Source organism: Bacteroidota bacterium (assembly GCA_016183775.1).
Taxonomy (GTDB): Bacteria; Bacteroidota; Bacteroidia; order JABDFU01; family JABDFU01; genus JABDFU01.
The window spans coordinates 1-56,158 of sequence record JACPDY010000149.1; the positions used below are offsets into that span (position 1 = coordinate 1).

Sequence of the window (56,158 nt, forward strand, 5' to 3'; positions counted from 1 at the left end):
AAAGGCATTAAAGTTCTGCTGCTTTCCGAAGATGGTAAAGTGCTTGGAGTAACCTCAACGGACAGCCTCGGTTTCTTTAAGTTCGAAAACCTGAGCCCGGACTTACAGTACCTGGTTAAAATGGATGAAAGCGATGTGAAATTCAATCCCAACAAAAAATACTACCTAGCCAATGAACTGAATAAAATTTTAAGGGTAACAGTTATTAACGATCACGGACAAAAATTTGTGTTCGAGAAATTACCGGCCGACCTTGTCGCATTGAAACCCGATTCGCTGATCGATTATGCCAGCCAGATCGCCGGCACGCTGCTTATTGGCGAAAATCCATCAAAGCCATACGCGAATAAAAGGGTAAACCTATTGAACGAAAAAGGTGAAATTGTGAAGACCATTGTTACCAATGGTTTTGGTTCATTTGTTTTTACCGATCTCGACCCCGATGTAACCTATTTTATTGCCGCCGATGAAAGTGATGGAGACCTTTTGCCGAACAGCAAGATCATTTTGACCAATTCATCAGCTAAAGAGATTAAGGTCATTAAGTCCGACTCAAAAGGCGGGTTCAAATTCACACTGCTTAATGGTGACAATAATGAGTTATCATTCCTGCAGGTAGATGACACCAAACTACGCATGGATATGAAGGGCAGATTATATGCCGATACACTGTCGCGGCCATTGTCCAATGCGAAGATCGATCTTGTTAATGAAAGGGGCCAGGTACAGCAAAGTATTACTACAAAACCCAACGGAGGATTTTTATTTACCGCTCTTCCCTTTAACGAAAGTTTTTTGTTTCAGATAGATGAAAACGACCCGCGTTTTAAAGACCTTGAGAAGCTGATCTTTACCAATGAGGCTGGCGTTGTGATAAAAGTAATACACTTTAAAAAAGATGCCGGATTTAAATTTCAGTTTTTGGCCGGGGATTATAAAAGTATTTCCAGCACTTATGTTGATGACCCCTGGTTAAAGGTATTGCAGTTTAAACAAAACGAAAAGGGCAGGAACGACAGCGTGAATATTGTAGAGAACATTTATTATAACCTCGATGACTACAAAGTGCTGCCAGAGGCCCGCAAAGTACTTGACAAGGTGGTTGACCTGATGAAGAACAACCCCAAGCTGTCAGTTGAAATTGGTTCACATACCGACTCAAGGGCAACAGACGAATACAACCTTACTCTTTCACAAAAACGGGCCCAGGCCGCTACAGGTTATATCATCCAAAATGGTATTGCAAAAAAACGCATAGCAGGCACAGGCTACGGTGAAACCCGCCTCATGAATAAATGCGGCAATGGCGTTGACTGCCCCGAAGAAGAACATGCGAAGAACAGAAGGACGGAGTTTAGGGTGTATGTGAAGTGAGAGAATTACATTGAAAAAAACGAAGAAAACCTTCGCATGTCTACCCAAAATTGGGAGATAAGCGAAGGTTTATATCGGGTATAAAGGAGTTATGTGTAACCTTTAAAGACGGACAACTAAGACGAAAAATATGATTCCAGACTATCAATCACTAATGCTTCCACTTCTAAAACTGGTTGCCGACAGACAAGAACACAAGTACCGAGACTTAATAGAAAACTTGGCGACCGAGTTTAAAGTAACTGACGAAGAAAGAAAAGAACTTTTAGCAAGTGGCAACCAAGCAATTTTTGACAATAGAGTTGGTTGGGCAAAGACATATTTGAAAAAGGCTGGACTTCTTGACTCACCGAAACGAGCGACATTTGTAATCACCGACCGTGGACTTGAAACTTTAAAGAAAAATCTTCCTCGCGTTGACGCAAAATATTTAAGACAATTTTCTGAATTTCTTGAGTTTCAAAATGCAAGTCGCAGCGAGACAGACACCGAAGAGGAAACTACAACCCAAGAGCCGAGTGAGCAGACACCTGAAGAGAATCTCGACAAAGCATACCAACGCATAAGAAAATCTTTAGCTTCGGAATTGCTCAATAAAGTTGTTGAACTTTCACCCGCATTTTTCGAGCGACTTGTAGTAGAACTCTTAGTCAAAATGGGTTACGGTGGTTCAATAAAGGACGCTGGAAAAGCAATCGGGAAAAGCGGAGACGAAGGAATTGACGGAACAATAAAGGAAGACAAACTCGGACTTGACATTATTTACATTCAAGCAAAGCGTTGGAAGCCAGGCAATGTAGTTGGACGACCAGAAATTCAAAAATTTGTTGGTGCTTTAGCTGGACAGGGTGCTAAAAAAGGCATCTTCATCACAACATCCAATTTTACAAAGGAAGCGTTGGACTACACTCCGAGAAATGAAACTAAAATTGTTCTTATTGACGGTGAACAGTTGGCTCAACTAATGATTGATTATAATCTTGGTTGCACTTCTCAGCAGACTTATGAAGTTAAAAAAATCGACAGCGACTATTTTGGAGAAGAGTAATGGCGGATGAACCATATTTTTTAGAAATTGAAGAAAATCACTTGTCAATTGGCGAAGCCAAAAGACTGGTGACAGAAACTTTGTTGAACAATGGCATTAAATCTCCGAAAGGTGGTTGGGAAAGAGCGTCCTTTTTATTTGGGCCACCCGACAAACAGGAAACTGTTACTTTTCAAAAATTATTTTCAATTGCAAGAAAACACGGAGTTGTCGCTTATATTCAAGGTAACATAGACAGGACGGATGATATATTCGGAGGCACATTTGGCATATCATCACCGACAATGGCATTTGGAACGATTTCCTCATCATACGCTGGTTTCTCAAGAATATTAAAGCCTCCGATGACAGATCAGCCCGTTGAATACGAAATTTCAGAAGATATAATGTTTTACCGGGAAGAGATTTGTTTATTCAGCAATGAATACGATTTTACCTTTTGCACACGATATTATAGAGCGTACTTGACTTCCTGCATTGCACTTGTTGACGCATTTATTAATAGACATATTTTGCTGTATAAATTTCGTGGTCAAAATAGTCAAGAATTTGAGGAATTGCAAAGGACAAGCAGATTGGAAGACAGACTGGAATTATTTTTAAAAGTTTCGACAGGAAAAGACTTAACAGCTATAAACGGTGGAGCAGAATGGATTCATTTTAAAAATCTGAGACGATTGAGAAATGAAATGACTCATATAAACAGTCCTTCGCTGGGCTATTCAATAACTGAATTTGCAGAGCATCTTAATTATGCAAAAAAAGGAGTTGGTGGCTTATTACGGCTAATCAGACAGCTTCAAGGAAAACAATCACTTGGCTTCATTGAAAAAGTTAGGACAGCACCAATTATTTATTTTAATGAAATAACTCACAAGGCAGACGGAAAACATATTATTAAACGAAGAAAATAAAAGGCTACACATAACAGCGGCTTGGCGTTATGCGGGCATTCAAGTAAAATGGAGTGCGGGTTTCCAAATAAGCATTTGTCTTGCCGACAAATTCTTCTCCGAAAACCCGCACAACGCCAAGCCGCAAACCGTTATGCCCTATGCTATGACGATCCGCTCTTTTCCGACAGCGTGTAACATTAACAGGGGACAGTTCGTTACAGTTTTATAATTTGACAATTAAACCTTTACGACAAATAGTGGTCAATACAATCTAATGCTAAAAAAATAAACATGAAAAAACTTTATCTTTCTACTGTTCTTTGCCTGCAAAGCACAATTTTCATTTACGGACAAACAACCGACACCTGCCGGATGAAAATCGGCATGAATCTTTTCAGCATCCGAACGAGTGCGACCAATCCTGATTTCATGCAACCGTTCGCAAATGTTTTAAAAGAATGTGATGAGTGGTACGGACAAGACACAACTGGGATAGCAACCACAACAAATAACAGCTCAATAACTTTGTTTACTTTTAATACGGATGGGTATCCGAATGAGGTGCCAATATCCGGCAATGGAGTTTGTGCAAGAATGCTGTTTAACACATACGCAGCCAACAGCAATTACAATTATTATCCTTCCGGGACTTATAATGTTTCATACACCGGCAACGGAACTTTGCGCTTCGGAGGCGATGCTTCTGGTGCGGATATTACAACGGGCAGCGGAACTATTACTGTGACTCCAAGTAATACCGGCATTATCATGAAAATTGTTTTGTCCGATGTGAATAATCCTATACGCGACATTAAAGTGATGATGCCGGGCCATTCCTTCTCAACGATTTTCAACACCGATTTTGTGAATAGATTAACTCCGTTTAATGTATTGCGCTTTATGGAATGGAACAACATGAATACAAACACTGAGGTACAATGGCAAAATAGAAGGAAGCCATCATATTACACCCAAAGTGGTTCGGGAGGAACAATGAATAACAGGGGTATTGCTTGGGAATATGTAGTCGAGCTCTGCAATCTTATGCAAAAAAATTGCTGGATAAGCGTTCCCACACAAGTAGATTCTGCTTATATAGATTCACTGGCAACTATGTTTCGCGACAATCTGAATCCTAATCTTAAAATTTACCTTGAGTATTCAAATGAAACTTCCAATCAGATATGGCTGACAAATTATAACTGGATAGACGACCCAAATAATTCTTCTTTTACTTTAACTAACCATGCTCAAAAAACAGCATGGCATTTCAAAAAGGTCTTTGATATATGGGATACTGTTTTTCTAACTCAAATGCCAACCCGGGTAGTTCGTGTTTTAGGGGGCTGGGCAAGCAATATAGGGGTTGGAGATATGACAACGATGATTACTTATATGAACAGCAACGGAGGCGCATATGATGCCATTTCATGTGATGCTTATATACTGCCTATTTCGGCTGATTATGGCTGGATGAATACAAACTGTTCAACAGGCGCGAATTTATCTACATGGACACAGCCGCAGTTAATAGATACATTAATAGGAATAGGAAGAGCGCGAATGGCTAATAAAATGCCTGTATTAAACCAATTTAATTCACTTGCAAATGGTAAGCAATTGGTTTTTTATGAAGGTGGCCCGCACATTACCAATCAAACAACTTGTACTGCCGTTTCAAGTGCTATTGCGCCATTGCAAACCGATGTAAAGATGTATAATTTGTATAATGATTGGCTGGATTCATTGCGAACCCTATCGAATGTCAAATTGTTCAATCATTTTGTAATTACAGGTGCAGGGCCAATGGGTATTCTTTCTAATATTTACCAAACTACTTCACAAAAATATAAAGTACTAACCGACTACATAGATTCATGTGGAATACTAACAGGCATTTCGGAAAATAATACGGAAACAAATTCTGTTTTTATTTATCCGGATCCCTTTTCCTCCCAGACAACTTTTCAGACAGCCAAGCCTTTTAAAAATGCTTCGTTGGCAGTTTACAATTCCATTTGTCAGACAGTTAAGCACATGGACAATCTTGCTGGACAGACTATCATTTTTCATCGAGACAACTTACCAAGCGGCCTGTATTTCGTTCGGCTCACACAAGACAATGAAGTAATCGCAGTAGACAAATTAGTAATCACCGACTAACAACAGCACAGAGCATAACAGCAGTAGCTGTTGCACAACCTCCTTTTAGAAAAATTTTTGAGAAAAAGGCGGCATCAATAGCCGACTTATAGGGAAGACGGATTTTTCGCGTGATTTTTTATACTCAAATTTTTGTGTTTGCTAAATACGCCCCCATGAAGCCGAAAAAAGCTGTTTTAAAGTTTATGCTGGCTTGCCGGCAGAGTGCCAGTACTTTTGTATGAACTTTTTTCACTTCAAACTTCAGGTACTTTTTGAGATTGTAAGTAAGGGCAGCCATCAGTACATGTTTATTGGCTTGTTTGATGCCCCGGGTATTCACGCGTTTCATGTTTAAAAAATTTACCAACGTTCCCAGTACCGGCTCCACGGTCTTGCTTCGTATACGGGTGATACGTTTGGCGTATAGGGTTTGCATTTTAACATACATCTTGTCGTAAAACGGTTTGTCTATGGTGTCATCAATCTTTTTGAATTTGGTTTTACCTATACAGGTTTCTCTAATGGGGCAATCTTTGCAAACGGTTTCGCTGCTGCGGTAGGTTTTCTGAATATAGCTATTGCTGTTGGGACCTATTCTTTTCATTGGCAAAACAGCTCTGTTACCTCGCTTACAATCATATTGATCTTTTTCTTTGTTATAAATAAACCCTTCTCTTTCATTTTTGTATTGACCGAAATTGGGAATGTAAGCATCAATCTTTTTAGATTCAATAAACCGTAATGCTTCTCCACTGGAATAGCCAGTATCGGCTGTAACCTGTTCAACAGAGATGTTTTCTTTTTGCAGGTTTTCTATGGTTTGCTCAAGTATCTGAGGCAAGCTCTGGCTGTCCCCTCTGTCGGCATGGTCGGCCATGGCCCCTGTTATAACATGATGTGCATCATCCACCGCTATTTGTCCACTCTAATTCATTTGTCTGGCCTTGCCTGGTTTTACCGAAATCCTTGCATCAGGATCCGTAGGAGAATAATGTGTGTGGTCCTCTGTGACCCGACTGACCCTTGTAGGTTTCCTTTTTCCATGCATGGTGTTGTTCTACTTCTTTTTTCTTTTTCGCTGTTACTTTGTATTCTGAGTTTTCATTTAATTCTTCGGAATAGGCTTCCACATCGTCCATCACTTCTTTCTCCTTCAAAGAATCCAGCGAAGCATTCGCCTTTATGTACGCACTGTCTATCGCCTGGCGTTTGCCGCGAACCATGCCTTTAGCAATGCAGAGGGATAACACTTTTTTAAATATGGCCAGAAACACTTCTTCTCCATAGAGCTGTCTTGTACGGCTGATGGTGGAATGCCATGGCAACGGTTCGTCTATATCATATTGAAGATATAAACGGATGGCGAGAGAATCGGAACAATGCTCAATAAGTTTTCGGTCGGAATTGATGTTGTTTAAATAACCAACAAGACATATTTTGAAGAACACAACCGGATCAATACTTTCCTGACCTTCGCTGCCATAATACTTTTCTGTTTCTCTGTAAAGGAATTGCAACTCGAGTTCCGATGAAAGTTTACGATAGAAATTTTCTTTGGGAACTAAATCCTCCAGATGCACCTGGTACATCATTTTCGGATTAATCGTTTTTTTGCCTTGCATGAATATATTATAAGGCTCAAACTCAAATTGTCAAGCACTTTTTTTACAAAGTAATTAACATTCGTATCTTAGTTGTGCAACAGGCACACGGGTTTTGGGTTAGTGGGCGGACAGTGCGAATAGAAACATTTGAGCATTTAATAAACTTTGGTGCTGGTAGACAGTTTTCGGTTTCAAAAGCCCACCAACGCAAAGTCCGAAACCGTTATAGGCAATATTTATGAGCGACCGTAAACCATACAAACGCAAAGGACTTTTCATCGTTGGGACAGTTTTTCTAATAATTGGAGCTGGTGCTGCGACTTTCTCACCCTATACGCTATACTTATACCTCGCACCACTTTGGACATTTCTTCTTGGACTACTCCTAATTTGGTTAAGCGACAGACAAGTAAAAACAAAGCTCATTTGGACACTTGCACCTTTTCTTTTTTATATCGCTTTTCAATTCCTTTGGTATCAATATAAAAAAGCACCAGCAGAGACATTCTTAATACCTCAAGACTATAGAGGAAAAATTCACATTCATTTCAACAAACCGTGCGGACAAGAAGAAGAAGTTGCGAACGACAGACGACAATATAAAATACCTGCGACTGGCATTTTACTTTCACAGTTTGCAGACAAGCAAGGTTTCATTGACCAACAATATTACTTAGTTGACAGTTTGGGCAAACAGACACTCTTGCCTCAATTGGATGTGCGGGACTACAACGAAGAGTGGACGACAGAAAAAAATCCCGACGAACCATCAAGAGACATTCTCGGTGTTTTTCACGCAGGACGAGTGAGTAGTGATGGCATGTATGAGTTTTACGTTTCAACTTATAGACAACTTAGAGACACTTTTGACTTCCAGTATGACAAATCATTTGACTTAATAGAACAAAAGATAATTGGTGACTGTGGACAAGAGAAGAAGTAATACTGCCCATAACAGACGTTTGGCAAAAAAGCGGGTTCAGTGGTTAATGCTTCGTATCAAGTGCAGTGCTGGCAGACAGTTTTGTGCTCCGAAATCGCCAACTTCTTAAACCCGCAAACCGTTATGCTGCATTTTAAAAAGACAACCCACAGAGAAATACAGAAAGAATGAGAAGTCTAAAACCAATAATACTTTTATTATTTAGCACAATTTTTTCAGTGGAAACTTTCGCCTGTTCTATTTTTTACTATATAGACAATAAAACAGGTAATGTTTATTTCGTAAACAATGAAGACTATTGGTATGACGTAAAACCTTATATTCAAATAAACCCGGGCACAAAAAATAAATTTGGAAGGATTTGGTACGGCTGGAATAATTTTGGTCAGGGCGGTGTCAACGATAAAGGATTAGTTTTAGACGGAGCAGTAACACCTGAACAGAAAATACCGGAAGGGTATGCGGGCCCTCAAAAAAGTAATATAACGGACGAAATCTTATCTGAATGTGAAACAGTACAGCAAGCAATTGATTTCCTGGAATGTAGAAAAATAGCCTTAAAAAATGCACATATTTTCTTTGGAGATAGAAACGGAAGAGCTGTACTTATTGAATGGATAAACGGATTCAAAAAAGTAATTGAAATAAAAAACAACAAACTTGTGGCAACAAATTTTAATCTTTCTGACACAAGCCAAAATGAAATGACTTGTTGGAGATACCCTATTATTCAAAAAGGTTTAGCCGATTTAGATGCAAGGGATATTAAGGATACCATTGACTTAAAAGCCGTTGGTAATGTAATAGGACAGGTTGTTCAGTTGCCACAAACAGATTCAACAGGCAAAGTTGGTGGTACTCTGTATTCTACATTTATTAACTTGACAGAAATGAAGCTCATTTTAGTTTACAAACTCGACAATTCAAAAATTCATAAATTGGACATACTAAAAGAATTACAAACAGGAAAAAAAAGAAAAATTAAACTATAATAAAAACGACCGTTATGCCCATGCTGAAAAACGACAACGACAAGCGGACACAAACGAATAAATTTTAACTTTGATAGTTCCTGAACAACCACTCACGCCTGATAAGAAAAAATATAAAAGTGGAGACCAGCGACCACTTTAAAAACGGGGCGTCACCGAAAAGCCTGACGAGTAGGGAAATAGAATTTCATGTTAAACTCTTAACACAATGAAAAAAACAATACTCTCAATTATTTGTGCTTTTGCATTTTCGACAATCTATGCGCAACCAAATTTTACAAGTTCTGATATGCCAAATATTGGAGACCGAGACACCCTTATGTACCTTAGTTACCATGCTGTCACAAATAATCTTGATACGGAAACAGGCAATGGTTACAATTGGAATTTTTCTTCTTTACCCTTTAATGTTCAAAAACTAATAGATGTTGATTCGTTTCGAATAAAGACGCACGCAGTTAGCTCCCCTTTTACCAAGGCCACAATTGAAGAATACAGCACCGGTACAACTGGACAAAAAGTAAATCTGTATAGCTATAGTAATGATACATTATATACTCATAGATTAGGAGATATCTCGGCTGGCACTAATTATGTGCCTCCAATAGGAACAGTTGTTTTTCCAATTCTATTTAACAATACATCTACAATAAACGCATTCGTTTATTCGTCCTCTGTGCTTGTTGGAGAAAGAAAAACAACAACTTTGTATGATGGCTTTGGCACTTTAAATATGCCTAATGGAAAATCGTATTCCAATGTTTTTAGAGTTAAGAAAATTGAAAGAGATACAGCTTATAGTTCACACGCTGTAAATACTTATACTAGCTACATTTGGTATAAACAAGGCGGACAAGTCCCTTTGTTGCGTTTGACCTATGCCGGAGTTTCAAATCTGTATTTTGTTTTTGGCAGCAAATCCAATAATACATCGACAGGCATAAAGGAAATAAATGAGCTGACTGCCTTTCTCGTTTATCCTAATCCCTTTTCTTCACAAACAACGTTGCACACAGACAATACATTAAAAAACGCAATCCTGGCAGTTTATAATTCATTGGGAGAGCAAGTGAAACAAATAAATAATATTTCGGGACAGACAATTACTTTGTCACGTGACAATTTACCAGGCGGACTTTATTTTATTCAGCTAATGCAAGCCAATAAAACGATCATAACAGACAAACTAATAATCACCGACTGACAACAGCACCTTGCCAAAAGCGGCGGTGACGTGCTTCGTAGGACAGTTTTGCGGGTATATAAACTTAAAAATACTGACCGACAAATATGAACGCACTTTTATTCGTAAGCATACTGACTCTGTTAACTTCCTGTAGCGGACAAAACACTTTCCATTCTGCTGACAAAACTCCCTCATTGACCGTTGGCGACACTGTGAGAGAGCTTGGAAATAATATAATGCTCGTTTATCAGGACAAGAAAAATAATTATTGGTTTGGAAGTTGGCAAGACGGTCTATATAAGTATGACGGAAAAACAATCCTTCATTTTACAACCAAGAGCGGACTGCCTGCCAACAGAATTGAAGAGCTTAAAGAAGACAATTCAGGCAACATCTACATCAATACCAGTAAAGGAATCAGCAAATTTGACGGACAACGTTTCACCACATTAAGCATTGTCAATTCCGGCAAGGAATGGAAGTTAGAACCAAACGATTTGTGGTTCAGACAAGGCTGGGATTCAGGATTTGTTTATCGGTATGATAGTGTTCTTTACAAGTTGCAAGTTCCGAGACATCCCAACCATGTCAATCCGTATGCTGTTTACAGTATTTACAAAGACACCAAAGGAAATGTTTGGTTTGGCACTAACCCCTTAGATGTTTTTCGTTATAATGGAAAAACATTTGATTGGATTTCTGAACCAGATGTTACAGAACTTCACAATGGACCTGCCAATGGGGTTCGCTCCATTATTGAAGACAAAGACGGATATTTTTGGTTCAATACAATGTATCGCTACAATATCTATGGTAACAAAACGGACAAACAATCATTTTACAGCAGAGAAAAAAGCATAGGCAGTTTAGACGGAAAGAACAATGGTAGTCTGAATGAATATTTATCCATTGCCAAAGACAACAATAACGAGCTTTGGATTGCTACTTACCACGATGGAATATGGCGCTATGGACCGAACATCGTCCATTATCCTGTTAAGGATGGGGCAAAAGACATTACTGTTTTTTCCATTTATAAAGATAACAATGGCGACCTATGGCTTGCCACTCACGAGACAGGGGTATATAAATTCAACGGACAAACATTTGAAAGATTTAAACCTTGACAAAAAAAGAGCAGCAACTAATTGAGCAGGTGCCTCCGCCAGCAGAATCTGACCGAGTGTACCTCTCACACTACAGTACCCTTCAGCTTCGTTCAGGATAAACCAAGCGGGTCGCGTATGCAGTGGTTTATTAAGTTGTGGAGCTACTTTCAGGTAATGTTCGAGCATTGATTCGTAACCATGCTTTGTTAATCGTTCCAACGTAATTGTTGTTACCAAAATAGAGCTATTGCCCTACCTTCCTTCCCGTTCGGCAGATTGTAATAAAAACTGATGAAAATCATGTCTTTGCTTGGTTAAAATCAGCAATTGTAAATGCAGGTATGTAGATATTTATTCAAGTAAACCCTGTTTTTCAATGGATGATCTTAATCGTTTTTTATTCCATTCTTACAAGACACCGTCAATTTTACAACTATTTGGTAAATAGTGGCAAGCATTAAACTAAATATTACACCCTATTCTTCCGAAGCAAAAGGAGTTATTTCTGCTTTGCAGTCTGATGCTGCAATAGGTTTGTCTCAATCAGAAGTATCTATGCGCCTCAAAAAATACGGTGCAAATAAAATACTGGAGAAAAAAAACAAGAGCTTATGGCTAATTTTCTTTAGTCAATTTAAAAGCCCGATTATCGGGCTTCTTTTAATCGCGGCCGGACTATCTTTTTATTTTGGTGAATGGCTGGATGGAATTGCTATTCTTGCCGTGATACTGATTAATGCGATGATCGGCTTTTATATGGAACACCAGGCAGAACGTTCGATGAATGAGCTGAAAAAATTATCTGCTGTCCCTGCCAAAGCTCTCCGGGATAAAAAATTAGAAGAAATAAATGCCGAAGATATTGTTCCGGGAGATGTGATTTATATTGAAGCAGGTGACCTGATTCCGTCAGATGGACGAATTTTTAAGACTTCACAATTGCAGATTGATGAATCAGCGCTCACAGGCGAATCCCTGCCTGTAGAAAAACAGGCCGGAAAATTAACCGGTGAAATCATCCTTGCAGAACGAACAAACATGCTGTACAAAGGAACCTATTCCACAAAAGGAAATGGTTTTATGGTTACTACAGATACAGGCATGGATACAGAGCTTGGAAAGATCGCACATTTGGTGCATTCAGCAGAACAAGCCGCTACACCTTTAGAAAAAAAACTCAGACAGTTCAGCAAAAAACTTATTTGGGTCACACTCGCATTGGTAGTACTGATTTTTATTGCCGGCCTCGTGAACGGACGGGAATTACTTGAAATGCTTAAAACTTCCATTGCATTAGCTGTTGCTGCCATACCGGAAGGTTTGCCCATTGTTGCGACGATGGCATTGGCACACGGGATGATAAAGATGGCAAAATACAATGTGATCGTAAAAAAGCTTTCATCAGTAGAAACGCTCGGTGGAACTAACGTAATATGTACGGACAAAACGGGTACGCTTACGCAAAATAAAATAGAAGTAAATAAAATAGTTACTTCTGCCGAAACCGCTGAAGTTTTGGAAGTCATTAACAGAATAGCCGTTTTATGCAATACTGCCGAATTACAAAATAACAATGGCACCATTAGAGAAATTGGAGATCCTCTTGAAACCGGATTGCTGAAATTTGCTTTAAAAAATGCCGTTAATGTCCAGAATTACCGTAGTAAATTTCCTAAAATAAAGGAAGAGCCCTTTTCTTCAGAAACTAAAATAATGGTTACACTCCATCAAACCGAAAATGATCTTACCGTTTATGCCAAAGGAGCATCGGAGGAATTACTCCATCATTGTGATCGTATTATAGAAAAGGAAGGTATTACAAAACTAAATGCTGAAAAAAGAAAATATTGGGCGCAAAAAGCGGAAGAACTTGCCAATTCAGGATTAAGAGTTATTGCGGGAGCATTCAAGCCTGAGGCATCCTCTGATAAAAACATGTCTGCTGAACTTGTATTTGTTGGCTTATTTGGAATGATCGACCCACCAAGGGAAGAAGTATTTCGTGCAATCGAAGAATGTAAAACGGCAGGCATTAATATAATAATGTTAACCGGAGATCACCCGGCCACAGCCAAAAATATCGCCTTGAAATTAGGAATTGCTGATAATAATAATTGCAAAGCAATGGTCGGAAAGGAAATGAAAGATTACGAATATCTGACCGAACAGGAGAAATCAAATTGGCTTGATACAAAAATATTTGCACGGGTAAGTCCCAAACAAAAACTTGATCTCGTGTCGGTTTTACAGGAAAGGAAAAACATTGTCGGGATGACAGGAGATGGAGTAAATGACGCTCCTGCACTGAAAAAAGCAGATATAGGTATTGCAATGGGATTGAGAGGTACACAGGTATCACAGGAAGTGGCTGACATGGTATTAAAAGATGATTCTTTTTCATCGATTGTTGTGGCTATTAAACATGGGCGCATCATTTTTGAAAACATAAGGAAGTTTGTCATTTTTTTACTTTCCTGTAACCTAAGTGAGTTAATGGTGATTGCTACTGCCGCTATATTCAACTTCCATTTTCAGTTGTTCCCGCTTCAGATTCTTTTCATCAACCTCATCACGGATGCGCTTCCGGCACTTGCATTGGGAGTGACGGAAGGAAGCAAAGAGACAATGAAAAAGCCACCAAGAAATATGAATGAGCCAATAATTGACAGAAAAAGATGGATAGATGTTTTCTTTTACTCAATTATTATTGCTGCAGTCAGTCTGGGAGCAGTATTTTTTAGTCATTTAACGGTTCATAAGATAGAAATATGGAACGCTGAATTATGTAATAATATATTATTCTTTACCCTGATCTTTTCACAGCTTCTGCATGTGTTAAATATGGGAAGCGGTCCCTCCTTTTTCAAATCAGAAGTATTTAGGAATATATATATATGGGGAGCAATAGCTTTTTCCGTGGCTATTTTAATTGGTATATATGTTTTTGAACCTGTCAGGAAAGTATTGTCGCTTTATGAAATGTCTGCAAGTGATTGGTTTATTTCAATAGCGGCAGGTGTTATTTCGCTTATAATTATTCAGATTGCAAAAAAAATAAAAATCGTACAATGAGTACCACATTTTTTGTAAAAAACATTTTTCTTGTTGTTTTATTTTGTGCAGGATTTAATTCTGCATTTTCTCAGGAAATTTCGCAAGTCGATTCTTTAAATCCACCTCCCGGGAAAGTAAGAAAAACAGAAAAAACAGTTATCGTGAATGCAAAGCCGGAAGAGGTATTCGCTTTTATGGATGATATCAGCAATACAGGTATGCACATGACAAAAAATAGCGTACAAATGGCAGGAAGCAAACTAAGGTTGGAATGGCTTACAGAACATAAAACCGGTTTAAATACTAAGTACAGATGGACCGGAAAAGCAATGGGAATGAAAGTGAAATTTACGGTTATTGTTACCCAATGGGATGAAGGGAAGTCGAAAACCTGGGAAACCATTGGTGATGCAAAAATGATCGTAATTTCGTGGTTCAAAATGTATTTGGAACTAAAACGAAATAACGATGGAACCACAACTGCCAGACTTGGTATTTTATATACTAAATCAAAAAATATTCCGGGCTTTTTATTAGGAAAAAGGTATTCTATTTGGTGCGTGAAAAGTATGCTAAAAGACACTAAAAAACACTTTAATAAATAGAAGTAAAATGAACAGTCAACATCTTCATAAATTAAGCGTAAAAGACATTGGCATTGACACCTATCGTGAGAATACTATTTATATGCGTGCAGATTGTCATATATGTAAATCCGAAGGGTTTAAAGCCCTTACAAGAGTAGTTGTGAATTTTAATGGAAAAAGTATTATTGCCACAATTAATGTGGTTTATTCTGAAATAATTCATCACAATGAAGCCGGCCTCTCCAAAGAAGCAATGAAACGGTTGGAAGTAAAAGATAATGATGAAGTCATTATTACTCACCTTGATCACATTGAATCGTTGAGCAGGGTTCGTGCTAAAATTTACGGAAAAGAGTTAGATGAAAATTCTTTCCATGAAATTATTTCTGACATAGTAGCAGGCAGGTACTCCAATATTGAATTATCAGCTTTCGTTTCCTCCTGTGCAGATGACAATCTTTCCGTGAATGAAATAATATCACTTACAAAAGCCATGATTAATACCGGGGAGAAAATAAGCTGGAACAAAAGTATGGTGCTTGATAAACATTGCGTAGGCGGACTTCCCGGAAACCGCACTACTCCTATTGTTGTCAGCATTGTTGCTGCAGCGGGTTTAATGATTCCCAAAACATCTTCTAAAGCAATTACTTCTCCTGCCGGAACCGCTGACGTTATGGATGCGATTACCCGTGTAGACTTAACAATTGAAGAAATGAGAAAAGTGGTGGAAAAAGAGAATGGATGTTTTGTTGGAGGCGGTTCTATGCAATTGAGTCCTGCTGACGATATTCTTATTTCAGTTGAAAGGGCGCTTGATATAGACAGCGAAGGGCAAATGATCGCATCCGTTCTTTCCAAGAAGATGGCCGCAGGATCTACGCATGTATTAATTGATATTCCGGTCGGGAAAACCGCAAAAGTTCGCTCCAATGAAGAAGCATTACATCTTCAATATTATTTTAAAGCTGTTGGAGAAGCAATTGGTTTAACTGTAAATGTTCTTATAACAGATGGAAGCCAGCCTGTTGGAAAAGGGATAGGCCCGGCACTGGAAGCAATGGAAATCCTTTCCGTTCTAAGAAATGAAACAAGTTGTCCGAAAGATCTTAAAGAACGTTCACTCATACTTGCCGGAGAGTTATTGTCAATGTCAGGAAAGTTCGAACAGGGTAAAGAAAAGCAAATTGCAAAAGAAATTCTTGAAAGCGGAAGGGCGCTTGAGAAATTTCTATCGATCTGCAACACACAAGGTGGTTTTACCGAGCCCCGGGCCGGACAATATCGTTTTGACGTACTTTCTGAAAAAAACGGAATTGTAACAGAAATTGACAACCGAAAACTGGCCCGTATTGCCAAACTTGCAGGGGCACCAAAATCGCCGGGTGCTGGAGTTCTATTTAACGCACCATTAGATATGAAGATTTCAAAAGGGGATTTTCTTTTTTCGATATATTCAGATGCAAAAGGACAATTAGAATATGCAATAGAATATATGAATATAAACAACAATAACATAATAAACATTAGCTAAAAAATAGTATGAAAAAAGAAATTTCTAAATTTTTTTGTGCTCCTATTACCTGGAAGGTAGTTTCTCATCTATCGTTAGGATTAAACGGTGTTTTACTCATAGCCCTTTGGTATTCAATTAATACTATCCGGATAATTATTCCTGCAATAATATCCTGTATATTGGGGTATTATGCATGGTAACAGTAAAATTAAACAAAGACCAATGAAATCAATTGTATTTGCGTTGCCGGGCAATGGAGTATTAGCAAAAAACATTGCTGATGCCATGCAAGCTGACATGGGAGAAGTAGTTATCAGGTATTTCCCTGATGGAGAAATCTATGTACGTGTGCTAAGTGAAGTTAAAAACAGAAAAGTATTTCTGATATGTACACTTTCTAAGCCTGATGAGAAACTATTGCCTTTATATTTTCTTTGTAAAACAATAAAATCATTAGACACATCCTCTGTTTCAGTCGTGGCTCCTTACCTTTCTTATATGCGTCAGGATGCCATATTTAATCCGGGAGAAGGAATAACCTCAGAATACTTTGCTTCTCTCCTTTCAGGATTTGCAGATTCTTTGATTACGATTGACCCACATCTTCACCGCAGGCATTCAATGGCTGAAATTTATTCAATACCCTGCACAGTGATACATGCATCCTCTCTTATTTCGGCATATATTAATAATCATATCCCGAACCCTTTGTTAATTGGGCCTGATTCAGAAAGTGAACAATGGGTTTCTGAAGTCGCAAAAAATGCACATGCGCCGTATGTAGTGCTTGAAAAAATAAGATCAGGGGATAAGGAAGTAAAAATTACCTTGCCTCAACTCGAAAAATATAAGAATCACATCCCTGTGTTGGTGGATGATATTATTTCTACTGCCCGAACAATGATAGAAACAGTTAAGCATTTAAAAAGTGAAGGGATGAAGCCTCCAATATGCATTGGAATACATGCGGTATTTTCAGGAGATGCTTTTGAAGAACTGAAAAAATCAGGAGTTAGTCAAATTATTACCTGTAACACTATTCCTCATGTATCCAATGGGATTGATGTTACGGCATTAATTACTGAAAATATCGATAGAAAAAATAAAACAGAACTAAAATCAACAATTACTTGCCCTCACTGTGGTCATATAAAACCGGAAATAATGCCAACCGATACCTGTCAGTATTTTTATGAATGCGAGCATTGCAAAAAAGTATTAAAACCCAGGAAAGGTGATTGTTGTGTTTATTGCTCTTATGGAACAGTAAAATGTCCTTCTAAACAAACAGGAGCAGGATGTTGTTAAATATGATAAAAAAGCTGCAGCTAAAAAATGATTAATTACTTCATAGCCTGGTCTGTCAAAAACCGCTTCATCGTTCTGTTTATTGCAGTGGTAATAGCAGCATATGGGATTTTTTCCGTGAAGAATACTCCTGTTGATGCTATTCCTGATCTTTCTGAAAACCAGGTTATTATTTTTACCGAATGGATGGGTCGAAGCCCCCAAATTATAGAAGATCAAATCACCTACCCGCTTGTAAGTAACCTGCAGGGCATACCCCGGGTAAAAAACATCAGGGCAGCATCAATGTTCGGGATGAGTTTCGTATTTGTCATTTTTAATGATGATGTGGATATATATTGGGCGAGAACACGGGTACTTGAACGATTGAATTATGCTCAGCGACTATTACCTGAAGGAATAACCCCAACACTTGGTCCCGATGGAACAGGATTAGGACATATTTTTTGGTACACATTAGATGCACCGGGTTATGATCTTGGAGAGTTACGGGCATTACAAGACTGGTATGTTCGTTTCGCGTTGCAAACAGTTGATGGAGTGAGTGAAGTTGCTTCGTTCGGAGGCTTTCAAAAACAGTATCAGGTTGTTGTTGATCCATACAAGCTTCGCTATTACAACATCCCTTTAATGGATGTAGTGAATAAAATAAAAGCGAACAATAATGATGTAGGCGGAAGAAAATTTGAACAGTCAGACATCGGTTATATCATAAGGGGATTAGGTTACATAAAAAATATAAATGAAATTGAGAATATCCCGCTTAAAACGCTCAATACAGTTCCTATAAGAGTTAAGGATGTGGCAAAGGTGCAAACAGGAGGCGAATTGCGATTGGGAATAGTTGACGAAAACGGAGATGGTGAAAAAGTAGGTGGTATTGTAGTAATGCGCTATGGAGAGAACGCAAAAGATGTAATAGATCGATTGAAAGAAAAAATTAAAGATGTGGAAAAAGGATTGCCTGAAGGAGTGAAATTTAAAGTTGCCTACGATCGCTCGGTTCTTATTGATGAAACAATTGACACCTTAAGTGAAGCAGTAACAGAGGAAATTATCATCGTTTGCATAGTACTGTTTATTTTTCTTCTTCATGTACGAAGTGCGCTTATTGTGGTTATTACTATTCCTATGTCGGTATTGATCGCATTTATACTGATGAAATGGTTTGGTATTACTTCAAATATAATGTCATTAGCCGGAGTCGCCCTTGCTGTTGGCGATCTTGTAGATGCAGGAATAGTCATGGTAGAAAACGCCATGAAAGAACTTGCTGAAGAACGTGGTTCCGCAGAAATAAAACTTTCTGAAATTGATCGTAAAAAGCGCATTGAAATTTCATCTAAGCTTATAGGTAAAGCGGTTTTCAATTCCATTCTGATAACACTCGTTTCCTTCAGTCCTATTTTATTCCTGGAAGGTCAGGAGCATAAACTGTTTTCTCCGCTTGTCTGGACAAAGACCTTTGCCATGTTGGGCTCAGCGTTTGTTGCGATTTTCCTTATTCCGGTTTTAATGATCTTCTTTCTTAAAGGGGAAATTCGCCCTGAAAGTAAGCATCCTGTTTCAAGATTTTTCATCTGGATATATACTCCAATAATACGATGGTGTTTGAAATGGAAAAAAACAACCATTGTATTAAGTGTGGCTTTGATTTTAGGCAGCATTCCATTAGTGCTCAATTTAGGAACTGAATTTATGCCTCCTTTGGATGAAGGCTCATTACTTTTTATGCCTGTAACTATGCCCGATATTTCTAATTCAGAAGTTAAACGTATTATGCAGGTGCAGGATAAATTAATTTTATCTGTACCCGAAGTGGAAAATGTGTTAGGTAAAGCAGGCCGGGCAAATACTGCAACCGATAATGCGCCCATGAGCATGATCGAAACAATTATCCTGTTAAAACCGCGTGACCAATGGCGCAAAGGGAAAACAAAGAATGATATTATCAATGAGTTAAATTCGAAGATGCAGATACCCGGAGTGATCAATGGATGGACACAACCAATTATCAACAGGATAAACATGCTCTCTACAGGAATAAGAACAGATGTTGGAATAAAGATCTATGGACAGAATCTGGACACTATAAATAAGCTTGCTCAACAATTTAAAAAAGAATTGACAGGACTTGAAGGCATTAAAGATTTATACGTAGAGCCAATTGTTGGAGGAAAATATATTGATGTGGTAATAAAAAAAGAAGAAATAGGAAGATATGGACTTTCGGTTGATGATGTAAATATGTTCATTGAAACAGCATTAGGGGGAATGAACGTAACTACTACTATTGAAGGCAGAGAGCGGTTCACGGTAAACATACGTTTTGCCCAGGATTATCGTGATCAAATTCGAAAATTTAAAGACCTGCAAATACAAGCTATGGATTTTGGACCAATACCTCTTTCAGCAGTTGCAGAGATTAAAATTTCAGAAGGTCCTCCAATGATCAATTCTGAGAATGCAATGCTAAGGGGAACGCTTTTATTCAATGTACGTGAACGGGATATGGGCAGTACGGTAGCGGATGCCAAAACAAAATTAGAACCATTCATAAAAAAACTACCTAAAGGTTATTTCCTTGATTGGAGCGGGCAATATGAGAATCAGGTACGTGCACAGAATAGATTAATGTTTATTATTCCCATCGTTCTTTTAATAATCATGATAATTCTATATTTCACTTTTAAAAATATCCGGGAAGTGTTAATAGTTCTTTCCGCTGTTCCCGTTGCTCTTGTCGGAGGAGTATATTCACTGCATTTTTTCGGAGTTAATTTTTCAGTAGCCGTTGCAGTTGGGTTCATTGCTCTATTTGGAATTGCTGTTGAAACAGGAGTGTTAATGCTGGTATACATGAACAATTCCGTGTTCAAAAAATCAGAAAAAAATAAAGAGGAAAATAAAAGCATGACCAAACAGGGTATCGAAGATGCTATTTATGAGGGGGCAGCTTTAAGATTACGTCCAAAACTTATGACAGTGCTTGTGGATATAATCGGGCTAATGCCCATATTGATTGCCACAGGCACCGGAAGTGACGTAATGAAGCCAATTACTATTCCGTTTGTTTTCGGTTTAATTACGTCAACTCTTTTTGTTTTGATCGTGTTACCGGTGGTGTATGCTATCGTCAGAGAATATGAGCTACGAAAACACGGGGAATTAAAAATTCAGGAGTTTGAAGATTAATAAAATTATAATGAACAACAAAAATTTAAATATAAAATTGCGCTTATTTGTCATCGTATTTGCTATTTATGCTCATCTCTCAAATGCGCAACCAATGTCTCTTGATAGCATTTTGAATACAATAAAAATAAATAATTCAGAGCTTAAAATTTATGATGACCAGATAAAAGCTTACAATGAATACGCAAAAGGTGCAAGGGCTCTTGACCCGCCGCAAATAGGCGGCGGATTTTTTATGACTCCTTATGATCCTCTAATGTGGCAACCGGATATAATGAATAATAGCAATGGAATGGGGTCATTTATGATCTCTGTACAGCAAATGTTTATAAATCCAAATAAGTTAAATGCCAATGCTGCATACATGAAGAGTATGTCGGGTATAGATTCAGCAATGCAAAGATCAATGAGAAACGAAATGTTCTCAATGGCAAAGATGAACTACTATGAATGGATGATTATGAAGAAAAAACTGGTTGTCCTTAATGAAAGTGAAGAGTTGCTCAACTACCTGATAAAATCAACTGAATTAAAATATACTTACGGAATGGATAAGTTAAACTCCTACTACAAAGCAAAAGCAATGCTCGGAGAAATGCAAATAATGAAAGTAATGGCAGAGCAAGGAATAAAACAAAAAATGATTGTATTGAATACACTTATGAACCGTGATAAAAATAGAACCTTTGATATTGACACGTCTTATATTCTCAAAAACTATGAACTGAAAGTAGCAGATAGCACAGCTATTAAAAGCAGAAGTGACTATACTGTTCTTTCTCAGAATATAAATGTATTGAAAGCAAAACAAAATTATGAGTATTCCAAACGACTTCCCGATTTTGGAATTAAATACGATCACATGCTTGCTTTTGGCACGCAGCCGCAGCAATTCAGCGCTATGGCAATGGTAACTATCCCCATTACTCCCTGGTCTTCTAAAATGTATAAATCAAATGTTACAGGATTGGGCTTTGAAATAGAAGCCGGTAAAGACAAACAACAAAGTTTTATAAATCAGGTAAGCGGAAATATTGAAAATATTAAGGTTCAGATTAAAAGCAAAAGGCAGCAAATTGAACTCTCTGAAAAAATCATAATTCCATCTATGAATAAAAATTATGAAACGGAATTGATCGCTTACGAGCAAAATACAGAAATGCTTTTCATGGTTCTTGACGCATGGCAAAATCTAAAGGTATCCCAACTCATGTATCTTGATCAGCTGATGGAATTACTTGCATTGCAAATACAATATGAAAAACAACTCGAAATCCGATAATGAATAAACATATAGTCATATTATTTGTATTAATTGGCTTTATGTTGTCATGCAGTGATAATACTGAACACGATAATCATAAAGAACATAAATCAAAGACCTATACTTGCCCGATGCATCCTCAAATAACAAAAAATGAACCCGGACAATGCCCGATATGCGGAATGAAATTGGTGGAAAAGGAGAATGATGGTCACAGCACAAATGACAGTATAATATCACTTTTACTGAAGCCAACGAATGAATATGTATTTAGCCGGGTGAAAACAACGTCTCTGCACCAAAAAGAATTTCCGGTTGAAATTACTGCCACAGGAACAATAAAATATGATACAAGAGAAGTAAACACTGTTTCGGCACGCGTATCAGGATGGATTGAAAAGCTGTATATAAAATATCAGTTTCAGCCTGTTTCTAAAGGGGAAAGGCTAATGGACATATACAGCAAAGAGCTTTTAACAGCGCAGGAAAATTTTCTCTTTCTATTAAAAAATGATGCGGAAAATGAAACACTGATTAATGCTGCGGAAAAAAGATTATTTCTTCAGGGACTTAGCAAAGAGCAAATTGACAAACTAAAGCGAGCTCAAAAAGTATTTCATGCGGTATCAATCTTTAGTCCTTACAGCGGCCACTTACATGATCTGAATGGCACAACAATAGCTTCACCGGACGAAGTCAGCGGAATGAATAACGGGGAAAGATCAACCGCTGAATTGATAATTAAAGAAGGAATGTATATACGTGCAGGACAAAGCATTTTTAATATTTACAATACCGAAAAAGTCTGGGCGGCACTTGATATATATAGCGAAAATATTCAATTATTAAAGACGGGTCAGCGGGTTATTCTTTTCATGAATGGAAGTAAAGAAGATACACTTGAAGGAAAAATAGATTTTATTGAACCGGCTTTTAACAAAGGCCGGAAAACAGCTTCCGCAAGAGTTTATCTTGATAACTCAAAACATAAACTTAAAATTGGACTGCTTCTAAAGGCCAATGTGTATGTTGGAGCAAAAAAGGGATTTTTCATTCCCTCCACTGCTATTGTTCATCTGGGCAACGCCGAAATTGTGTTTTTAAGGGAAAAGGATATTTTAAAATCAAAAGTTATTACAACAGGTATAAAAGCAGGAGAATTTACAGAAGTTATTTCGGGTATTTCAGAAAGTGATAAGATAGCTGCAAATGCACAAATGTTGATTGACAGTGAAAGTTTTATCAGGTTAAATCCTGAAGAATAAATTAATATGACTGTAAGAATTTTATATTTTATTGTTTCACTTTTCTTGATTAGCTGTAACTCCAGGCAAGAAAAGGAAAATCCGGATGTTTATTACACCTGCTCCATGGATCCTCAGGTGAGAGAAAACAAACCGGGTACCTGCCCTATTTGTAAAATGCCTCTTACTGCTGTAAAAAAATCACAGGATGAAGATAATGATCAATTGCATTTGAGTGATCAGCAGGTACGGCTTGGCCATATATTAGTTGACACTGTTAAGAAACATGTGTTTGGATCAGAACTATTTTTGACCGGGACATTAGTAGCCAATCAGAATAAAACGGTTGTAATAAGTTCAAGAGTGATGGGAAGAATTGAAAAACTTTATTTTAAAAATACAGGAGAAGATATTCATAAAGGAGAACCCATTTATGATATTTATAGCGAGGAAATAAATCTGGCTTTAAAAGAACTAAAATTGGCAATTGAAAAAAAGAAAACTCAAATAAATATAACCATTGATATAGACAGGATGATTAGCAGTGCGAGAAACAAACTTGTGCTTTTTGGACTTTCAGAATCACAAATTAACGAGTTGGAAGAGGCCGGTAATTTTACCCAATTAATAACCATCAAAAGTCCTGATGATGGGGTAATTACTTCAATTGATATTACAGAAGGTAATTATGTGATGGAAGGCGGCAGTGTATTGCACCTGGCAGATTATTCGAGCTTGTGGGCAGAAGCACAGGTTTTTTCAGAAGATATGGCAAAGATCAAAGAAAGCATGGCCGCCCGGGTTTTCTTTCCCAACAATTCAAAACTAAACATTGAAGGCAAGGTTATATTCACAAATCCTGAATTGAATACTACCTCAAAGATCAATCTTATCAGAATAGAAATTGTTAATGAAAAGAATGTATTAAAACCAGGAATGCAGATTAATGCTTCTGTCCTCTATGATGAATTTGCTACAATCGCTTTGCCGACTGATGCGATCATTCTTGAAGAGAAAGGCGCAACCGTTTGGCTGAAAACGGAAAAAAATAAATACAAAAGTGTCATGGTTCACACGGGAATTGAATCGAACGGCTATACCCAGGTGCTTCATGGAATAGAAATGGGTGATATTGCAGTAGTATCAGGCAACTATCTTCTCCAAAGTGAATACACATTTAAGAAAGGAAGTTCCGTAATGCAAGGACATCAGCATTAATATACTCCCGGTCGTCAACACTTGCCCTGAAATAATGATCCGGGATATCCATGAATTGTGTTAAGTTAAAGTAATTTGTAAAGGGATGGCATCGCTTCAGGCCAATGTCATTAAGTTAAGAGTAATAGTTTTTATTGCAATAAGCCCGAAGGGCTTAAATATAAATACCCCCCGATTGTATCGGGGGGTATGAGTGGGAGAAATGCCCAACCCTGAAAGGGTTAAATATATTTACATTGATGACATTCAACCCTTTCAGGGTTGGATAATGGCTTGTGTTATTTTTTTCCTCCGGTTTCACCGGCGGTTATTTATATTCAAGTCCTTCGGGCTTAACTTAATGACATTGCGCTTCAGGCATGTCATCTCTGCTGATTTTATACGAATCAGTGATAGAGAAAAAACATGATAAGAAAATAGCTGTACGGCAAACTGTAAAGTCAGCCGATCTTTGCTGATCACTCCATCAACTTTCTTAACATATTCAGCGCGGCATCAGCAGTTTTTTGAATATTCCGCTTGCGGTTATTACCGAATAAAAATTTTTGCGCGGTAACCAACAGAGGTGTAGCAACAGCAATCCAAACAGTACCAACAGGTTTTTCGTTAGTACCGCCGGTTGGTCCGGCAATGCCCGAAGCAGCAATAGCGTAATCAACCTTCAGTTTTTTTCTTACTCCAACGGCCATTTGCTCTACCACTACCCTGCTTACTACCCCATCCTGTTCGATCACAACGGGGTCAATGTTCAGTTCCTGTACTTTCACTTCATTGGAGTATGAAATAACAGAACCTACGTAATAATCAGAGCTACCCGGCACATTGGTGATTAAATGAGATATATAACCACCGGTGCAGCTTTCGGCGGTGGCCAATGTGGCTTTCTTTTTTCTCAGCATTTCTCCTACTATCTCTTCTATGCCCGGCTGGTGCTCGCCAAAATTTTCATAGCCGTATATATAGCTGTTGATCAGCGGTTTTACAAGGTCAATTTGTTTTTCAACTTTTTTAATTAATTCAGATCTCTCCATCCCGAATGCAGTAATGCGTAAGCGAACTTTTCCGGGTGATGGCAGGTATGCAAGCTTCATGTTTTCCCAGGCCAAGCCATCTTCCCAATCACTGATGATTTCACTTAAAAAAGATTCACCGATGCCTTGTGTTAAAATAGTTTTATGAAAAATTGCGGGAAGCTTAAAACGCCGTTTGATCATGGGCAGAACATCCTGTTCTATCATGGTCTTCATTTCATAAGGAACACCAGGCATTGAAAAAAAAAGCTTACCGTCTGCGTCAAAGCACATGCCTGGGGCGGTCCCGTTTTTATTCCTGATGGGTTTGCAGTTGGCGGGCACTTCGGCTTGTTTCCTGTTTAAAGGGGTAACTTCTTTCCCGTGACTCTTAAAGAGCGCTTCCACATCCTTGTATACATCTTCATTAAAGACCAATTGCGTATTAAAATAAGTGCACAGCGTTTGTTTGGTCAGGTCATCTTTTGTCGGACCCAGACCCCCGGTTATTAAAATTATATCGGCATGTTTAACGGCACCATCAAGGGCGGCGATGATATCAGCCGCTTTATCAGCAATGGACGTGATCTGCTTTACTTCAATTCCGGCTAAGTTAAGCTGCTGTCCCATCCAGGCCGAGTTGGTATCTACTACCTGTCCGATCAGTAGCTCGTCGCCTATTGTTATTATTTCTGCTTTCATTTGGATGTTATTGTGTTATTAACTCAATAACTGATAAATTTTAGTCATGTAAATTTAAAATTTATCTGTTTATAATGAGGAACCAGCTTCCTTCGGAAGAGATACAAATTATGCCATCCGCTATTATAAAATGGTCTGCGGTATAATGCCGATCGGGAGAGAAAAGCTGTTCAATTTAGACTAAAATATATCGAGCATCAGTATTAAAATGCCACCCCGAGTCGTCGGAGCGGCATTTTATATTTCGCAAACCTGTAAGCCGGGTTCTGTGTTCCGCATTACTGCAGAGTTTCTATCATTTATCTGTCCTGATCATTGCTGAACAGGATCGAGCGGTCTACCCATCCCGATATCCACCGAAGTGAAAATGAAGCGAGCAGCTTCAGGATCGGAACTTATTTGACCTTTCAACTCCTGAGGTTTACCCAACTGTATGTTACCACAACAGTTCGTGAGCTCTTACCTCACGTTTTCACTATCACCAACCGAAGCCTTGGCGTAGGTTGGCTACTATTCTCTGCGGCACTTTCTGTTATTCAGCATTCCTGCTGAATACCCCCGCTATTCACGGGGCAGGATACTCTGTGTTGCCCGGACTTTCCTCCCCGCAGTAAAACTGCAGAGCGATAGAACGATTTGCTTTGCAAAGGTAAGTAATTTTCCGTAGATAGTACCCTTCGACTCCGCTCAGGTTATGGGATTCCATCGTTGAGTGAAGTGGAAACAACAATCAACGAAGCACTACCTCGGTCGCCCCAAATCCATACCTGGAATAAGGCGCATCGTGAAAACGAATGCGATCGTAGGTTTTAAGAATAGCATATATCTCCTGTTTAAGCCGGCCAATACCCACTCCATGAATAAATGTGATCTTCTTTACATTGGAAGCTATCGCGGTTTCAAGTTCGGCCTTAAAATGTTTCAGCTGAACATCCAGTATTTGCGCGTTGCTCATTCCCACATGACTTTCAATTAATTCCTCTATGTGCAGGTCAACTTCTGTTTCCGGGTCGCTCAGCTTATGCGGTTTACTCAATATAGTTTGACCGGAAGATCTTTTCTGTTTCATTACACGGGCTAATTCATCAGGATCAATTTCAACATTTTCCCAGTTAGCTGCATCGTCCAAACCGGCTATCACAGCAACAAAAGAGCGTTTGGGTAAAAAAGGAGTCTTTACAAAGTTATTTTCTTTATAAAACCTCACCGGGTTGATACGCAGTATTTCCGATACGGGCGGATACGGTTTGTGAGCAGCATTGCTGTAATAAATAAGATCGACTTTAACATGGGTAAAACGTTCCAGTTCGCTGCGGCTGATGAGTAAAATATTATTATTCCTGCCCGCGGAAATATCACCTGAACTTATTGTAACATAACCTTCCGCACGTTTCGTCGACAAGGTATACAACAGATCATACTCGGTATAATTAGTAATTGCCAGTTGCAAAGGCGCCTCAAGAATGTTTTTATCCGACTCCGGAATAAAAAGCAGGTACACCCCTTTTGAAAAAGTTGAATTGGCAGGAATTGTATTTTTTATAACAGTCACAACTTCGTCAATTGATACTGGCTCCACCGATTTTATTGGTTCAGAGGGTTTGTTGGTATGAATAGTTACCAATTGATCGATCAGATAAGGAATATCAAACCCTTCTTCAATGCGGACGTTGACGGTGTTTTTGTTAATAAAGCCGCTGATTACACCTTCGCCTTTTTCATTGAGGAAACGAACCTTATCACCTATTTTCAATTGCATGGGACAAAGTTAGGTATAAAGGCAATAAAACCGGTGTTCATACGTATGTATAATGCCACATCGATCAATGAATACTGAATAAAAAAACGAATTTACGAATAGTAAACATGAATGTTTATCCCGCAATTCGTAAATTCGTACAAATTCGTTATCCCTTGATTATACATGCATTGAAAAAATATATTCAAATAACATTAGTAATATTCTTCCTGGCTCCCGTATTCTCATGCAGGAAGGACAAGATCATTACTGATTCATCAGCTAAACTTGAATTTTCTTCTGACTCGGTTTTATTCGATACTGTTTTTACAACTATAGGCTCGGCCACACGGCTATTCACCATTCATAACCGCAACAATGGCGCTGTAAAAATATCATCCATAAAATTCGGAGGAGGGACAAGTACTCAATTCCTCATGAATATTGATGGCGTACCGGTTAAGTCGGCTGCTAACATTACTATACCGGGCAAAGACAGCTTGTTCGTGTTTGTACAGGTAAATGTAAACCCCGCTAATCAAAACAGTCCGCTTATTATACGCGACTCTATAATTTTTGTAACAAACGGAAACATACAGGATGTATACCTTGAAGCATGGGGACAAGATGCCTACTATACCAAACCCAATATTTTTTTCACGAATGGCTTTTCCTATTCAATAATTTCCTGCAACAGTACATGGACAAATGACAAACCCCATGTTATTTATGGTTATGCCGTGGTTGATTCAGCATGTACACTGACAATGCAGCCCGGCACACGTGTATATATGCATAAAAATGCTGTATTGTGGGTATACAAAGAGGGGGCACTTGATATTCAAGGTTCTCAGTCAAACCCCGTAATTTTTCAGGGCGACAGACTTGAACCCGAATACAAAGACATCCCGGGGCAGTGGGGCAAAATATGGTTGTCAGCACTAAGCAAAAACAACAAGATAGATTGGGCCATTCTTAAGAACGGTGCAATTGGAATACAGGCCGACACCGTTAATGTGGCAAGTGGAAATCCAACCTTGCGAATAAGCAACACTATTATAAATAATATGTCGGCCGCCGCAATTTTCGGGCAGGGCTCGCAAATAAACGGGTACAACTGCGTGTTTGGCAATTGCGGTCAGTATACTGCCGCCCTTACGATCGGGGGGAAATACAGTTTTAAGCACTGTACATTCAGTAATTACTGGAGCGGTTTTAAAGCCACACGCCTCACTCCTGTCCTGCTCATTAATAACTGGTATAAAGCGGCAAGCGGAGCCATTCAATCAAGAAGTATTGATAGCGCGTACTTTGGAAATTGCATTATATATGGCAACCTGGAGAACGAGATTGGTATTGATTCATCGGCCGGGGGTAATTTCAGATATAAATTTGAAAATTGTGTTATCAAAGCAGATGGTAGTTACAGCGCGTTAAATACCTATCACAACAGCAGTGTGAAAAAAAATGCCGACCCGGGCTTTAAGGATGCGGCCAATAATGACTGCAATATCAGTTTAACGAGTCCGGCCAAAGACTGGGGCAATAGTGTGATCGGAAATATGTATCCCGCTGATCTGAATGGAAATCCACGCAATATTGATGCCGCACCTGATGCGGGAGCTTATGAGTATAAACCATGATTGGTTTGAAATGGTTAGAAAAGGTTTCAGGTTTGTAAATATTTGTTGGCAATGATTCTTATGGGAAAACAACCTGAAACCTGAAACTTTTTTCAACCTTCTTTTTCAACTAAAGAATCCTTCGTCAGCAGCATATCATCGATCAGTTTCAATACAAATTCCAATTGTTGTTCTTTTGAAAGATCAGTGTTGTCAAGCACTATAGCGTCTTTAGCTTTTGTGAGCGGACTTTCTTTGCGATGAGTGTCATCGTAATCACGATTCATGAGGTTTAATTTCACTTCATCAAACGTAACATGAAGACCTTTGGGAGTTAATTCATCCAGCCTGCGTTGCACACGTATATCCGGGTCGGCTGTCATAAATATTTTTAATTCGGCTTCCGGAAATACACTCGTACCGATATCTCTTCCATCCATTACAATTCCTTTTTTCTTTCCCATGTCGCGTTGTATCTTACCTACATGCTTCCGGACCTCTTTGACCATACTTATTTTGCTCACATTGTTGGATACATCCATCTGGCGGATATTCTTTTCAACATTAATGCCATTGAGGTAAGTATCGGAAGCTTTAGCGGAGGGATTGTATTTGAATGAAAGTTTTATTTTCTTCAATGACTTAATCACATTTGTTTTTGCAAAATTGCCATCGGGTTTGATGATCTTTTTACGCATACAATACAGAGTGACAGCCCGGTACATGGCACCCGAATCAATATACACATAACCCATACGGGCAGCTAAAGCCTTAGCCAGTGTGCTTTTCCCACACGCAGAGAATCCGTCAATAGCAACTATGATCTTTGACATAACTGAAATACCAGTTTACGAATATACGAATAAGTGCTAAGCGACGAGGGAAAGGGGCGAGAGACGAGGGAAAAATTTAAATCAGAGTCTGACCTCTGCCCGATATCCACAGACAAGCTATGAACTTCGAACTATTTTTTCCGGTAAAAATCCGAAATATTGGTGGTAACTGTAAAATGACTCGAAGCTGCCGCTACATGATATTGGGCATAGCCATAGCTAAAATTGAATTTATATATCTTAAACCCGATACCAAAAGAAAATCCGGGGATACCGCCTCGTCCATCAATCCTAAGCTCCTTTCTGCGCTGGTAATTATATCCGAAACGGAGCATGAAATTTTTGCCCAACAGCATCTCAATATTAGCTATAAGATGCCTGCCGAGCTTATCTGCGAATATCTTTGTCTCGTTTTTCTTAATTGGCGCACCTGTCAGAGGATCTTTAGTCGGTATGGGGTTGGCCGGGTCTTCATAGCTAAGGTCCCATTTTTCGAGGTGTGTTCCTATCAGCGATAGACGAAATGGGGCTTTCTGCAGTCTTTTGGATATTCCCAATTGCACTTCGAAGGGCATGGGCTCCCTGTTCCCGTCAACATATGTTTTCCATTGATAACCCATCCCCCTCATAATTGCTGAAGCCGTAAACAAATGCTTCGCGTTATAATAGGTCCCCCCCACATCCACAACAGAACCTACAGAAAAATACTGATCGAGATGCGAATAAATAGTTTTGAGTGTGGCTCCAACAGTAAACACCGAATCGATGGGTCGGGAATAACCAATATTATACGAATAATCTGCCGCTTTAAAACTTCCGGTTATGAGCCCTGTTGGATCAGCCTCAATGAATTTACCATAATCAACATACTGCACACCTCCCACAAAACTTCCTATCTTATTAAATGTTTTACTGTATGCAGCATATCCATAACTTATATCAGAAATATAGTTAACAAAACTAAACGCAAAATTATTATCCATTTGGGGCGTGATGAGCGCGGGATTGTGAAAAGTTAAATTAATGTCGTCATCCTTAACTGTGATCAAATTTCCACCCAAAGCCGCTTCGCGTGCTGAAAAAGGGAGATCTAAAAATTTGTAGGTGCTGTTGCCTCCTATCTGCGCAAAGAAGGAGATATTCGAAATAAAATATAAAGCGAAAATAAATGGGAACCGTAAGTTCTTGTGCATCACGGCAAAATAACGAAAATTAAGGGAAAATATTGCGTAATATTCTCCCTTAATTTTTATTGAACGATAATCCGCCCGGTAGAAAGTATTTGGGCACCTTCTGACGCTATTATTCTATAGAAATAAATGCCCTTAATCTGGCTATCCAGGTTTATAACATTCTTAAAATAGTTTAATTGGCTGCCATAAACTACTTCGCCTAACAAATTATAAACTTCAAACTTGGATTTGGGAGAATTATTTCCAAGTGATACATTAAATTGTCCATTGCATGGATTCGGATAAATATTAAATCCACTACTACCAGAAATAGTTGTGATGCCTGTAAGAATCATTTTTGGTTGTAAGGCAATTACAGCGGCTGTTCCCGAAGCATTTGCCTGACTTGCGGAAAGTGTGCCAACACTGCCTGCTATCAACTGGGTCGAATCAGCCGACATAATGCTTACAAAACTGGATTGTGCGCCTGTAGTATCGTATTCAACACTTCTGCCGGATGAAACGGTCCAGGTGCCGCTGGTTGCACTTGAATACAATGTCACCAGCAAACATGAATCAACGGTAGTTGTAACAGCGGGCGTTGAATAGGGAGAAGAAGATGTAACAACTCCATCCTCTGCATTAATAGGTGAGGAAACATCAACTCCACGATATACGGTAATAGCGCCCAGCCTGTCAGAAAAAACATTTTTTGCAGAATCCTTAAAAGTATATGTAGCAGGTTCGGAAGCGCCGGCTATTTTATAAAAAATAAATGTTGCATGCTGATTGGGAATGCTGGAAAGGCTGCGGACCTTGATCCATCCCGCTGGAGGAATAACCGCTGCTTTTGCAGTGATTCTTCCTGAAATTTGAGCCAACAATAAATCATTTGCCACGGGATACTGATCGCTGGTAATTACAAATGCAGGTTTTAAGGCGATCATTACAACAGCGCCGTTTGTTCCCGCATGAGTTGCAGTAAGCTGGGCAACATTTCCTGCTTTGGTTTTTACAGAATCAGAACCCATAATACTTACAAAAGTGCTTTGTGTAGCTGATGTATCATATCTGCTCTTCATTCCTGATGGTGCGGTCCAAAGACCTAAAGAATTACTCGAAAACAATCCTACGATCATACAGGAATCAGATGTAGTTGTTACTGAAGGTGAAGTATAGGTCCCGGCTATTATCGTTGCGGCCATTGCATTTATAGGTGTCGTGATATCTACTCCATGATAAGCGGAAATGACTCCAAGTTTATCAGTGATTGAAGTGCCTGTGGAATCCGTAAATGTAAAAGAAGTTGGTTCTGTAGCACTCTGTATCTTATAAAACACATTTGTTCCGAATTGATTACTTATATCAGGCAAGCTGTATAAACGTTTCCAGCCGGCCGGTCCCGTCATAACCGACCCACTGGTCAGTCTTCCTGAAATTTGCACCAGTAAAAGATCATTGGCCTTACTGTTAGCCGGAAGATTTAATGTAATGGAAACTCCACTCGAAGCAAAAGTAGAAGTATGTCCCACCATTGAAATTGTTTCAAAATGACCCTTACCTCCACTTGGAAGATTTATAGTGATGGACGAATCACCGGTAACAGAAGCAAAAGCTGAACTATGTGCAATTGAAGAAACGGCCTGTGCGTAAGCCGCGCCTGTAAATAATGCAGATGCAACTAAAAGAGTACGAATTGTTTTCATATTTATTTGTTTTATGATTAAAAATCACGCAATTATACGACAATTTCAGTTTCAAACGGCAGTGTTATTTTTTTTTAGCAACTTTCTTCTTCGTTTTTCTTTAATGATGAGATTTAATTCTCTCCCGGTCTGACCTTTCACGGAAGTATTTTCGCGCGCGCGGCGGATCAGGTAAGGCAGAACCTCTTTAACAGGACCGTATGGGACATATTTGGATACATTGTAACCCGCATTGGCAAGGTTAAAGCTAATATGGTCGCTCATACCCAAAAGCTGAGAAAAACACACATGCGGATGCGAAGGAATTATATTCTTTTTTTTCATCAGGTCAGTGAGGTACATTGAACTGTGTTCATTGTGCGTGCCGGCACAGATAGCCAACCTGTCGACATGTTCCAGGCAAAACTCAAGAGCCGCATCATAATCATTGTCCGTATCCTGTTTAGTATCCTGTATGGGCGAACGGTAATTCATCTCAAAGGCCCTTTTTCGCTCCTTCTCCATATAAGCTCCACGCACAAGTTTTGCACCCACTATAAAATTACCCCGTTGCCCTGCCTCAAAAGTTTTTTTAAGATGCGCCAGGCTGTCTTTCAGGTATAGCTGGAATGTATTGTATACAATAGCCTTCTGTTTATTGTATAGGCTCATCATTTCATTAGCCAGGCTATCTATTGCAGGCTGAATCCAGCTTTCCTCGGCATCAATAAATACCGGCACCCCATTATCATAAGCTTTTTTGCAAATAGCATTCACCCGGTCGTGGACACGGCCAAACTCCTGCTGTTCTCCTTCAGCTAAAGGCAGGCCTGCACTTACTTTATCAAGCAAAGAAAAACGGGCCAGTCCTGTAATTTTAAACACACAAAAAGGAATATTTCTGCTCCCCATAGCCTTATTGATCGTGCCAATGGTTTCGCGCATACAATTGTCAAAATCCGATTCGTTCTCTTTGCCTTCAACAGAATAATCAAGTATGGTACCTATCCTGTATCTGGCAAGGGATTCTATAGTTTTATCGCACTCGGTTATATTTTCTCCGCCAACAAATTGCCTGAAAATAGTGGCTTTAATGATCCCTTTTATAGGCAAACGGATATTAATGGCAAAAGCGGTGAGTGACTGGCCCACATTGACGAACGTGGAATTACCGATCAGTTTGAACAACCAATAGGAACGATTCAGATCGGCATCACTTTTCCCGGAAAAAGCTACTTCAGTATTATCGAACGAAAGCATAATTAATCAGAATTTCGGATGCAAATATACCTTGAATGAACCGAATTGTGAAATACGGTAGTAAGTGCGATATTTGTGTAAATATGCCAAAAGATACTATTGCTATAAACGCAGGTAATTATTCCATATACATTGGAAACGAAGCGATCAGCCGGCTTGGCGCTCACTTGAAGCAAAGCACCTATAAAAAATCAAAGTTTTTTATTCTTGTCGATCAGAATACTATCAGGCATTGCCTTCCCCTGCTTGTGGATCATGTTAAAGTCCTGAAAACTGCAGAGATCATTGAGGTGGAAAGCGGTGAACAGAATAAAAACATTGAAGTTTGCATTGAGTTGTGGAAAACACTTGGCGAATATAAGGCAAATCGCCGTTCGGTATTGATCAACCTTGGGGGTGGCGTTATTGGCGATATGGGCGGCTTTGTGGCATCCACATTTAAGCGCGGTATTGAGTTCATTAATATTCCCACTACCCTGCTTTCACAGGTTGATGCTTCAGTGGGTGGAAAAGTAGGCATTGACCTGAACCACCTGAAAAACGAGATCGGGGTATTTAACAACCCCTCAAATGTTATTGTATATCCTTATTTTCTTAAAACATTAAGTAAAAAAGAATACTTGTCGGGCTTCGCGGAAATCATTAAACACGCGTTAATCGCTGATGCCGCTTACTGGAAAGATGTAGCAAAGGCGCAATTAGGAGATGAAGACATCATATTAAACCTCATAAAACATTCTATCCAGATCAAATACGAGGTAGTTAAAAAGGACCCGCATGAAAAAGGTCTTCGTAAAATATTAAATTTTGGTCATACCATCGGACATGCATTTGAGAGCTATTTCCTGGAAAAGAATGAAACCACGCTATTACATGGCGAAGCTGTAGCGGCAGGGATGATATGCGAAGCATACCTTTCCTACAAAAAGAACAAGCTCAGTCATACCGAATTGGACGAAATAACGTCATTTATCTCTTCTTTATACAAACAGGTATACTTTAAGAAGGAAGAAGAGATCCGGTTGATAGAATTAATGCAACATGATAAAAAAAACGAAGACAAAAATATTATCTTCACATTATTATCGCGGATAGGTAAAGCTGATATTAATAAAACCTGTTCCGTGGACCAGATACGGGATTCATTTAAATATTACCGCGAACAGTATAAGGCGCAGGATGTATAGGCTAACGAAACCAAAGAAGGACCTGAAAGGGGTAATCAGGCTCACCGCTTCAAAAAGCGAGAGCAACAGGGCGCTTATTATCCAGGCCCTGAGCCAGAATCCTATTCAACTTAATAATTTAGCTGACGCAAAAGATACTCAGACGCTAATAAATATTCTCCAAAAGGACAAAACTGATTTTAAAGAAGGCGTTCAATACGATGTGGGGCCCGCAGGAACTACCATGCGTTTTTTAACCGCCTACTTCGCTACCAGGCCCGGTACACGTATTCTTACAGGCAGCGAACGCATGAAGCAGCGCCCGATCAAGCCTTTGGTTGATGTATTGAATCAACTGGGCGCCGACATAACTTATCTTGAAAAAAAAGGATTTCCTCCTTTAAAGATCAAAGGCAAAATACTTACCCGCAATGAAGCTGAGATAGACGGAAGTATGAGCAGCCAGTTTACTACAGCTTTGCTGCTTATAAGTCCCCAATTATTTAACGGACTTGTTCTCCGTTTCAAAAGCGAAGTAACCTCACCAGCGTATATTAAAATGACATTAAAAATGATGGAACATTTTAATGTTAACGGCATTTGGAATGGTGATACGATTACAGTAAGCAATCAGCAATATAAAACAGATAACGCTGAACCCTATTCGATAGAAGCGGATTGGAGCGCGGCCTCTTACTGGTATTCCATGGCGGCCATGGCCACAGAGGTTGACCTGAGGATCATGGGTCTTAAAAATGACAGCCTGCAGGGCGACAGTATTGTAAAAGACCTGTACACTCTGCTTGGAGTTAAAACTGAATTTATTGAAGGTGGAATTCATCTGACAAAAAGTAAACCGGTTGTACAAGCCCTGGGATTCGACTTTTCCGATTGTCCCGATATTGCTCAAACAGTTGCAGTTACAGCAGCGGGGTTAAGGATACCTATCCTGCTAAATGGATTACACACATTGAAGATCAAAGAAACCGACCGTATTTCCGCCGTGATCGCGGAGTTGAACAAATTCGGCATTGACGCACATGAAACCTTTCCGAATACCATTGAAATAAAAGAATACAGATCACCATCCATTCAGCCTCAGTTCTTTGTTCATACGTACGATGATCACCGCATGGCCATGTGCTTTGCGCCACTGGCAATGGTATATGATAATATTATTATTGAACATCCTGAAGTTGTAGACAAATCCTATCCCGGTTTCTGGGAAGACCTACGAAAGCTGAAATTTATTGTGGAGAAGGTGAACATAACCTCACATATCTGAAGATTTTCACTTCACAAATCGCTTAAACAAATAATAGATCACAATAAATCCGATCAATGAAGCGATCAGCCAATACACCATTTGTGTTTGGCTGGGATGGATAAGCTCGCGTTTTATTTGTATCGCTTTGGTCGGATCGTTCTCAGCAAAAGGCTTTGTGCCAAAATTGGTTTTCAGAAAATCAATCTCATCAACGTATCGAATGCCATTTGTTGCCACATAATAATCACTCGCTTCGTCAGCGAAGTATTTACGGCTGCGGCTGCAGACATTCACTTCAAGTTTCCCGAAACTTACATATTCCGCATAGATCAGCCATTCTTCACCTGCATTCATTTTCATCTCACAGGAGGTTTTGTTGTTATAATAAACCGCGGTAGCCGCACTTAAATTTCCTTTAAACACATCCTGTATAGTAAACCAGATATTATCTTTATCCTCTTTTATTGAAACAGAATCTACACGACCTTTAAAGATCGCATCGTATTGTTTTATACTCTCAGGAGATAGTCTTGTAATAGGCGGGCAATCGCAGGAATAACTGTAAAGTGTTAATAAAATTGCTATAATAAAGAATAAAGCTCTTTCCATTAGGAATTATTGAATTCTAAACAGCCCAATATTACAAAATAAATTTGCCACTAAATCACTAAAGCACAAAAGCCCACGAAAAGATTTGGTGCAATTTGGAGCTTTTGTGTTTTGGTGGCAAAAAAGCAGAATTCAACAATTCTAATCGCATTAATTTTTTAGGGGAAGAGAATTCTCCTTTATAAAACGTATGCTTCTTTCAAGTTCAGGACTCATAAATTTATCCTCGTTCACAAAAGGAACATGTTTACGAAAGTTTGATATTATTTTTTCAAGCTTTGGAGAAGTTTTTTTAGGCCTTCTTAATTCCAAAGCCTGAGCCGCTGTAAATAATTCAATTGCCAATACACGGTATACATTTTCAACTACTTTATAACATTTGGTAGCCGCGTTGGCGCCCATACTTACATGATCCTCCTGTCCGTTACTTGAAACAATTGAATCAACAGAAGCAGGAGTGCAGAGCTGTTTATTCTGACTTACTATTGACGCAGCGGTATACTGTGGTATCATAAAGCCGGAATTTAAACCCGGATTTGATACCAAAAATGCGGGAAGATCACGCTGCCCGGAAATTAACTGATAGGTGCGTCGTTCGGAGATACTTGCAAATTCAGACAAAGCGATAGCCAGAAAATCCAATGACAAAGCCAATGGCTGCCCATGAAAATTTCCTGCGGATATGATCCTGTCTTCAGCAGGAAAAATTGTCGGGTTATCGGTCACCGAATTTATTTCAACTTCAAAAACACCGGCAACATATTGTATGGTGTCACGTGACGCTCCATGTACCTGCGGGATGCAGCGGAATGAATATGGATCCTGGACGTGTGCTTTTTTTGTTTTGATCAGCTCGCTGCCTTCCAGTAAATCACTGATATTTTTTGCCACAAACAATTGTCCTTTATGCGGACGGATCTCATGTGTAAGCTTATGAAAAGGTTCGGGACGACCGCCGAACGCGTCGATTGAAATAGCACCAATCACATCAGCCCAATTGCCAATACGCTGCGCGTGCATTAAGCACCAGGTTGAGTAGGCATTCATAAACTGCGTTCCGTTCAGTAAAGCAAGCGCTTCTTTGGACTTAAACTTTAATGGTTTTAAACCAAGCGACTTAAGTACATTAGCAGACTCTTGCTTTTTACCTTTGTAATAGACCTCACCCATGCCTACCAGAGGTAATGACAAATGAGCGAGTGGAGCAAGATCGCCTGACGCACCTAATGAACCCTGTTGATATATTACAGGCAACACATCATTATTGTAAAGATCGATGAGACGCTGAACAGTTTCCACCTGCACACCTGAATGACCATAACTTAATCCCTGTATTTTAAGAAGCATCATCAGCTTCACAATTTCAGAAGGAACCTCCTCCCCTACTCCGCAGGCATGCGAAAGCACAAGATTATTCTGCAGCTTTTCAAGATCATTCTCGGAAATTGACCTGTTGTACAGCGCTCCAAAACCGGTGTTTATGCCATAAATAGGTTCTTTATTCTTCTTTAACTTTTTATCAAGGTATGCCCGGCAATCGTTGATCTTCTTCCTGGATGCGGGTGAGAGCCTCAACAAATAATTGTTTTTAATAATTGTTTCGAGTATGTCAAAATCAAGCTGGTTTGAAGATATTGTATGTGTCTTAGCCATTTATTTTATTTTGGGTTTTATGATCAATCGCAACGACTGATCGTACGTAATATAATTCCAACACCAATTTAAAAAAATAAATATACGATTCTTAACTCCAACAATAGACATGAGATGAACCAACAGCCAAAATACCCATGCAAAAAAACCCTGGAATTTAAAACCAGGCAAGTCAGCTACCGCAAGGTTCCTCCCTACCGTAGCCATGGAGCCTAAATTCCTGTAACTATATTCCTGCATCTTCTCTCCTTTGGTCATTCTCAATATATTTTTTGCGAGCAGTCCCGCCTGCTGGATGGCAGGTTGAGCCATTTGGGGATGTCCCTTTGGGTATCGATCTTCAGTCATCAATGCAATATCTCCCAATGCAAAAATATTGGTATATCCTTCAACCTGATTAAACCTGTTCACTTTAAAACGATTTGCCGGGCTCCAGGCTTCCGCCTGAATACCCTCAATGAAATTTCCTTTCACACCCGCTGCCCAGATAAGCGTTGATGAACGGATCGTACCATCTGTAAGAACAATACGTTTGCCATCATAATCCTTAACAATCGTTGATGTTTTAACGATCACACCCATTTTTTCAAGATATGAATGGGCTTTTGCCGAAGCCTCATCCGACATCGCATTCAACAGCCTGGGCGAACCTTCGAGCAAGTAAATTTTCATCCGATCAAAATCCAGTTCGGGATAATCTTTCGGAAGGACATGCCTTTTCATTTCTGCCAGTGCGCCGGCTAACTCCACACCGGTAGCCCCTCCACCTGCCAGAACAATATTCATAAGGCTCTCCATCTCATCGGGAAAAACAGCACTTAATGCATCTTCAAAATTCTGAAGTATACGGTTACGCAATCCCAATGCTTCCGAGGTAGATTTCATTGGCAAAGCCTTTGAAGCGATATTGGTGTTTCCGAAGTAATTAGTATCGGCTCCTGTGGCAATCACTAAAAAATCATATTGCAATTCACCTGTATTTGTAATAATCGTACGGGCAGAGGTATTCACCTTTTGCAATTCAGCGATGCGGATATGTACATGAGCCTGCTTCTGAAATATTTTGCGAAGCGGGAATGAGATTGAACTGGGTTCCAGTCCTGCAGTAGCTACCTGGTAAAACAATGGCTGAAACTGATGGTAATTATTCTTATCAATGAGTACAACCTGAAAATCCTTCTTTGAAATGGTACGGGCCAATTTCAGGCCGGCAAACCCTCCCCCGATTATTACCACACGTTTTTGAGGAGTATCAGGAATATTGGGGAGTTGCATAACACCGGAATAAAAAAGATGTAAGGGGAAATAATCTATTTCAGAATTTTAATATTTTATTTTAAACGTTCGATAACCTGCCCGATCGTTAATTTTTCCTGTTCGCCGCTTTGCATATTTTTGAAAGTAAGCAAACCGCTTTGCATTTCATCTCCACCCACAACAACTACAAACGGAATTTGTTTTTTATTGGCATAATCGAACTGCTTTTTAATTTTCACTACATCAGGGTAAAGCTCGGCATTAATACCTGCCGCACGAACCATTGACAGCAATGGCAAACAATAAGCTTGCTCAGCTTCAGCAAAATGCGCGAACATTAATTTGGTGGTGAATTTTGAGTAATCAATTTTATCGAACTTGTTCAACTCGGTTAGTACATCGAAAATACGATCGATACCAAATGAAATTCCAACTCCTGATACATTTGGCAGACCGAAAATACCTGTAAGGTCATCGTAACGGCCGCCGCCGCAAATGCTACTGGTTAAGGTTCCTTCGTTAGCCTTTATTTCGAAGATGGCGCCGGTATAGTAATTTAAGCCACGGGCAAGAGTTATATCGAGTTCGAGGTTTCTGGTTTCTGGTTTCTGGTTGTAAACGAAATTAAATATTGCTTCAATTTCTTCAATACCTTTTTTACCGATCTCAGAACCAACAAGAAGTTGTTTAAGGAGATTCAGTTTTTCGACTTTGTTGCCTTTAAATGTAATGAGGGGCTGTAACTGTTGAATAGCCGCAGCAGAGATACCTTTTTCATGCAGCTCCTTGTTTACACCATCAACCCCGATCTTGTCCAACTTATCAATAGCCACAGTTATGTCAACTATCTTTTCTTTTTCACCAATAACTTCTGCAATACCTGCTAATATTTTACGGTTATTTATTTTTATGGTTACAGGAATATCGAGTTTTGTAAAAACTTCATCTATGAGTTGCACCAACTCTACCTCATTCAACAATGAATTACTACCAATCACATCCGCATCACACTGGTAAAACTCGCGATAGCGGCCTTTTTGCGGCCTGTCAGCACGCCAAACGGGCTGCATCTGGTAGCGTTTAAACGGGAATGTTATTTCGTATTGGTGTTGAACTACGTAACGGGCGAAGGGAACAGTGAGGTCGTAACGAAGAGCCTTTTCTGAAATTGATTTAACAAATAGTCTATTCTGTAAGATACTTTTTCTTTTTATTTCTTCAGATGTTAACTCACCATGCTTTTCTTTATCCATAATAGCAATCGATTCGTTTTCAACATCTTCATCCAAACTGGCGAAAGTTGATTTATATTTTTCGTACGAATCACCACTATCCAATATCTTAAATATCAACCTATCCCCTTCCTCCCCATACTTACCCATCAAAGTCTCCATATTTTCCATCGCAGGTGTTTCAATAGGCAAATAGCCATAACGCTGGAACACAGTGCGTATAGTATCGAAAATATAATTACGCCTCACCATTTCGGTGGGAGAAAAATCACGGGTGCCTTTTGGGGTGCTGGGTTTCATCAATAACCTCTTTTATGATCGACTTGAGGCACCAAATTGGCACCACAAGAATCTTCTTTTATTTTTTAATAAAATCGCCCGACCAATCACTTGCACTCAACGAGTAGGTGCCAGGCTTTAATTTAGTAATGTTAATAGAATCATTCTCTCCTCTTAAAACGGATTTCCCGTTTTTATCAAACACCCTATAAACCAATGAAGATGGAAGAATAACAAAATTATTTGCCACTATATAAAACTGCTTTTCGACATACTTTTGTGTTGAGAAAAAGATGAGCCGTTCTCGCTTATTTTCTGAGGGAAATCGTTTTGACAGAACAAGGGATGTTTCTGTGATGGAATTAACCATCCATTCACCTTTCATTAAAAGCACATCGTAATTTTCTTCAACAGAATCAGCCGGAACATTAATGATAATATAGTTTTCTTTACTTCTCCATTTGGAGCTGAATGTCAGAAAGCCAAACTTGCCGTCCGAACTAAAACGAAAACTACCTGATAATGCTTTTGTCCCAATCCGTTCATAACTGTTTATTTTGTCAACGGTCTTTGTCACAAACCATTCTTTATCGCATAACATTTTAAGCACTTTGCTATCGACAGGGATCGTGCTTTTATTTTCAGCAGGAACAACAGCTCCCTGTTGACCAAAAAGAAAACCCGCCATTACAACAAACTGAATAAAAAGCAAGCGTCGGAATGAGATCATTTTATACAACCAGTTTCTTATACCTAACCCGTTTCGGTTCTAAATTACCTAATCGTTTCTTTTTGTTCTCTTCATACTCAGTATAACTTCCTTCAAACCAATAAACGGTCGAATCGCCTTCAAAGGCAAGGATATGCGTACACACACGGTCAAGGAACCAGCGATCGTGGGAAATAATTACCGCGCAACCGGCAAAGTTTTCCAGCGCTTCTTCCAGCGCGCGAAGGGTATTTACATCGAGATCGTTGGTCGGTTCATCCAGCAACAAAACGTTGCCTTCACTTTTCAATGCTATGGCTAAGTGCAATCGATTGCGTTCACCGCCCGAAAGCACACCGGCCTTTTTCCCCTGATCCGGTCCGTTGAAATTGAAACGGGAAATATAAGCGCGTGAATTAAGCGGTCTCCCTCCTATCTGAATAATTTCATTTCCACCGGAAAGTATCTCGTACACTGTTTTATTGGGATCAATTTCACTGTGGCTTTGATCTACATATCCGATCTTAACGGTTGGCCCTACTTTAAACTCTCCTTTATCCGGCTTTTCCTGTCCCATGATCATCCGGAAAATAGTAGTTTTACCGGCTCCGTTCGGACCAATGATACCAACTATACCTGCAGGAGGAAGTTTAAACGTCAAATTATCGTACAATAATTTATCGCCAAACGCTTTTGATACGCTGACAGCTTCAATAACCTCATTTCCCAGGCGCGGACCATTCGGAATAAATATTTCCAGGTTCTCTTCTTTTGTTTTCACATCCTCACCCAGCATTTTCTCATAATTCTGTAAACGCGCCTTTTGTTTAGCCTGACGACCTTTAGCGCCCTGACGCACCCAATCCAACTCACGTAATAATGTTTTCTGACGCTTACTTTCTGTTTTTTCTTCCTGCGCTAATCGTTTTTGTTTTTGATCCAGCCATTCAGAGTAATTGCCTTTCCATGGAATGCCTTCACCCCTGTCCAACTCTAATATCCAGCCTGCTACGTTATCCAGGAAATAACGATCGTGGGTAACTGCCAATACAGTTCCCTTATAATTTTTCAGGTGCTGCTCCAGCCAATCAACCGACTCGGCATCCAAATGGTTGGTAGGCTCATCGAGCAACAGTATATCGGGTTCCTGTATCATTAAACGACAAAGGGCGATACGCCTGCGTTCACCACCTGACAGGTTTTTTATCGGCGCATCGCTGGGCGGACAGCGCAAAGCTTCCATTGCCTGTTCAAGGCGGTTATCAAGGTTCCAAAGGTCGTACTGTTCGATCTGGTCATTTAAACGGGCTTGCTTTTCGATGAGCTTGGCCATAGCATCATCACTCATGGGTTCAGCGAACTTATTGTTCACCTCCTCATATTCTTTCAGAATATTAACGAACTGAGCGGCGCCTTCACGTACAATTTCAATAACTGTTTTGCTTTCATCCAGCCTGGGCTCCTGTTCAAGATATCCGATTGAGTAGCCGGGAGATGCATGCAGCTCACCCTGGAAATTTTTCTCAATCCCCGCGATGATCTTCATCAACGTTGATTTTCCGGAACCGTTCAATCCCAGGATACCGATCTTGGCACCATAATAGAACGATAAGTATATGTCTTTTAAAATGGTCTTCCCGGTATTCAGCGTTTTGCTGACATTCACCAGTGAAAAAATAATTTGTCTTCCTTCTTCTGCCATGTTGATTAGAATTACAAAAATTAATGAATTAGGGTTGTAAATATCGTAAAATATAACATATATCGGTCAATTGTCAGCGCTCAATTGTCATCAGAAGATATTTTAAAAACCACGACTATTTTGCAGGTATAATCGTCAGACTTCATTCATTATCGATAAACTATATAATGCAGATAAGCATTGTCTTGCCAATTCCTTTTCAGGTTTTGGTGAATGGTGGCAAAATTTTATCTTTATCCCATAAATAATTTTTATGAAAAAGACAACTCAAATTCTGATTGGTATTACGTGCGGTATAATACTTATTATTTCCTGTAAAACAACAAAAACGGCCAGCACAACTCCTGTTGTGGCGGCAACATTCAAAACCTCTGTAAAAAAGATACTTGATCAAAGCTGTAATGGCTGCCACAATAATCCCGAAAAGAAAAAAGGCGATTTTACGACCTATGCCGGTGTTAAAGCCAAAATAGATAACGGTTCTTTTAAAGAACTGGTGTTTGAAAAGAAAACTATGCCTCCGAACGGAACATTATCTGCTGATGATTTCGCAAAGCTAAAGCAGTGGTTTGATTCGGGATCGCCGGAGTAAATGGTTGTCAGTGATCGGTGATCGGTAATCAGTTAGTACTATTAGCTGTTAACAAACATATTCAATTAACCGGAAAGAATAACGGGTGCCGTTGATTATACTTGCGTAAATACAAAAAAGTTGATTCCCGTTTTTCTTTCTTCTTCAAGGCTTTATATTCAAGCAATAAAACGGAATCCGTCTGAAGAATACGTTCAAGATTTTCAACAGTAAAGTCGTGAATAGTTCCAGAACGTGTATCGAGCATAAATTGTCTTAACTCCTGTGAAACTGTTGTACCTGTTCCGATTCCTATACCTCCAAAACCAAATCCATAGCCCATGCCGCTTCCATACCGGGTAATGGTGGCTGTAAAATGACACAATGTACCTATCAGGGATATACGGCAAAAATCGTTCTCATAATAAATAAATATTCCATTGTTCTTTGAATAGCCCCACAGCTTTTCAGGAGCTGTAGATTGCTCGTTGCCTGCCGAATCAATATATTTAATTACTTTTTGGGAGGTCAATTGATGCATAAAATCAATGTCATCCCGGTTCAGATCGGTAATGATCTTTGATTTGGGAACAGGTTGATTGCGGATGAAATTTTTAAAATCGAGATAAATACCTTCCGTAAATTCAAAATCTTTTGAATATTCAACCACAGCTGTCTGCGCTTTTGATAGTAAGCAAAAAAGTGAAATAACCCATGTAAAAAACACATTTCTCATACTGTAAATATCCGAAAATTATTTGCTAAAAATCATACACTTTTAACTCATTTTGTATAACCTTTTATATTGTATATTCGTAGAACAAAATCTAAAACAACCATCATGCGATTAAAACTATTATCTGTATCCTGTGCAGTTGTTCTTTTAACTGTTTCGTCATTTGCCCAGCAGACGGGCAGAATGAACTTCGACCTTGCACGGAAAGTAATGAATCCATCCCTGCAAAATGAAGAGATTTCTGTTTTGGTAAAAGGTAATATAGATGGTTTGAGGTCGGTAATACGCGAATTGGCAGGTAAGTTCAATTATTCAGCCGGTGATATTGCCTCGGTAACCCTTTCAATTAAAAATATCGCATTATTGTCGCATTACGATTTTGTTAGCCGTATAGAAGCCTATGTTCCGCACGTTACTCTGATGAGTGACAGTATGCGCATGAAAGCAAATGTAGACCAGGTTCATTCAGGACAAGCGCCGCTTCCGCAGGGATATGACGGATCAGGTGTTGTGGTTGGAATAATTGACAGTGGCACAGACTTTAATAATCCCGATTTTAAAGACAGCAATGGTAAAACCCGCATCAAATTTTTATGGGATCATACCAAAGCCAATGCCTCAAACACTCCTCAGCCCTACAACTATGGGCAGGAGTGGGACAATACCAAAATTGATCTCGGGCAATGCACCCACGATGACGCGCCACACAGCGGACATGGGACAGTATCATCAGGTATTGCCGCCGGAAACGGAAGTTCAAGTACAGGGAATAAATATAAAGGTGTGGCTCCAAATGCCGACCTTATAGTTGTTGCTTATAATTTCAATAACCCAAAACCTAACAGCATTGCTGACGCTGTTGATTATATTTACGCGAAAGCACAGCTACTGGGAAAGCCATGTGTGATCAACCTTAGTTTGGGTGATTATTATGGCTCTCATGACGGGAAAGATCTGCAGGCACAATTGATGAATAACCTGCTTACAGGCGCGAATGGAAGGGCAATGACAGCATCATCGGGCAATGCAGGAGGAAAATACCTGCACCTTGGTTATTCAGCAAGCAGCACCGATACCAATTTTACATGGTTCAAACGAAATAACTCATTTCTTGGCGGCCCTATTGATATGGTGCTGTATGGTGAAAAGAACAGCTTTAAAAATATAAAGTTCAGTGTGGGTGCGGATAAAGTCACTCCTTATTATTCTTTCAGGGTACAAAAGCCATTTACTGATGTTACACAATACCCTATCCAGGTGCCACAAAGCAGCAGCCTTATGAATGGAACCAATAAACTGGGAACAGTATATACCTATGCTGATTCTGTTGGCGGAGTTTATTCAATGGAGTTTTATATTGAACCTGATTCAACAAGTTACAACTGGCGCTTATCAATTACAGGTTCAGGCAGATTTGATCTTTGGGCATACGACCCCACAAGACCGGAAAGCACGGAAATGGAATATAGCACCCTGCCCTCTGTAAGTACATTTCCGCCTATTGCCAAATACAAATTACCAGACACCCTACAAAACATATGCAGCAGTTTTCAATGTCTTGACAATGTAGTAACGGTGGGAAACTACAATAACAGGAGAACATATATGGGATATAACAGCATATTGCAAATGCCTTATCCGGGGATCAAACCGGAATATATGGATATGAGCTCAAGCATTGGCCCGACCCGTGATGGCAGAATAAAACCCGACATCGCGGCACCAGGTGCATTAACAATGACTTCAGGTGTTATGTCGATAATGACAGGCTGGCAAACCACCGCGCCGCAAAACCTCGCTGAAACCGGCGTAAATGTACGCGCAGGCGGAACATCCGCTTCAGCTCCTGTCGTTGCGGGAATCGCGGCGCTTTACCTGCAAAAGAATCCAACGGCCTCTGCCATTGCGGTAAAAAATGCTATCCTCGCTTGTCCTACAGTTGATACCATCACTAAAAATCTGCCCAATAGTATTTGGGGCTACGGTAAAGTAAATGCATTCACAACTCTTGCAGGCTGCACAGTAGGAACGGCGAATAACATTTCAGGTTACAATGCAGGATTTGATATTTACCCTAACCCGTTTAATGATTATACAACTATTGCATATGACCTGAGTGCTGTCGGAAATTATTCAACGGCCCAAATAAGGATAAATGATGTTATTGGTAAACAATTGAATAACATTAGTTTAAATGACAAAATATCAACTATTACTTTAAGTAAAGAATCGTTTCAGAATGGCTGCTATTTTTACAACCTGCTGGTCGATGGAAAAATTATCAGGTCGGGCAAATTAGTGGTGTTGGAGTAATGGTTAAAACAATTAATATCCTTGGGAATATATCAATCATCATTGGCCTGATAGCAGCTATTTTATGCGCTGTTCCTTTTGGTATATTCTATGCGATCACCACCGGCTTCGTCGGATTTCTCTGCACTACAGTATACATCGGGCTAAATACACGACACCAGGTCAATACAAAAAAACTGAACCCGGGCATAATCGCCCTCCTGCTTAATTCAGTGCCCCTGCTTTACATTTTAATCGGGATAATTATAACCAAACTAAAGGGACATCCCCTATGAATGCAATAGCGCAAAGAACGATCGGGAAGTATCTTTCATTAATAAAATTCAGCCATACCATATTCGCTCTGCCATTCGCCATGATCGGTTTTTTTTTGGGTGTTGAGGCAGCAGGCACGGGCATTAACTGGAAATTATTTATACTTGTGGCTCTGTGTATGGTATTTGCCCGCAGCGCGGCTATGGCCTTTAACCGTTATATCGACCGGAGGTTTGATGCAGCCAACCAACGCACAAGCAATCGTGAAATTCCTGCCGGTGTTATAAGTCCTGCTTCGGCGATCTCTTTTGTTGTTTTAAATTGCATTTTATTTATTGGTACAACATATTTCATCAACACAATATGTTTTGTCCTGTCACCTGTGGCCCTGGTTGTTGTGCTTGGCTATAGCTATACCAAACGGTTTACGGCTTTGTGCCATCTTGTTTTAGGCATCGGCTTATCCCTGGCTCCCATTGGCGCATATCTTGCGGTAACCGGCCAATTCGCTTTGCTTCCCCTGCTCTACTCCTTTACAGTTCTGTTCTGGGTCGGCGGCTTTGATGTGATATACGCCTTACAGGATGAACAGTTTGACCGCTCACAGGGCCTTAGATCGATCCCTGCAGCAATAGGTATTACAAACGCTTTACGGCTTTCTGAATTATTTCATATTTTGTCAGCAGCGGCGATTGTATATGCAGGATCCATTGCCTCATTCGGACTCTTTTACTGGATAGGTGTTTTTATCTTTATCGGATTGTTAGTATATCAGCATACACTTGTTAAACCAAACAATCTGAGTAAAGTGAACATGGCATTTGCCACTACCAACGGTATTGCCAGTGTGTTGTTCTCCATATTTGTATTAATTGAATTGCTGAGCTGATGCTAAAGAAATTATTACGTATATCCTTATTTACCGGCCTTGCAGCCATTCTGCTGGTTACTGTATGCAATATCTGGATCGTACAGCAAACCAAAAAGCAGATCTATTCGGAAATTGCCGCTATTCCTGAAAATGAAGTCGGCCTGGTACTTGGCACAAGTAAGTATTTCGCGAATGGTTCCGGAAATTTGTTTTTCAAATACAGGATACAGGCAGCAGCGCAGCTTTTCAGGGCAGCCAAAATAAAACACATTATTGTGAGCGGCGATAATCATGTGCCTGAATACAACGAAGCGAAAGACATGAAAAAGGCTCTCCTTGCCGAAGGCATACCCGACAGCTGCATAACACTCGACTATGCAGGCTTCCGGACACTTGACTCGGTAGTGCGCTGCAAAAAGGTTTTTGGACAAAACAAGTTTACCATTATATCGCAGGAGTTCCACAACCAGCGCGCCTTGTTCATTAGCCGGCATTATGATATTGAAGCTGTCGCTTTCAATGCGCAGGCCGTGTCCGAAGAACTATCGGTAAATACAATTTTCAGGGAATACTTTGCCAAGTTCAAGGCGGTACTGGATATATACATTCTTCACCAGGAACCTAAATTCCTCGGTGATCCTATAAAGATCAATCTCTGATATATACAACTATCTTAAAGTCGTACTATTTCAGGTTCTGTTTAGTCAAAAATGTTTCCCTGAGATTTCTTATAAGTGTCTCTGACTCCAGGAAATTCAATGTTTGCTGGGCATCTGACATGGCCTCTTCTGGCTTTTCATGCATTTCATAAATGACACCGTCAGCACCGGCCATTACAGATGCAAGAGCCATTACACTTACATAATCACGCACTCCGATGCCGTGTGAAGGATCGGCGATCACAGGGAGATGAGTTTTCTCTTTCAAAACCGGAATTGCATTGAGGTCAAATGTGTTGCGGTACGCATTTTCATAAGTGCGGATACCACGCTCACAAAGCATCAGTTTTTCATTTCCATTTGAAAAAATATATTCGGCCGACTGGAGCAATTCATCGATCGTTCCGCTCATACCTCGCTTTATCAGAACAGCTTTATCAACCCGGCCCAGTTCATCAAGCAGATTGAAATTTTGTGAGTTACGCGCGCCAACCTGGTAAACATCAATATAATCATACATCTCCTCTATCTGACTTACCTGCATCACTTCCGTAATTATTTTAATTCCATTGGCCCTGCAAATTTTATGAAACATTTTTAATCCTTCCAGTCCAAGCCCGCGAAACGCATAAGGTGAACTTCTTGGTTTAAAAACACCTCCCCGCATGACTTTCACGCCATTCTCAACCAAATGCTTAACTATTTTCAATACCTGATCTTCACTCTCAATTGAACATGGACCCGCCATAATAGCCAATTCCCCTTCTTTTATTACCACTTTATCCCCAAGATCGATCTCTGACGCGCTTACTTTCCATTTCCGGCTGACCAATTTGTAAGACTCGCTTACACGGTGTACATCCTTAACTCCATCGAGTGAACCAATATCTCTTATATCAAATTCGTTCTTTCCTATACAGACGAGGTAATTTCCTTTTTGTGTTTTCACCTCGGTAGTTTTATAGCCAATGAAATTAACTTTTGAAAAAATATTTTCTTTTGTCTTTGGCTTTAACTTTTCCTCTAATTGAATGATCATTTTATTGATTTTATAAAATTTGAAATGTCGGTTTTCAAGTCTGTATCCTTCTCCAAAGCTTTAATAAATCCGCTGCCAATGATCGCTCCATTAGCAAACTCACAGGCTTTCGCAAAGGAATTCCTGTCAGAAATGCCAAATCCTATCATTAAGGGGGTTTTAAGTTTCATCTCCTTTATCCTTCTAAAGTAGTCTTCCTGTAAAGTGTTGATCCCGGATTTAACTCCTGTTGTACTGGAAGAAGAGACCATGTATATAAAACCATTCGAATGACTATCAATAAGCCTTATTCGTTCATCTGATGTCTGTGGTGTAATAAGAAAAATATTCAGTATACCGTATTTATCAAATATAGACTTGTATTCATCGAGGTATTCCTGCAAGGGCATATCGGGAATGATCACTCCATCAATGCCACATTCTTTTGCTTCTTTGCAAAAGTTTTCAACGCCAAATTGAAGAATGGGATTTAAGTAACCCATTAGCAAAGTTGGCAGTTGGCAGTTGGCAATGTTTTTAACTGTTCAAATAGTAATTTGAGTTTCATTCCATTCTTCAATGCCACTTCGCTGCTATGCTGAATAACCGGACCATCGGCAAGCGGATCGGAAAAAGGGATACCGACCTCTATCATATCCGCACCGGCCTTCCGGAGTTCATCAATCACAACAGCGGTATCATTTAATTTCGGGAACCCAGCGGTGAAGTATACGGAAAGAATATTATTTTTCTTTTCACGGAATACTGTTTCAATACGATTTTTCATTGTGATCATTGCATTTTTTCGATATAAGTTGCAAGGTCCTTATCACCCCTGCCTGATAAATTCACAACAACAATTTCATTCTTCTTTGCGTTAAGTTTTTCAAGATGCGCTAAAGCATGCGCGCTTTCAAGAGCAGGTATAATTCCTTCGAACTTACATAACAGAAATACCGCTTTCAGAGCTTCTTCATCTGTTGCATTAACAAAAGTGGCGCGGCCTGTCTCGAATAAATTAGCATGAATGGGCCCGACACCCGGATAATCAAGTCCGGCCGAAATACTATACGGTTCTGTGATTTGGCCATCTTCGGTTTGCATCAGCATTGTTTTGCTTCCATGAATGATACCCGGTTTCCCTAATACCATTGTAGCCGCGGAATGCCCGGAATGCACACCCTTACCTGCAGCTTCCACCGCGATGAGCTTTACTTTTTCATTATCGAGGAAATGATAGAATGCGCCTGCCGCATTACTGCCGCCTCCTACACAGGCAATAACATAATCAGGGTGATCTCTTTTTATCTTTTCAGTCAGCTGTATTTTTATTTCCTCACTGATCACACTCTGGAACCTCGCCACCATATCCGGGTATGGATGCGGCCCGACAACCGAACCGATTATATAATGTGTATTTACCGGATTATTTATCCAATCGCGGATAGCTTCGTTAGTGGCATCCTTCAATGTTTTACTTCCACAGGTTGCAGGCACTACCTTCGCGCCTAACAGTTTCATCCGTGCCACATTTGGTGCCTGACGCTGAATATCAACCTCTCCCATATATACGATACACTCAAGACCCATTAAGGCGCAAACAGTGGCTGTAGCTACACCATGCTGGCCGGCACCCGTTTCCGCAATAATCCTTGTCTTTCCCAGGCGTTTCGCCAAAAGAACCTGGCCGATAGTATTATTGATCTTGTGTGCACCGGTATGATTCAGATCTTCACGCTTAAGGTATACATTGGTCTGGTAATGTTCCGATAAACGGGACGCTAAATATAACGGGGATGGCCTTCCCACATAATCGCGTAAAAGATCTTTAAATTCTTTTTGAAAACTATCGGAATAAATTATTTTCAGATAATTTTCACGAAGTTCTTCTACGTTAGGTACAAGCATTTCCGGAATGTAAGCACCTCCGAAATTTCCATAATAACCTTTTTCGTTAACCTGATAGTTCATCTTTGAATTGTTCAATTTTGTTAATATCCTTAAGGGCAATTTCGTTTTCAAACTTACTGTTCACATCCGCTCCATATAGTGTTGGTATTTGAGATTTGAGCTGTTTAATCTTCTCTACATCTTCCGGGCCAATCCCACCGCTTATGAAAAACGGTTTTTTGCCTTTGTACTTTTTAAGAATTTTCCAATCGAACTGAGTGCCTGTTCCGCCAAATTCCTTTGACTTCGCATCGAATAAATAATAATCACAGAACTCATCGTATTTTTTCAAAACTGAAAAGTCAAATTCCTCATCGATGCCAAATGACTTAATGATCTTTACGGATTTACTTACTTTCTCACAATAATCGGCCGTCTCCAGGCCATGTAACTGAACAAGATCCAGCTTATGCATTTTTACCTTCCTTAAAACATTTCCTGCTTCAGCATTCACAAATACACCGATCTTTTTTACTGTGAGTGGAATCTTGGGCATTTCAAACTCATCACCAACAAATCTTCTTGATCGTTCATAAAAAATAAATCCGATATAATCAGGAGCAAGCCTGGCCACATCTCGCACATTTCCCGGGTACTTCATTCCGCATACTTTCAACTTCAGTTTCATAATTATTTATTTTTTCTTTAAGTTATACTCCTTCACCTCCCTGATGAAGTTTGCGCAAGCGATCTCAGGCCTGCTGTGCTTCATAAAAGTCTCACCGATGAGAAATCCGCTGAATCCTTCTTTTTTTAATTCTTGTATTGCTTTTGCCGAATCGATCCCGCTTTCGGAAACTTTAACAAAATCTTTCGGAATTAACCTGGCAAGATCAAATGATTGCTTTACGCTTACTTTAAAATCTTTCAGATTTCGATTATTCACTCCAACAGCATCAACATACTCACAAACCGATTTTAACTCCTCTTTCTCTCTCACTTCCAATAAAACTTCAAGCCCTAATGACTTAGCAAATTTTGCGAATTGATTTACCTGCTTCGGATTTAAAACATTCGCGAGTAAAAGTACGGCATCCGCGCCGATTGATTTTGCTTCAATGATCTGGTATTCATCAATCGTAAAATCTTTTCTCAATATCGGACAATAATTGAACTTGCGTGCGATCTTCAGGTCATCACTCTTGCCCCCGAAAAATTCGGCATCGGTAAGAACCGACAAAGCGCTGGCTCCTGCGTGCATATAGCCAATGCTGGTGCGCTCAACAGTGGCATATTGATTAATTATACCTTTTGAAGGTGATTTACGTTTAAATTCCGCGATGATCCCGACTTTATCCTCCCGCAGTAAATATTTTTTCAGCGATACACAGGGTGAATTGAAGTGTACACTTTTCTCCAATAGCTTTATCGGGTAAAGAGACTTGCGTTCATCTACCTCTTTCCGCTTATGCACGATTATTTTATCAAGAATGTTCATGTTGAAATTAGCTTATTATAAACGTTCAATGCTTTTTTCGAAGATATTGATTCCCTTGCTTCAGCTATACAATCGGTCAGTGATTGAGCTGATCGCACACAATGAATAGCCATCCCCGCATTCGCGACTACAGCATCATTTTGTGCCGGAGTACCCTCCCCTTTCAGTATTTTCATAAATATTCCGGCTGCGTCTTCGATCGTAGTTCCTCCATGGAGATCTTCCTGTTTCAGTTTTTTCATTCCGATCATTTCGGGTTCAATAATCTGTTCCTCTGAACGGGATATCATTTTAAAATTTCCGGTAAGCGACACCTCATCATATCCGTCAAAGGAGTGCACGATAATATAACTATTTGTTGTACCCTGCATCAGGTAATTATACAAACGGGCTATTTCAAGATTATAAACTCCAAGCAATTGATATTTAGGAAAAGAGGGATTGACTATAGGGCCGAGCATATTAAAGAAAGTTCGCACACCGAGTTCTTTACGTATAGGCGCCACCGTTTTCATCGCGGGATGAAACAGAGGTGCATGCATGAAACATAATCCGGCCTGATCGAGTTGCTGTTGAAGAACACTTTTGTCGTTTGTAAATTTATACCCGATAGCTTCCAACACGTTTGAGGAACCGCTTACCGAAGAAACACCATAGTTACCATGCTTTGTAACTTTTACTCCAGCACCTGCGGCTACAAAGCAGGCAAGAGTGGATATGTTGAACGTATCCTTTCCATCGCCGCCTGTTCCAACTATATCAATAGTTTCATTCGTATTGAAATCAATCCGTAAGCATAATTCCAGCATCGCTTCACGAAAACCGGATAACTCCTCCACTGTAATGGGCCGCATAAGGTAAACCGACATAAATGCAGCAACCTGCGAAGTATTATATTTCGCTGAGGCAATATTTATAAGCACTTCCTTCGCCTGGCCGCGGGAAAGCGTTTTGTGGTCGAAAAGATCATTCAGAATTGTCTTCATGCCTCTATCCAGTTTTTAATCATCAGCTCCCCATGCTCTGTAAGAATACTTTCGGGATGAAACTGCACTCCACGTAAATCAAATTTTTTATGCCTCAATCCCATTATATAACCTTTCTCATCTTCCACCGTAATCTCCAATTCCTCCGGAAAACTTTTTTTATCAACTACCCAGGAATGGTAACGTCCGGCCATAAATTTTTTCGGAATGCCTTTAAAAAGTATATCATCTTTCAACACATTCATCTCTGTCGCCACACCGTGATATACCGAATCAAGGTTCGCCAGCTTGCCCCCAAACACTTCTCCTATTGCCTGCAAACCAAGGCAAACACCAAAAATACTTTTTGTCGGAGCATATTCTTTTATTACATCCATTAATATTCCCGATTCAGCAGGTAAGCCGGGACCCGGAGACAGCAATATCTTATTGTATTTACCTACTTCCTTAAGTGAAATAGCATCATTGCGAAACACATCCACGGTTGTATTGCTTATCTTTTCGAGATAGTTGACAAGGTTATAAGTAAACGAATCGTAATTATCCAATACCAGTATGTTCATATCTGTTGCGCTAATTCAATAGCTTTTTTTAATGCCGCTAATTTATTGTTCACTTCCTGTAATTCATTTTCTTCGGTGCTTGCAATCACCACACCTGCTCCGGCACGATAAAACAGTTTATTGTTTTTACTTAAGAACGAACGGATAATGATCGCGTGATTAATATCCCCGTTGAAACCCATAAAACCGATTGCTCCGCCGTAATAACCACGGCTGTCG

General features: G+C 39.6%; 44 protein-coding genes, 1 other RNA gene and 2 pseudogenes. 24 read left to right on the top strand and 23 right to left on the bottom strand.

Features of this window, described 5'->3' with window-relative positions:
• From HYU69_16440 to HYU69_16455, 4 genes are all read left to right on the top strand, one after another.
• Nucleotides 1-1,374, top strand: a 1,374-nt coding sequence (locus HYU69_16440) for an OmpA family protein (protein ID MBI2271931.1), incomplete at its 5' end; no start/stop codon positions are given.
• Between the two features lie 130 nt (nt 1,375-1,504).
• Entirely contained in the window at nt 1,505-2,422 is a 918-nt protein-coding gene (locus HYU69_16445; GenBank protein ID MBI2271932.1) for a restriction endonuclease, read from the top strand.
• Entirely contained in the window at nt 2,422-3,336 is a 915-nt protein-coding gene (locus HYU69_16450; GenBank protein MBI2271933.1) for a hypothetical protein, read from the top strand. Before HYU69_16445 ends, HYU69_16450 begins: the two co-directional genes overlap by 1 nt.
• Before the next feature lie 273 nt (nt 3,337-3,609).
• Nucleotides 3,610-5,481 carry a T9SS type A sorting domain-containing protein gene (locus tag HYU69_16455; GenBank protein ID MBI2271934.1) on the top strand — a complete coding sequence of 624 codons (1,872 nt, stop codon included), beginning with the start codon at nt 3,610-3,612 and terminating at the stop codon, nt 5,479-5,481.
• A gap of 196 nt (nt 5,482-5,677) precedes the next feature.
• Here the strand turns inward: HYU69_16455 and HYU69_16460 are convergent.
• Nucleotides 5,678-7,085 (bottom strand): annotated as a pseudogene (locus tag HYU69_16460) (IS1182 family transposase).
• 220 nt (nt 7,086-7,305) lie between these two features.
• On the opposite strand from HYU69_16460, the gene HYU69_16465 reads away from it, so the two are divergent.
• The 12 genes from HYU69_16465 to HYU69_16520 all read left to right on the top strand — a co-directional run bounded on the left by HYU69_16465 (nt 7,306) and on the right by HYU69_16520 (nt 24,683).
• The gene (locus tag HYU69_16465; protein MBI2271935.1) at nt 7,306-8,010 is read left to right on the top strand and encodes a hypothetical protein; all 705 of its coding nucleotides are present in this window, start codon (nt 7,306-7,308) and stop codon (nt 8,008-8,010) included.
• A 167-nt stretch (nt 8,011-8,177) separates the two neighbouring features.
• Nucleotides 8,178-9,002 (top strand): penicillin acylase, encoded by an 825-nt coding sequence (locus HYU69_16470; protein MBI2271936.1) that lies wholly within the window; start codon nt 8,178-8,180, stop codon nt 9,000-9,002.
• 208 nt (nt 9,003-9,210) lie between these two features.
• On the top strand, nt 9,211-10,206 hold the full coding sequence (locus HYU69_16475; GenBank protein MBI2271937.1) for a T9SS type A sorting domain-containing protein: 996 nt from the start codon (nt 9,211-9,213) through the stop codon (nt 10,204-10,206).
• A gap of 86 nt (nt 10,207-10,292) precedes the next feature.
• Nucleotides 10,293-11,315 (top strand): hypothetical protein, encoded by a 1,023-nt coding sequence (locus HYU69_16480; protein MBI2271938.1) that lies wholly within the window; start codon nt 10,293-10,295, stop codon nt 11,313-11,315.
• Between the two features lie 429 nt (nt 11,316-11,744).
• Complete coding sequence (locus HYU69_16485; protein ID MBI2271939.1) at nt 11,745-14,369, top strand: cation-translocating P-type ATPase; 2,625 nt, start codon at nt 11,745-11,747, stop codon at nt 14,367-14,369.
• Nucleotides 14,366-14,956 (top strand): hypothetical protein, encoded by a 591-nt coding sequence (locus HYU69_16490; protein MBI2271940.1) that lies wholly within the window; start codon nt 14,366-14,368, stop codon nt 14,954-14,956. Before HYU69_16485 ends, HYU69_16490 begins: the two co-directional genes overlap by 4 nt.
• Nucleotides 14,957-14,963: 7 nt before the next feature.
• Entirely contained in the window at nt 14,964-16,472 is a 1,509-nt protein-coding gene (locus tag HYU69_16495; protein ID MBI2271941.1) for a thymidine phosphorylase family protein, read from the top strand.
• A 204-nt stretch (nt 16,473-16,676) separates the two neighbouring features.
• Nucleotides 16,677-17,762, top strand: a complete 1,086-nt coding sequence (locus tag HYU69_16500) for a ribose-phosphate pyrophosphokinase (GenBank protein MBI2271942.1) — start codon at nt 16,677-16,679, stop codon at nt 17,760-17,762.
• Nucleotides 17,763-17,789: 27 nt separating this feature from the next.
• Nucleotides 17,790-20,957, top strand: a complete 3,168-nt coding sequence (locus HYU69_16505) for an efflux RND transporter permease subunit (protein MBI2271943.1) — start codon at nt 17,790-17,792, stop codon at nt 20,955-20,957.
• A gap of 10 nt (nt 20,958-20,967) precedes the next feature.
• A complete protein-coding gene (locus tag HYU69_16510; protein MBI2271944.1) occupies nt 20,968-22,239 on the top strand; it encodes a TolC family protein in 1,272 nt (423 codons plus the stop codon).
• Nucleotides 22,239-23,486, top strand: a complete 1,248-nt coding sequence (locus HYU69_16515) for an efflux RND transporter periplasmic adaptor subunit (GenBank protein MBI2271945.1) — start codon at nt 22,239-22,241, stop codon at nt 23,484-23,486. Before HYU69_16510 ends, HYU69_16515 begins: the two co-directional genes overlap by 1 nt.
• Before the next feature lie 6 nt (nt 23,487-23,492).
• The gene (locus HYU69_16520) at nt 23,493-24,683 is read left to right on the top strand and encodes an efflux RND transporter periplasmic adaptor subunit (protein ID MBI2271946.1); all 1,191 of its coding nucleotides are present in this window, start codon (nt 23,493-23,495) and stop codon (nt 24,681-24,683) included.
• 458 nt (nt 24,684-25,141) lie between these two features.
• Here HYU69_16520 and HYU69_16525 read toward each other — a convergent pair whose 3' ends face one another.
• From HYU69_16525 to HYU69_16535, 3 genes are all read right to left on the bottom strand, one after another.
• Nucleotides 25,142-26,395 (bottom strand): competence/damage-inducible protein A, encoded by a 1,254-nt coding sequence (locus HYU69_16525; protein MBI2271947.1) that lies wholly within the window; start codon nt 26,393-26,395, stop codon nt 25,142-25,144.
• Nucleotides 26,396-26,634: 239 nt separating this feature from the next.
• Nucleotides 26,635-27,038: RNase P RNA component class A (gene rnpB, locus HYU69_16530), an RNA gene on the bottom strand.
• Between the two features lie 87 nt (nt 27,039-27,125).
• Nucleotides 27,126-28,154, bottom strand: coding sequence for a DUF2027 domain-containing protein (locus HYU69_16535; protein MBI2271948.1), 1,029 nt, complete (start codon nt 28,152-28,154; stop codon nt 27,126-27,128).
• A gap of 170 nt (nt 28,155-28,324) precedes the next feature.
• Here HYU69_16535 and HYU69_16540 point away from each other — a divergent pair, with 170 nt between their 5' ends.
• Nucleotides 28,325-29,776, top strand: a complete 1,452-nt coding sequence (locus tag HYU69_16540) for a right-handed parallel beta-helix repeat-containing protein (protein MBI2271949.1) — start codon at nt 28,325-28,327, stop codon at nt 29,774-29,776.
• Between the two features lie 92 nt (nt 29,777-29,868).
• Here the strand turns inward: HYU69_16540 and HYU69_16545 are convergent, their stop codons facing one another.
• The 4 genes from HYU69_16545 to HYU69_16560 all read right to left on the bottom strand — a co-directional run bounded on the left by HYU69_16545 (nt 29,869) and on the right by HYU69_16560 (nt 34,705).
• The gene (locus HYU69_16545) at nt 29,869-30,588 is read right to left on the bottom strand and encodes a (d)CMP kinase (GenBank protein ID MBI2271950.1); all 720 of its coding nucleotides are present in this window, start codon (nt 30,586-30,588) and stop codon (nt 29,869-29,871) included.
• Between the two features lie 131 nt (nt 30,589-30,719).
• Complete coding sequence (gene porQ, locus HYU69_16550; GenBank protein ID MBI2271951.1) at nt 30,720-31,781, bottom strand: type IX secretion system protein PorQ; 1,062 nt, start codon at nt 31,779-31,781, stop codon at nt 30,720-30,722.
• A gap of 56 nt (nt 31,782-31,837) precedes the next feature.
• Nucleotides 31,838-33,466, bottom strand: a complete 1,629-nt coding sequence (locus HYU69_16555) for a T9SS type A sorting domain-containing protein (protein ID MBI2271952.1) — start codon at nt 33,464-33,466, stop codon at nt 31,838-31,840.
• Between the two features lie 51 nt (nt 33,467-33,517).
• A complete protein-coding gene (locus HYU69_16560) occupies nt 33,518-34,705 on the bottom strand; it encodes a proline dehydrogenase family protein (GenBank protein MBI2271953.1) in 1,188 nt (395 codons plus the stop codon).
• An 83-nt stretch (nt 34,706-34,788) separates the two neighbouring features.
• Here HYU69_16560 and aroB point away from each other — a divergent pair, with 83 nt between their 5' ends.
• Nucleotides 34,789-35,892, top strand: coding sequence for a 3-dehydroquinate synthase (aroB, locus tag HYU69_16565; protein ID MBI2271954.1), 1,104 nt, complete (start codon nt 34,789-34,791; stop codon nt 35,890-35,892).
• Complete coding sequence (locus HYU69_16570; GenBank protein MBI2271955.1) at nt 35,885-37,156, top strand: 3-phosphoshikimate 1-carboxyvinyltransferase; 1,272 nt, start codon at nt 35,885-35,887, stop codon at nt 37,154-37,156. The genes aroB and HYU69_16570 overlap by 8 nt, the downstream gene beginning before the upstream one ends.
• Before the next feature lie 6 nt (nt 37,157-37,162).
• Here the strand turns inward: HYU69_16570 and HYU69_16575 are convergent, their stop codons facing one another.
• The 6 genes from HYU69_16575 to ettA all read right to left on the bottom strand — a co-directional run bounded on the left by HYU69_16575 (nt 37,163) and on the right by ettA (nt 44,579).
• The gene (locus HYU69_16575) at nt 37,163-37,747 is read right to left on the bottom strand and encodes a hypothetical protein (protein ID MBI2271956.1); all 585 of its coding nucleotides are present in this window, start codon (nt 37,745-37,747) and stop codon (nt 37,163-37,165) included.
• A 150-nt stretch (nt 37,748-37,897) separates the two neighbouring features.
• On the bottom strand, nt 37,898-39,400 hold the full coding sequence (hutH, locus tag HYU69_16580; protein ID MBI2271957.1) for a histidine ammonia-lyase: 1,503 nt from the start codon (nt 39,398-39,400) through the stop codon (nt 37,898-37,900).
• On the bottom strand, nt 39,401-40,675 hold the full coding sequence (locus tag HYU69_16585) for an NAD(P)/FAD-dependent oxidoreductase (protein MBI2271958.1): 1,275 nt from the start codon (nt 40,673-40,675) through the stop codon (nt 39,401-39,403).
• 56 nt (nt 40,676-40,731) lie between these two features.
• Nucleotides 40,732-42,189: a histidine--tRNA ligase gene (locus HYU69_16590; protein ID MBI2271959.1), complete on the bottom strand. Its 1,458-nt coding sequence runs from the start codon at nt 42,187-42,189 to the stop codon at nt 40,732-40,734.
• A 58-nt stretch (nt 42,190-42,247) separates the two neighbouring features.
• On the bottom strand, nt 42,248-42,898 hold the full coding sequence (locus tag HYU69_16595; GenBank protein MBI2271960.1) for a hypothetical protein: 651 nt from the start codon (nt 42,896-42,898) through the stop codon (nt 42,248-42,250).
• A 1-nt stretch (nt 42,899) separates the two neighbouring features.
• Nucleotides 42,900-44,579: an energy-dependent translational throttle protein EttA gene (gene ettA / locus HYU69_16600; protein MBI2271961.1), complete on the bottom strand. Its 1,680-nt coding sequence runs from the start codon at nt 44,577-44,579 to the stop codon at nt 42,900-42,902.
• A 253-nt stretch (nt 44,580-44,832) separates the two neighbouring features.
• Here ettA and HYU69_16605 point away from each other — a divergent pair, with 253 nt between their 5' ends.
• Nucleotides 44,833-45,171, top strand: a complete 339-nt coding sequence (locus HYU69_16605; protein MBI2271962.1) for a hypothetical protein — start codon at nt 44,833-44,835, stop codon at nt 45,169-45,171.
• Between the two features lie 61 nt (nt 45,172-45,232).
• Here the strand turns inward: HYU69_16605 and HYU69_16610 are convergent, their stop codons facing one another.
• Complete coding sequence (locus HYU69_16610) at nt 45,233-45,886, bottom strand: hypothetical protein (GenBank protein ID MBI2271963.1); 654 nt, start codon at nt 45,884-45,886, stop codon at nt 45,233-45,235.
• Between the two features lie 105 nt (nt 45,887-45,991).
• Here HYU69_16610 and HYU69_16615 point away from each other — a divergent pair, with 105 nt between their 5' ends.
• From HYU69_16615 to HYU69_16630, 4 genes are read left to right on the top strand one after another with little or no spacing between them, the layout of a single operon-like run.
• Nucleotides 45,992-48,199, top strand: coding sequence for a S8 family peptidase (locus HYU69_16615; GenBank protein MBI2271964.1), 2,208 nt, complete (start codon nt 45,992-45,994; stop codon nt 48,197-48,199).
• On the top strand, nt 48,199-48,474 hold the full coding sequence (locus HYU69_16620; protein MBI2271965.1) for a hypothetical protein: 276 nt from the start codon (nt 48,199-48,201) through the stop codon (nt 48,472-48,474). The genes HYU69_16615 and HYU69_16620 overlap by 1 nt, the downstream gene beginning before the upstream one ends.
• Nucleotides 48,471-49,343, top strand: coding sequence for a UbiA family prenyltransferase (locus HYU69_16625; GenBank protein MBI2271966.1), 873 nt, complete (start codon nt 48,471-48,473; stop codon nt 49,341-49,343). Before HYU69_16620 ends, HYU69_16625 begins: the two co-directional genes overlap by 4 nt.
• Nucleotides 49,343-49,984, top strand: coding sequence for a YdcF family protein (locus HYU69_16630; protein ID MBI2271967.1), 642 nt, complete (start codon nt 49,343-49,345; stop codon nt 49,982-49,984). The genes HYU69_16625 and HYU69_16630 overlap by 1 nt, the downstream gene beginning before the upstream one ends.
• Nucleotides 49,985-50,009: 25 nt before the next feature.
• On the opposite strand, the gene aroF is transcribed toward HYU69_16630, so the two are convergent.
• From aroF to HYU69_16670, 8 genes and pseudogenes are all read right to left on the bottom strand, one after another.
• Nucleotides 50,010-51,023, bottom strand: coding sequence for a 3-deoxy-7-phosphoheptulonate synthase (aroF, locus tag HYU69_16635; GenBank protein MBI2271968.1), 1,014 nt, complete (start codon nt 51,021-51,023; stop codon nt 50,010-50,012).
• Nucleotides 51,020-51,789: pseudogene (locus tag HYU69_16640) on the bottom strand (tryptophan synthase subunit alpha). Before HYU69_16640 ends, aroF begins: the two are co-directional and overlap by 4 nt.
• 5 nt (nt 51,790-51,794) lie before the next feature.
• On the bottom strand, nt 51,795-52,973 hold the full coding sequence (gene trpB / locus HYU69_16645; protein MBI2271969.1) for a tryptophan synthase subunit beta: 1,179 nt from the start codon (nt 52,971-52,973) through the stop codon (nt 51,795-51,797).
• Nucleotides 52,957-53,574 carry a phosphoribosylanthranilate isomerase gene (locus HYU69_16650; protein MBI2271970.1) on the bottom strand — a complete coding sequence of 206 codons (618 nt, stop codon included), beginning with the start codon at nt 53,572-53,574 and terminating at the stop codon, nt 52,957-52,959. The genes trpB and HYU69_16650 overlap by 17 nt, the downstream gene beginning before the upstream one ends.
• Nucleotides 53,575-53,586: 12 nt before the next feature.
• Entirely contained in the window at nt 53,587-54,390 is an 804-nt protein-coding gene (trpC, locus tag HYU69_16655; protein ID MBI2271971.1) for an indole-3-glycerol phosphate synthase TrpC, read from the bottom strand.
• On the bottom strand, nt 54,387-55,376 hold the full coding sequence (trpD, locus tag HYU69_16660) for an anthranilate phosphoribosyltransferase (protein MBI2271972.1): 990 nt from the start codon (nt 55,374-55,376) through the stop codon (nt 54,387-54,389). Before trpD ends, trpC begins: the two co-directional genes overlap by 4 nt.
• Nucleotides 55,373-55,939: an aminodeoxychorismate/anthranilate synthase component II gene (locus HYU69_16665; GenBank protein MBI2271973.1), complete on the bottom strand. Its 567-nt coding sequence runs from the start codon at nt 55,937-55,939 to the stop codon at nt 55,373-55,375. The genes trpD and HYU69_16665 overlap by 4 nt, the downstream gene beginning before the upstream one ends.
• A partial coding sequence (locus HYU69_16670; GenBank protein ID MBI2271974.1) for a chorismate-binding protein occupies nt 55,936-56,158 on the bottom strand: 223 nt, incomplete at its 5' end. The genes HYU69_16665 and HYU69_16670, both read right to left, overlap by 4 nt.

Bases quoted from the DNA above. Each gene is read 5' to 3' on its own strand.
- HYU69_16445 (MBI2271932.1), top strand. From the start codon at position 1,505: ATGATTCCAGACTATCAATCACTAATGCTTCCACTTCTAAAACTGGTT.
- HYU69_16450 (MBI2271933.1), top strand. From the start codon at position 2,422: ATGGCGGATGAACCATATTTTTTAGAAATTGAAGAAAATCACTTGTCA.
- HYU69_16455 (MBI2271934.1), top strand. From the start codon at position 3,610: ATGAAAAAACTTTATCTTTCTACTGTTCTTTGCCTGCAAAGCACAATT.
- HYU69_16465 (MBI2271935.1), top strand. From the start codon at position 7,306: ATGAGCGACCGTAAACCATACAAACGCAAAGGACTTTTCATCGTTGGG.
- HYU69_16470 (MBI2271936.1), top strand. From the start codon at position 8,178: ATGAGAAGTCTAAAACCAATAATACTTTTATTATTTAGCACAATTTTT.
- HYU69_16475 (MBI2271937.1), top strand. From the start codon at position 9,211: ATGAAAAAAACAATACTCTCAATTATTTGTGCTTTTGCATTTTCGACA.
- HYU69_16480 (MBI2271938.1), top strand. From the start codon at position 10,293: ATGAACGCACTTTTATTCGTAAGCATACTGACTCTGTTAACTTCCTGT.
- HYU69_16490 (MBI2271940.1), top strand. From the start codon at position 14,366: ATGAGTACCACATTTTTTGTAAAAAACATTTTTCTTGTTGTTTTATTT.
- HYU69_16495 (MBI2271941.1), top strand. From the start codon at position 14,964: ATGAACAGTCAACATCTTCATAAATTAAGCGTAAAAGACATTGGCATT.
- HYU69_16500 (MBI2271942.1), top strand. From the start codon at position 16,677: ATGAAATCAATTGTATTTGCGTTGCCGGGCAATGGAGTATTAGCAAAA.
- HYU69_16505 (MBI2271943.1), top strand. From the start codon at position 17,790: ATGATTAATTACTTCATAGCCTGGTCTGTCAAAAACCGCTTCATCGTT.
- HYU69_16510 (MBI2271944.1), top strand. From the start codon at position 20,968: ATGAACAACAAAAATTTAAATATAAAATTGCGCTTATTTGTCATCGTA.
- HYU69_16515 (MBI2271945.1), top strand. From the start codon at position 22,239: ATGAATAAACATATAGTCATATTATTTGTATTAATTGGCTTTATGTTG.
- HYU69_16520 (MBI2271946.1), top strand. From the start codon at position 23,493: ATGACTGTAAGAATTTTATATTTTATTGTTTCACTTTTCTTGATTAGC.
- HYU69_16525 (MBI2271947.1), bottom strand. From the start codon at position 26,395: ATGAAAGCAGAAATAATAACAATAGGCGACGAGCTACTGATCGGACAG.
- HYU69_16535 (MBI2271948.1), bottom strand. From the start codon at position 28,154: ATGCAATTGAAAATAGGTGATAAGGTTCGTTTCCTCAATGAAAAAGGC.
- HYU69_16545 (MBI2271950.1), bottom strand. From the start codon at position 30,588: ATGTCAAAGATCATAGTTGCTATTGACGGATTCTCTGCGTGTGGGAAA.
- porQ (MBI2271951.1), bottom strand. From the start codon at position 31,781: ATGCACAAGAACTTACGGTTCCCATTTATTTTCGCTTTATATTTTATT.
- HYU69_16555 (MBI2271952.1), bottom strand. From the start codon at position 33,466: ATGAAAACAATTCGTACTCTTTTAGTTGCATCTGCATTATTTACAGGC.
- HYU69_16560 (MBI2271953.1), bottom strand. From the start codon at position 34,705: ATGCTTTCGTTCGATAATACTGAAGTAGCTTTTTCCGGGAAAAGTGAT.
- aroB (MBI2271954.1), top strand. From the start codon at position 34,789: ATGCCAAAAGATACTATTGCTATAAACGCAGGTAATTATTCCATATAC.
- HYU69_16570 (MBI2271955.1), top strand. From the start codon at position 35,885: ATGTATAGGCTAACGAAACCAAAGAAGGACCTGAAAGGGGTAATCAGG.
- HYU69_16575 (MBI2271956.1), bottom strand. From the start codon at position 37,747: ATGGAAAGAGCTTTATTCTTTATTATAGCAATTTTATTAACACTTTAC.
- hutH (MBI2271957.1), bottom strand. From the start codon at position 39,400: ATGGCTAAGACACATACAATATCTTCAAACCAGCTTGATTTTGACATA.
- HYU69_16585 (MBI2271958.1), bottom strand. From the start codon at position 40,675: ATGCAACTCCCCAATATTCCTGATACTCCTCAAAAACGTGTGGTAATA.
- HYU69_16590 (MBI2271959.1), bottom strand. From the start codon at position 42,189: ATGAAACCCAGCACCCCAAAAGGCACCCGTGATTTTTCTCCCACCGAA.
- HYU69_16595 (MBI2271960.1), bottom strand. From the start codon at position 42,898: ATGATCTCATTCCGACGCTTGCTTTTTATTCAGTTTGTTGTAATGGCG.
- ettA (MBI2271961.1), bottom strand. From the start codon at position 44,579: ATGGCAGAAGAAGGAAGACAAATTATTTTTTCACTGGTGAATGTCAGC.
- HYU69_16605 (MBI2271962.1), top strand. From the start codon at position 44,833: ATGAAAAAGACAACTCAAATTCTGATTGGTATTACGTGCGGTATAATA.
- HYU69_16610 (MBI2271963.1), bottom strand. From the start codon at position 45,886: ATGAGAAATGTGTTTTTTACATGGGTTATTTCACTTTTTTGCTTACTA.
- HYU69_16615 (MBI2271964.1), top strand. From the start codon at position 45,992: ATGCGATTAAAACTATTATCTGTATCCTGTGCAGTTGTTCTTTTAACT.
- HYU69_16620 (MBI2271965.1), top strand. From the start codon at position 48,199: ATGGTTAAAACAATTAATATCCTTGGGAATATATCAATCATCATTGGC.
- HYU69_16625 (MBI2271966.1), top strand. From the start codon at position 48,471: ATGAATGCAATAGCGCAAAGAACGATCGGGAAGTATCTTTCATTAATA.
- HYU69_16630 (MBI2271967.1), top strand. From the start codon at position 49,343: ATGCTAAAGAAATTATTACGTATATCCTTATTTACCGGCCTTGCAGCC.
- aroF (MBI2271968.1), bottom strand. From the start codon at position 51,023: ATGATCATTCAATTAGAGGAAAAGTTAAAGCCAAAGACAAAAGAAAAT.
- trpB (MBI2271969.1), bottom strand. From the start codon at position 52,973: ATGAACTATCAGGTTAACGAAAAAGGTTATTATGGAAATTTCGGAGGT.
- trpC (MBI2271971.1), bottom strand. From the start codon at position 54,390: ATGAACATTCTTGATAAAATAATCGTGCATAAGCGGAAAGAGGTAGAT.
- trpD (MBI2271972.1), bottom strand. From the start codon at position 55,376: ATGAAGACAATTCTGAATGATCTTTTCGACCACAAAACGCTTTCCCGC.
- HYU69_16665 (MBI2271973.1), bottom strand. From the start codon at position 55,939: ATGAACATACTGGTATTGGATAATTACGATTCGTTTACTTATAACCTT.